Here is a 57523-nt window from a genome sequence, read left to right on the forward strand (position 1 = left end):
GCGCCGCCGCCAATGGCGATGTCGCAGTCGCCCAGCATGATGGACTGGCTGGCGCTGACGATGGCTTGCAGGCCCGAGCCGCACAGGCGGTTCACGTTGAACGCGGGCGTGCCCTCGGCGCAGCCGCCGTTGATGGCGGCCACGCGCGACAAATACATGTCTTTGGGTTCGGTGTTGACCACATGGCCAAACACCACATGGCCGACGTCTTGACCTTCGGTGCCTGCACGGGACAGGGCTTCGCGCACGACTTGTGCGGCCAGCTCGGTGGGTGCGATGTCCTTCAGGCTGCCGCCAAAGGTACCAATGGCGGTGCGCACACCGCTGACAACAACAACTTCACGGCTCATGGGAATGTCTCCAGAATTAAAAAAATCAACAGAAGGATTGATGACCCAAACAGTGTCGGGGTCAATGGCTACAAGGGACTGACAAGCTGGGCCAATGGGGTCTGTGTGGATGATTTTTGTCACGCCCTCGCCGCGAGGGTGCCTTGCAGACCACCCAGAATCGCCCCGAGGGCGGGGCTCCTACAAAACTCGGGGGCCATCCCCTTGTAGGTGTGACGCCCCCGTCGCGCTCACCCTCGCAGACCACCCAGAATCGCCCCGAGGGCGGGGCTCCTACAAAATGCGGGGGCCATCCCCTTGTAGGAGCGACGCCCCCGTCGCGATCACCCTCGCAGACCACGACCCATCGCCCCGAGGGCGGGGCTCCTACAAAATGCAGGGGCCTTCCCCTTGTAGGAGCGACGCCCCCGTCGCGATCACCCTCGCAGACCACGACCCATCGCCCCGAGGGCGGGGCTCCTACAAAACTCGGGGGCCATCCCCTTGTAGGAGCGACGCCCCCGTCGCGATCACCCTTGCAGACCACCCAGAATCGCCCCGAGGGCGGGGCTCCTACAAAATGCGGGGGCCATCCTCTTGTAGGATCGACGCCCCCGTCGCGATCACCCTCGCAGACCACGACCCATCGCCCCGAGGGCGAGGCTCCTACAAAATGCGGCATTCGCCATTGGGCGGCTTTCACACTGACGCACAGGCCATGACATGCCTTTGACTTCAAACTTGACGGGGCCAGATGCACAGCGCTGTGCATCAGCCACGCACATCGGCCACGGCTTGCTCGCCAAAGTCGGGGCGGGCCAAGAAAGCCAGCACCTGCGCGGCCGCTTGTGGGGCGCTGCTGAGTTGCCCATTGGCCTTGAGTTGCAAAAACTTGGCTTGGTCAGGAAAGGCCTCGCCTGCCGCACCGCGCATCTGCACTTGCATGTCGGTGTCAATGACCCCGGGGGCCAGCGAGCAGACACGGGCCCCGTGCTCTTGCAGGGCTTCGTCCAAGGCCATGCAGCGTGTGAAATGGTCCATGCCGGCCTTGGCCGCGCAGTAGCCGGCCTGTGAGGCCATGGGGTAACGCCCCAAACCCGATGAAATATTGAGCACTTTGCGAGGCAAAGTCCAAGACCTTGTGGCCCCCAAAAATGCGGTGCACAAGGCCATGGGCGCTTCCAGCCCCACCCGCAAGGCCCAGGCCAGATCGGCAGGCTGGGACTGGCTTACGGGCAAGATGGGGGGAATCACCCCGGCATTGTTGATCAGGCTGACACTGGCCAAGTCATCGGGGTTTTGGCCTGCAAGCCAGTCACTCAGGCGGGCTGCTGCCCCAGTGCCGTCGGCCAAATCGTGGGTCCACTGGGTCAGGGGCACCGCGGCTTTTTGGGCGGCACTCTCCAAGGCGGGGTTGGCGTTGCGCGAGATGCACAACAAAGCATGGCCAGCTTGCAGCAATTGCTCGGCCATGGCCAAGCCCATGCCCCGGGATGCGCCAGTGAGGATGTAAAGGTGGTGTTTCATGCCGGGCATGTTAGGGCCAAGCCGCCACTTGCGCAAAGCCGCGCAGCACCCCTGAGTCATGTGGAAGACAGCTGCATCGGCATCGCTGCCTTGGCCGCAGGAGCGACGCACTCGCTGCGATAAAGCCTCGCAGACCACCCCCCATCGCCAAGGGGCGGGGCTCCCACAACAAGCCAATGGCAGGTCTGCTCCAGCGGCGCTCCATGAAATGCGTTCCATGATTGGGTATGCTCAAGCCTTGATTCATTTTTAATATTTTTGAGCTCTAAGGTATGAAAAAAATTCAAAGAGCCAAGGCTGCATCAGCCAAAAGCAAGGCCACAGCCACGCTGAATCGCCAACTGTCCGATTTGGGGCAGCGCTTTGTGCAGTTGTCGGCCCAAGGCGACTTTGCAGCAGCTTTGGAGGTCAACGCACAAGCCCGCCAGCTCATGCCCTTGCACCCTCAAATTTTGGGCGATGCGGCGTTTTGCCATTTGCGCTTGGGCGACCGCGAGCAAGCCCGCAGCATTTACCTGCAAGCCTGCCCACTGGCCCCCGAAGACGTGAACCTGTGGGACGGCTTGACCGAAACCTGCGGCCACCTGGGCCTGATGGACGATGTGCGCCAGTACGGCTTGCGCAGCCTGTCGCTCAAGGATCAAAAAACCCATGGCCAGCCTGTTCGGGCGCTGCCCGCCCAAGTGCCTGCACCAGGCCAGGATGCCCGCCGCCAGGTGATCGCCTTCAGTTTGTTTGGCGATCAGCCACGCTACTGTGAAACCGCCAAATTGAACGTCATGGTGGCCCAGCAACTCTTGCCCCACTGGACCTGCCGCTTTTATGTGGACGACACCGTCCCCTTGGCCGTGCGCCAATCGCTGCGGTCCATGGGGGCGCAGCTGGTCGAGGTGTCAGAGCGCGATCGCCAAGAACTCAGTGGCCTCATGTGGCGATTTTTGGTGATGGAGGACGAAGGCGTTGACCGCTTTTTGATCCGCGATGCCGATTCCTTGATTTCAAAGCGAGAGGTGGCTGCCATTGAGGCTTGGCTGCGCAGCGATCGGCATTTCCATTTGATGCGCGATTATTTTTCTCACACCGAACTGTTGCTGGCCGGCATGTGGGGTGGTTGCGGCGGGGTGTTGGGCCCGTTGCGCCAGCAAATGGTGGATTACATGAAACAAGGGCAGTACTTGGGTCTGCGGGTGGTGGACCAGCATTTCTTACGCCAATGCATTTGGCCCACCGTGCGACAAAGTTTGCTCTCACACGATCCGGTTTTTGGCTTCATGGACGGGCAGGATTTTCCGCCCCACCCAGCCCAAGACCTGGGCGACGCCTTTCATGTGGGCAGCAATTTGTCGAGCACCAGCATCGGCGCGAGCACCGACCTGCCGCAAGGCCAGTCGGTGACCTGGAAAATTGTGGATGCCCAGCAAACCACCATTTGCCAATATGCCAGCCCGGTCCACCAAGGCCAGTGGCGAGCCGATATTCCCGGCCCTTACGCCCAAATGCTGACCCAAGGGGTGTGGCGCGTGGAGGTGGTGCGCTGATCGGCTTTCATGAGCCTTGTGCCGCGCGGATGCGGTTGACTTGCAAAGGGGTGACCTCTGGGGCCTGGTTGCCCCATTGGGTGCGCAGGTGCGTCAGCACGGCGGCGATCTCGCGGTCTTCGAGTTCGAGCACGGCCGGGGGCATGCCAAACGGACGAGGGTGCAAGGCCGTGGCCGGGCCGTAGCCGCCGTAAAGCACCAATTGCACCAGGTTGGTCGGATCGTTCATGCGCACGGCACGGTTGCCCGCCAAGGCCGGATAGGCCACCTCGCCGTTGGAGGTGTTCAGGCCTTCACCTTTTTCGCCGTGACAGGCCAGGCAATGCCGTTCGTAGGTTTTTTGGCCCAGCTGCGCCATTTGCAAACCCACTCGGGCGGGGGCGGGGGGCTGCGTTGGGCGCTGGGGTGAAGATTGCGCAGCCGATTGCAAATACAGCGCCATGGCGTGCAAATCGGACTCGCTCAGGTGCTGCAGGCTGTGTTGCACCACTTCGCCCATGGGTCCGCTGGTTTGTGCGGTGTTGGATGCGCCCGTGCGCAGCAGGCGCACGATCTCGGGCAGGGGTGTGCTGGCCAAGCCGGTTTCGGCGTCGCGTGTCAGGTCGGGGGCGTACCAGTTGACCACCGGCATCAGCCCGCCAGACAAGTCATGGACCGCACCGCTGGCACCCAAGGCGTTGCGCGGGCTGTGGCAGGCGGCGCAGTGGCCCAGGCCTTGCACCAAATACGCCCCCCGGTTCCATTCGGCGCTCTGGGTCTTGTCGGCCTGAAACGGGCTGGGCTCAAAAAACAGGCTGCGCCACACGGCCAGTGCGGGTTGCGTGCCCAAGGGCCAGATCAAGGTGTGGGCCGGCTGGGCTTGCACCACCGGGGTTTGCGTTTGCAGCCAGGCAAACATCGCGTCACTGTCTTCGCGGCTCACAACGCTGGTGTGGTTGTAGGGGAAAGCCGGGGCCAGCAAGCGCCCGCCTTTGGATCGGCCGTGGTGCATGGCTTGCCAGAAGTCATACGCCGTCCAACGGCCCAAACCAGTTTCGGGGTCGGGCGTGAGGTTGCTGCTGTAGACGCCGCCAAACGGTGTCTCGATGCGGCGTCCGCCGGCCAGCGGCACCGAGCCTCTGGCGGTGTGGCAAGCCATGCAGTTGCCCGCCAAAGCCAGGTAACGGCCTTGTTCGATTTGGGCTTCGTTGCTGCGCGTGCTGGCAGGTGTGGGGGCTGTGGGTGCTTTTGGGTCCCACAACATATCGCCCCAGTTGTCCCAGACCACCGCCAAGGCCAGCACCAGCAGACTGAGCAGTGTGACCCCAGCCAGGCGTTTGACGGGGTGCATGTCCATCAGGAATCGTTTCATGGCTGGCCTTTCTGGGCAGGCTTGGCCGCGAGTTGGGGGGGAAGCGCCGATGGGGCCGCAAGGGGTGTCGACAACTCTGGTGCGCTGCCGCAGCGCAGGTCCTCGGGCAAAGCGGGTCCAGGCGGTACACGCTCGGCGGGACGGGTGTCAGCCGGCAGTGGCTGGCGGGCCAGCCAACTCGACACCGCGATCAAGTCCGGGGCCGGGATGCGTTTGACCACCTCGGCCATGCAGTCGTGGGCGTGGGCGCGGCGCTGCCCGGTTTGCCAGGCCCCCAGCTGCGCATTCAGGTAGTCCAGCGGCAGGCCCAGCAAGCCGGGCACATTGGGTTGCACACCCGTCAGGCGCACACCGTGGCACTGGGTGCAGGCGGGCAGGCCGCGTGCGGCATCGCCCTGGGTCACCAGTTGCTGGCCCTTGGCCAGGCGTTCGGGGGCAATGGTGTTGTTGGCTGTTGGGCTCGGGTAGGGCAGTTTCAGTTCGGCAAAGTACTGCGCCATCTCGCCCAAATAGGCATCGCTCAAGGGGTCCACCAAGCGGGCCATGAGCTCGTAATGGCGACGGCCTTGTGCGAAATTGCGCAGTTGGTTGTGCAGGTAACCGGCAGGTTTGCCCGCCAGGCGGGGGTAATACCCATCGGGCCCGGCGCGGCCTTGGTCGCCGTGGCAAGCGGTGCAGGCACGGGTGCGCTCGGCCATGCTGTCGATCACACGCACGGGGGTCTGTGCCGTGGCCCAAGGGCTGGCCAAGCTGCTTGCGGTCACCACAAGAGCCGCCCAGACAACAGGCCATGGGCGCAAGCGCTGGGGTGTTGTGGGGGATGTGCCGTTGGCTGGACGCTTGAATCTTGCTAAAAGAGGGGAATTCTGTGGGCTGGGAAAGGTCGGCATCCTTGGAAGATAACCGAAGCGGCGACAATGTCGGGTTTTGCGCCAAAGTCTTCTGGCTTTGTTGCTTTGTTTTTCATTTGAAGTTTTAGCCATGTCCGATATCCAAGTCCGATTTGCCACCCTCCAGGATGCGCCCGCCGTTGCCGCACTGCATGTGAGCGCCTGCCGCGCCGCCTACGCTGGGCAAGTGCCCGATGCCCATTGGGACGCCACCCCCATGCCCAAGCGCGTGTCGTTTTGGAAAGAAGCCATTGAATACGGCGAGCCCCAAGTCGTGGTGGCCACGGTGGGCCGCGAGGTGGTGGGTTTTGTGGGCTTTGACCGCTCGCGTGACCCCAAGTCCAAAAACACCACGGGGGAAATTTGGGCCATTTACGCCGCACCCGACCGCATCGGCCAGGGCATTGGCCTGGCCTTGTGGGACGCGGCCCGCGAAGGCCTGCAAGACGAAGACTGCACCGATGTCACGGTCTGGCTACCCCTGTTGCATGAAAAAACCCTGCGCTTTCATGATCTGGCCGGTTTCAAGCGCGAGATGAACACCGCCCGCACCGTGCCCCTGGGCGGTGTCAAAGTCGAAGAAGTGCGTCTCAAGCGCAAATTGAACTGAACGGCACGCCATGCACATCATGTTGGCCCCGATGGAGGGCTTGCTCGACCACACCTTGCGTGATGTGCTGACCCGCGTGGGCGGGGTCGATGCCTGCGTGTCCGAGTTCATTCGGGTCACCAACACCGTCTTGCCTCGCCGCGCCTTTGTTCGGGTGGCCCCTGAGTTGCTCAACCAAAGCCGCACGCCAGCCGGGGTGCTGGTGAAAGTGCAATTGCTCGGTTCCGACCCGATTTGCCTGGCCGACAATGCGGCTGCGTTGGCCGAGCTGGGCCCTGCCGGAATTGACCTGAACTTTGGCTGCCCCGCCAAAACCGTGAACCAGCACCGGGGTGGGGCGGTGTTGCTCGATGAGCCCGAACTGGTGGGGCAAATCGTGGCGGCCGTGCGCCGCGCGGTGCCTGCACACATTCCGGTGTCGGCCAAGATGCGACTGGGCTACAACGATGACCGCCGCGCCGAAGACTGTGCCCAAGCCATCGAGGCGGCAGGGGCCAGCGAACTGGTGGTGCACGCCCGCACCAAGGCCCATGGTTACCGCCCACCCGCTTACTGGGACCGCATTGCCGACTTGCGCCAGCATGTGCGCTTGCCCCTGGTGGCCAATGGCGAAATCTGGACGGTGGCCGACGCCTTGCGTTGCAGCGAAGTGACGGGCTGTGACCGCATCATGATCGGGCGGGGCATGGTGACCGACCCGGGGCTGGCATTGGCCATTGCGGCCCAAGTGCAAACAGGTCAGAGCCTGGGCCCCGGACAAGGGGTGGCCTGGAGCCGGATGCTGGCGCTGATGCAGGTGTTTTGGGTGGGCATTGGCCTGCGTGTGGCCACCCGCCACCGGGCGGGACGGCTCAAGCAGTGGTTGAACTACATGCGGCGCGTCTACCCACAAGCCCAGCAGGCTTTTGACACTCTGCGTTTGGTGCACGACGCCAGCGAAATTGAGCGATGGCTGCAGCAGCAAACGCTGCCGGCAGCACTGGACCGGGAACCACTCGAGCGGGCACCGGTTCAGTCGATGGGGTGAAGCCTCAGGTGGTTGGCCACTTCGGTGCGCAGGGTTTCGAGTTGAGGCGCCAACAGGCTGTAGGCCGCCCGCAGTTCACTGGCCTCGGCGTGTTTGCTCATGGCCTCGACCTTGACCACATGCTCGACCAGACCGTCGACACAAAACACGGGGGTGAAACCCTTGAGTTGGTGCAGGATGCGGTTGGCACCGTACACATCGTCCTTGTCCAGTGACTCTTGCAAAAGGGGCAGGTCATCGCTGAGCGTTTGGTGCAGTGTTTTGAGCAGGGACAACACACCATTGGCGTCGCCAATGAACTCCATGGCCCGGTCAACGGACAAATAAATGGGCGGTTCAGAGTTGCTCATGCGGCAAGCTTACAAGTGAATACAAAAATCACGTTACTAAATGCAACGCACCAGCCTCTATTCTAGTCAAGCAAAGCGCTCAGTCCGCGTTCAGGTTCGAAACGTTTGTTTTTAAATAGCAAGCGGCTGGGGCCGGGAAAGGCGGGCGTCTGGACCGAGTGCCGGGGATCACCCGGGTAGCAAATGGTGCGGATGCCCTCATTGTCAAAAGGTTCGGGTTGCACCACAGGCGGTTTTCTTTGCCGCGCCTCGTCCAGAACACTTTGGACATGGGGATGTCGGTGCAGGTGCACCAAACTCATGATCTGGGGTGGGGCCAATTCGATTTCACGGTTCCAATAGCGCAGCAGCGCATCGCCAGGCCTGATCCACAGGGTTTCGGTGGTCTCGTGGTTGTCGTGTTCGGCCACTTGGTCGTCCGGCACGCGGGTCACAAAAAACCGGGTGTCAAACCGTTTGTTGGTGACCGAGGCTTGCTGGGGCGTGATCCAGCGGCACCAAGGCAGCAGGTGTTCGGTGTTGAGCGGCACCGCTTGACTGGCAAAAGCCTCGTGCCAGCTTTGCCCACTGGCCAAAGCCTGTTGCAATGCCTGAGTGCCGGCTTGGGCGACTTGGCCACAGCCGAGCAGCACACGGCACTCTTCATAGGCCTCGCGCATGGCGGCCACAAACAAACCGGCCGCACGCTCTGCGGCCAAATCGGGCTCATGCAGGCGGGCATGCAAAGTCTCATGGTCCTGACTCAAGCGCTGCAACCAGGTGGGGCTCTGGTCTTGTGCATCGAGTTTGCCGCCTGGAAAAACATACACACCGCCCAGCACGTTCGATGCCTGGTGCCTGCGCATCAACAGCACTTGCAGGCCGTCCTGGCCGTCGCGCAGCATGACCACGGTGGCAGCGTCCAGTGGGGGGGCGGTCAAAAATTCGGTGTTCAGTTCCATGGAGATGTCAATCGTGTAACAGCCAGCGTCACAGCGCTGGTTTAAAGTCAGCAGCACAAGATGTCTGACAAGCTGAAGACTCAGGTTAGCAGATGAACCCGGACAGGCCTGTCGCCTGTTCACCGAAGTTGTTTCTTTTTTCTCAACACCACACACAAGGACAGGCCATGGGCATGAATTTCACAGGACGCGTTGCCATTGTCACGGGCGCAGGCGGTGGCTTGGGCAAACAACACGCTTTGGCCTTGGCCGCACGCGGCGCCAAGGTGCTGGTCAACGACCTGGGCGGCAATGTGCATGGTGAAGGCACCAGCGTCTCGGCCGCACAGGCCGTGGTCGATGAAATCCGCGCAGCCGGGGGCGAGGCCTTGGCCAATGGCGCATCGGTCACGGATTTTGAGGCCGTCCAAGCCATGGTGCAGCAGGCCGTTGATGCCTGGGGCCGGGTGGACATTTTGGTCAACAACGCTGGCATTTTGCGGGACAAAAGTTTTGCCAAGATGTCGCTGGACGATTTCAAGCTGGTCATGGACGTGCACGTCATGGGGGCCGTGCACTGCACCAAGGCTGTCTGGCCCCTGATGCAGGCACAAAACCACGGGCGGGTGATCATGACCACTTCTTCCAGCGGTTTGTATGGCAACTTTGGACAAGCCAATTACGGCGCCGCCAAAATGGCTTTGGCGGGCCTGATGCAAACGCTGTCCATTGAGGGTGAAAAGCACAACATCCGGGTCAACTGCCTGGCCCCGACGGCCGCCACCCGCATGACCGAAGGCCTGATGCCCGAGGCGGTGCTCAAGGCGCTCGACCCCAGTGCGGTGGTGCCCGCCATGTTGGTCATGGCCAGTGACGATGCCCCCAACCGCACCATCATCTGCGCTGGTGCTGGCAGTTTTGAGGTGGCCCACATCACCTTGACCCAAGGTGTGCATTTGGGCACGGGTCCCGACACGGCCGAACGATTGGCTGCCGCCATGCACGCCCTGACCGATCGACAAGGCGAAACGGTGCCCCGCGCAGGCTCAGAGCAAGGCACGCTGGAAGTGAGCAAGGCGCTTCAGGCCCATGCCACTTAAGGGGGGGCTCGGCTCGGGCTGGGGTGTCTCAAGTGGCTGCGCTGCCACTTGGGACTGAAAATTGCATAGACTTTTTATACCATTTCTAAAAATTTTAATTATCTAAAATATGTAAAATAAAATCCTTGTAATTGGGGATTTTTGTGATTTTAATCGACATGTTTGTTTATGTATTGAAAATTCCTTACCGAATGGGCAAAGGAATTGCTCGGAGTTCTGTCGCTTTATTGACGCGACAACCCCTGCGGTACCAACCACATCACTATATTTGCAAAAACTGTGGTACGGCCAATGTGTTTCAACCTTGGACTCTGGGCAAAGAAGGCTGGGTCAAATGTCCACATTGCCGTCAAATCAACAAAATGCCTTATGGCAGCAACCCCAAACAGGCCATGCTGGCTTTGTTCACTGTGGGCAGTTTGCTGCTGCTGCCCTGGTTGATTTGGACTTGGTTGTCAAAATACAATAACACTTTGTTGTTCTGAATTTCGGTTTTTTTGTCAATGCCATTCCGGGTTGGTCATGACACCCATCAAAAAAGCCTTTAACCAAGCAGGGTTCAAGGTATCACTGGAAATTTGAATCGCTGGATTCAATGTATGCTGAATTTTCGACTGCAAATCCTGAGTATCGGTCATGAAAATGACCGACAAGGATTTGGGTAATCCTTCGATGAAATTTTGCAATTCAACAACAGTGGCAATTTGTTGATCCACTGTCATATGGGTTTTCATGATCAATATGTCAGGAATTTTGTGTGAAAAAGACAAATAAGCTTCAGAAATTGTTTGTCCAATATTAAAATCAATCAACTCCTGCCATTGAGTGGTGCTGTTTTTCAGTGATTTCAGCACCAATGCATCATCCACCATGAAACTGATCGAGGGCAGGGATCTGGTTTCTGAAGCGGAATAAATCGGTTTTTTGAGTTTATTTTGGTACTTTCGAATGGATTCCATGTCAATTCGGCGATGCCCGCCCGGGGTTTTCCAGGCCAACAACTCTTGTTGATCCACCAGATTTTTGACCAAGGTGATGGATAAACCCAGCATTTGTGCAGCTTTGGCGGTACCAATCGCGTAAGCTTCGAGTCTTTTGGTCCCCTTGCTCTTCGTGTCAGGATGTTTTCCTATTAACATTTTATAATTATCTTTCAGTTCGATTGAGTACTTTAAACAATTTCTATTTTTTATAATATGTTGGCATCATGAAAAAATCAACAATATCTTTCCATACAAAGTGAATGTTTATTGGGTTGCTATTCCATAAGCTAGGATTTATTATATTTCTTAAATCTAGAAATACAATGAATCAAAACAATCCAGAAGTCATCGTTCCACTGGCTGAAAATATAATAAAAGTACGCAATTGGGAAAAAGAAAACCTGCCCATCGAACAAAGTTCGCTGGCCTTAGACCTGTTCATGGTGATTGCCTACAACACCCTCAAAGGAAAACCACTGACACTGAAACAATTGTTTCACAGCATTGACTTCAGTGAGGCGGGTATTCGAAAGCATTTGAAGCGTTTGCTTACTGAGGATTGGTGCAAATTGGAAGGCACGGAGCATGATCGGCGTTTGCGTCATGTGGTGGCTCAACCCAAAATGCTTGAATCTTTAAGCAATTATGTCGCGATCCTGTTGGAAGCGTATGGGCCAAAGCCCTGAAAATATCAGGTGCCAGATGGGAGATTGAAAGCACTTGATTGCTGCAACACCAAAATAGCACCCAAGGTTTCGAAATACAGCAAAGTTTTAGGTGTCAGACCCAGCAGTTTGGTCCTTTTATCGCCTTGTGTGTTGAACTCTTCAAGATAGCCTTCAGACCTTAAAATAGTAAGCCGTTTGTGAAGCGTTGCCGCTGAACCGAGTTTCTTGAGTGAAATGGCTTCACGCACCGACATGGGTTGACCCTGATGCCAGGCCAAGGCAATCGCGTCTAACAATGCACGCTGATTGGGGTTCAAAATCAAATGCGAATCACGAAAAAAAACATTGGCCAATTTGGCAAATCGTAAATAAGAATTGATGAGTGGTTGCATCCGATTCCTTGATTTTTTATTTGATTTTAATTTTTAATGGGTGATTTGCTAAAAACAAGCAGCATCACCCAAAACAGTGTCAAAACAATGAAGCTGCCTATATAGTCGCCTAGCAGCATTGCAAAATAATTTGAAAATGCATGGGTTGATTTCATGGACGTTATAATGAAAAATACATTGATAACGACTGCATGAACTGTCGCTGTGATGAAATCCATTTGAGGCAAATGAATGAATTTCAAATTGGCCAAATCATTGCTGATACCCAAAATTTTAAGACTCATCCAGACACCCAGCCAAGTGGCAATTGTGCTGAAAAAACAATACAGCAAGATTATGAATGGGTGAATCCCGTGCCAAAATTCATTGGCCAGCAAAAACAGCGCTGCAAAGCAACCCAAAGCACCCCAACCGCCGGCCAATAAAATGGAAAGGTGTTTGATGCCAGCCGGTAAAAAAATCAGACTGATGCCCTGTGAATACACCGCCCAAGAACCTATTTGCTCATTGATTCTGTAAGAGAGATAAAAAAAAGACCCTGCAACGAAAGAAAGAAAAAGACCTTGAGAATTGATGGAAATGGATGGCAACATTGTGTCAAGGGTAGGGCCTGAGGATGGATTGTAGATCTCAAAATAAACGGTGAATACCGCTGAGTCATTCAAAGTCTGAGTGAAAAGTCAAGCCATTCCAGATTTGATAATCAAGCGGTCATTGTCAAATGTAAATTTCAACTCCATTATTTTAAATATAAAATTACAATTCATTGGTAGAATTTTTAAAATTGATCAGTCCAGCCAAGTTGTTGGTCGAATCAACAGGCATTGGGCTTCTGTGCTTTTTGATCGCATCACCAAAAGAATGCATTTTTTGACGCTGTCAAGCCGTGTTGATGGTCCATGAGTTTTGCGTTTGAATTTGATGGATTTTTTTATAATCTGACGATCATGGAACGATCTGTTCCTTGTTTTTTGAAAACTTGCGTGTTCGGTATTTTTGAGCCCTATTTTGATGACGATTGACACTTACAAAAAACCTTTGCAGTCCAGATCCATCGTGACCGAGCAGCGTTTTTTGGATGCTTTGCACGAACTGTTGCAAGAGAAGTCCTTGGGACAAGTCACGATTGAAGAGATTGCGGACAAAGCACAGCTCACGCGTGGGGCCTTTCTCAAGCGTTTTGGGAGCAAAAAACAGGCTTTGCTGATTCTGTATGAGCGTTATTGCGACAAAGTTTTTGCAGGCATGGCCGAGATCACGCTCAATTTGCCGCAACACACACAAGCTGCAGAGGTTTGTTACTACATGTCCAAACAAGCCGAAGCTTTGCAATTGCTGGACTTTCCGGCCAATCGGGCGATGCATGAAATTTTTCAGGAACAGCTGACCATTGACCCTCGGACCAAGGACATCTTCATGGCTTGTGTGGCGTTGATGCGGAAAATCCAAGCCCTGTTTTTGCCCCAAACGGGGGCATCGGACACGGGAGCGTTTGCCGCAGCGCAACTGTTGTTCACCCTGGATTACAACTTTGTCTTGAAGGCCATGCCCGGTTTTCCCCGAGACCCCGAGGTGCGCCACCGCCTGATTGGCCGCTTGGTCGCCCACACCCTGGAAATTTAGTTGCAAGCCTTTTTTGTAGGAGCGACGCCCTCGTCGCGATGACCCTCGCAGACCACGAACAATCGCCCCGAGGGCGGGGCTCCTACAAAATGCAGGGCCTCCCCCTTGTAGGAGCGACGCACTCGTCGCGATCACCCTCGCAGACCACGAGCAATCGCCCCGAGGGCGGGGCTCCTACAAAATGCAGGGCATCCCCCTTGTAGGAGCGACGCCCTCGTCGCGATCACCCTCGCAGACCACGAGCAATCGCCCCGAGGGCGGGGCTCCTACAAAATGCAGGGCATCCCCACGGGGCGGGGCTCCTACAAAATGTTGGTCATCACTATTGGGCGGGGCTACCAAAATGCTGGTATTCCCCATGGGGTGGATCAGTGAATACCCTCTGTAAATACCCCCTTCGAAGTGTTTCAATCGCATGGCTTTATTCATCCACGAGATTTGAGGAACACCACACCATGACCTCCCGCCGCCAATTGTTGCAAGGTGCCGCTGCCAGCATGCTGGGCCTGACCCATTTGCCTAATTTTGCGCAAACACGCATGGAAAATCTGCGCATCATTGTGGGTTTTCCACCCGGTGGCACCACCGATGCATTTGCCCGCCGAATTGCAGAAAAAATGCGTGGCACTTACGCCAACAACGTCATCGTGGACAACAAGCCCGGCGCGGGTGGGCAGATTGGCGTGACCACCCTCAAGTCTGCGGCGGCCGATGGGGCCCACATTCTGTATTCGCCCGCTTCCATGCTGACGATTTACCCGCACTCGTACACCCGTCTGAGCTATGCCCAATCGGATGTGACGCCCATCGGCATTGGCCATTCCACCGACCATGCTTTTGTGGTCGGACCTGCGGTGCCCGAGTCGGTCAAGAACATCAAGGATTTTGTCGAATGGGCCAAGGCCAATCCTGGCAAAGCCAGTATCGGTAACCCCGCAGCAGGCTCCATGCCCCATTTGCTGGCGGGTCGCTTGGCCATGTTGGGCGGCTTTCAAATCACCAACGTGCCTTTTGCAGGCTCTGGCCCCGCCATTCCCCAGGTCATGGGCGGGCAGCTCGCGGGCATGTCGTCGCCATTGGGCGACTGGGTGCAGCACCACAAAGGTGGCAAGATCCGGATTTTGGCTACCTCGGGTCCCGATCGGGCCGTGTTCACCCCCGAAGTGCCCACCTACCGTGAGCAAGGCTTTGGCGAGTTGTTGGTGCGTGAGTGGTTTGGCTTTTTTGCCCCTGCTGGGGTGAGCGAGGCGGCCAAGCAAAACCTCAATGCGGCACTGCGCCAAGCCATGAACCAGCAAGACATTCGAGACTTTGTCACGCCCCTGGCCGCCAACCTGGAGGCCAGCACCACGGCGGAGCACACGCGGCGGCTTGCCGAAGACTCGGACATGGCGCGGCGTTTGGTGTCGGCCTTGGGTTTCAAAGCTGACTCTTGATGACCCGGCACAAAGGGCAGCCTTGACTGCCCTTTGTGCCTTGGCCCTGTTTCAAACCCAGGACCCGTCATGGGCGGCGATGCAAACATCACAGGGTCGCCGAATCGAATCCTTTTGCTTGGGTGTTCAGACCCAGCCCTGCCGCCACACACTGTCGTCTTGCAAATCCCGCCAAGCCAGAACCTGAACGGCCTTTGAAAACACCGCTTCGATTTCCACCAACTCAATCGGGTCCGTCGGTAGCTCTGGCTGAATCACCCGGCTGACCAAAAAATGTTTTTGTTTGGACACGGGTTTCACGGCGGTCCATTTGGTCAGCAGGAGTTTTTTGGGGTTCAGGGGGTTCATGACTGAAGGCTCACAGTTACTGTTTTGGCCTGCTGTACATGTGACCGATGGGCCATCAGGCGGGAATGACGGGGTGCGAACCGATGGCGTCCCCCGTCGCGACGATCTGTCCAATGTAATCCATGCCGTAGAGCGAGGCCACAACTTTGACGGTGTCCCCTGCACCGAATTGCGTGTCATCGTCCCAGAGTGCAAATGTGGTGTAAGGACCGTGATTGAACTGTGTTGGGGAAGTCGTCAGTTCAATACTGTTGACATAAAACTTGAAGGTGGCGTTCTCTGATATTGGTGCAAAGGTGATGTAGTCAGTGTCAATGTAGCTATTGGCGTTATCGCCCGATTGTGCAACGTAAACACTTAGCGTGTCGTCCCCAGTGTCGTTGGTTTCATTGAGTGTGACCGCCACAGCACTTGACCAGTTGTTTGCCTGATCGCCGGCCACGATGTTGTAGCTGTGGGCGTTGGAGGCACCCGCTTCAAAGTTATTGACCTCAGCTCCAACGCCTGTAGCCGTGATCTTGATCTGGCCACTGGCGTTGATGCTGAAAAACCCGTCTTCAGAAGTGGCCGAGCGAGCGTTGTTGCTCAGCAGGAACATGTATTGGGTCACGCCCACGTTGTCTGTTGCTGGAGTTATGGTGGCAACCACCGCATTGGCGCTCTGGTTTTCCTGGTAGCTCAACGATTCAGTAGCTAATGTGAAGCTCGGGATTGTCGTGTCGGGCAATTGCGGTCCGACGTTGTCGCCCTTAGCCAGCACTTGGCTTGAGTATTCGATTCCGTCAAAAGTGGCCATGACTTTGACCACATCGCCGACGCGAAACTGTGTGTCGTCATCCCATACGGCGGCGTTACTGGTCTGCCCCAATTGCAATTCGGTAGGTGCACCCAGTTCAACATCGTTGACAAAAAAACGGTAGCTAGTTCCTACCGGAAATTTGTCCATGATGATGTAGTCAGTATCATAAAAGATGGCCGTTACCGCAGCATTCCAGATGTCATCCCCCGATTGAGCCACCCCGATTTTTAGTGCGCCGGAGTCATCGCTGGTGTCGTTGGTTTCATTGAGAGCGACCGTCACAGCACTGGACCAGTTACCCGCTTGGTCGCCCGCGACGATGTTGTAGTTGTGCCCGTTGGAAGTGCCCGCTTCAAAATTGTTCACGTCAGAGGCTACGCCCAATGCCGTCATGCTGATTTGGCCATTGGTATTGATGCTGAAAAAACCGTCTTCTGAAGTGGCTGAGCGAGAGTTGTCGCCCAACAGGAACATGTATTCGGTCACGCCCACGCTGTCTGTAGCTGCAGTGACGGTGGCGACCACCGCATCGGCTATCTGGTTTTCCTGGTAATTGAGCGATTCAGTAGCGGATGAGAAGGTGGGTGCAGTGGTGTCGGGAATGATGTCATCGCTGGTGTCGTTGGTTTCATTCAGAGTGACCGCCAAGGCACTGGACCAATTGCCCGCTTGGTCGCCAGCGACGATGTTGTAGCTGTGAGTGTTGGAGACACCCGTTTCAAAATTGTTCACATCAGCGGCCACGCCCAATGCCGTCATGTTGATTTGACCACTGGCGTTGATGCTGAAAAAACCGTCTTCAGAAGTGGCTGATCGTGCGTTGTTGCTCAGCAGGAACATGTATTGGGTCACGCCCACGTTGTCTGTTGCCGCTGCCACGGTGGCGACCACGACATCGGCAATCTGGTTTTCCTGGTAGCTCAAAGGGGTTGCCGGTGAAAAAGAGGGGGCCGTTGTGTCGCTTGGTGGAGCGATGGGGCCGCCTTGCAACACTTTGAGGGTGTAGTCACCTTCGGTGTTGTTGCCATTGAGCTGGATTCGGACCTTATCTCCTGCCACCACACCTTCAAGTCTTGCCCATGATTGCGCTGAGCCGGAACCAGCACCGTCCTGATCAATCCACAACACGGCACCTTGGTCGCTGGAGACCAGCCAAGCGTATTGTTGAATATCGTTTTTTGAGCTGAAGTTTTTCAGTGCCAGACTGAGGTCGAGCACATCCCGTTCTGATTTTTTGCTGTCCGACCATCTGTAATCCATCAGCGTGTCAAAGCCGTTGGCCTGGCGTGTCGCTTCAAAAACAAACACATCGTTGCTTTTGCTGCTGGCAGAAGCTGCACGGTTTGTGGTGTTACCCCAAAGAATGTCATCGCCGCCCATGCCACGAATCCTGTCCAAGCCCAAGCCGCCGACCAGGGTTTGAGAAGTCGCAGCCCCCGTCAGCCCGTCATTGCCAGCCAGTCCATCGATCCAAGAATCACTGGAAGTGTAAACATCGTTGCCTGAAGTGGTTTTGCGAATGGGTTTGGTTGACATTTTTGGCCTCTTTTTAAAATAGTCATCGTGACTAGATTTTAAGTATATACACGATGTACAGATCAGGCAAAGCCAATGAAAATAAAGATATTGAATACTTAAATATAATTAAATTTTGATATTTTAATAAAATCAAAAACTATATTTTGTACAATTTAATTCATTACAATTAAATATTTTTATTGGTAAGATAACGAGTGAGGCGGTCAATCAAATTGATGGTGAGGATTACGCATCTTGCTTAAAGACTTTTCTGATAAACAATCAAATTGATAATTAAGTCAATTAAATATACTTTAGTTTTAAATATATGGCTTTGGTCAAAAAAATCAGCTCCCTCAGGCCCCCGATGGCCACACCCAAGAGCGGATCACATCAAACGCGCGACAAATTATTGGCTGCCACTTTGGATTTGCTGCTCACGCATTTGCCACAGAACATCACAGCGCAAATGGTGTTGGAAAAAAGTGGTATTTCGCGTGGCTCTCTCTATCACCATTTCGAGGACATCTCAGCACTGTTGGAGGTGGCGCTGGTACAGTCTTTTGCAAAAACAGTTGATAAAAGTTTATTTAAATTTGAAGAAATAATTAAAAAAGCCAAAAATCGTGAAGAGATGCTGCTTGAATTGACCAAAGTTACCGACGCGACTCAGCAAAAATCTCTGCGGGCCATTCGGTTTCAGCGTGCACGCCTGATTGTTTTCAGTGAAGACAACCCCAGGTTGGCGAAGGCATTGGCTGTAGAACAACAAAGACTGACCGATACGATTGCCGACCTCATTGGTATGGCTCAGGAGCGTGGCTGGATGTTCACAGGGGTTGATGCCCGCAGCGCAGCGGTGTTGATTCAGGCCTATACGCTGGGCATGATCGTCGATGACATTGTCCAAGAGCAGATGACCCAAGAAAATTGGAGCGCCCTGATTCATCGGCTCATACAGCAGGTTTTTTAAACGAAGAAAAAATGCCTGTTGTTGATTTATTCCCATGCATCTGCCGATACCGTGTCTATCTTGCATGCGCAAAAATGGAGAATAAACGCATAAGCCCTCGTCTTTTGTGACAGGTGCCTTGAATAGCTGTGCCTACAATGTCAACACTATGAATCACCCCTCACCATTGACCAGTGCCTATCTCAGGTTTTTACAACTGATCAACACCATCGAGGCTTTGCCTGGATTGAATGAATTGGCTGCCAATGAAAAGGCGCTTTTTGATTCGGTTTTGGTGCACTGGTCCAAAGGCCATCCCTTGACGGTTCGAATGGCCATTGGGCAGGAGCTGCTGGGCTCACCCGCCACGCTGCACAAACGGCTCAAACGCTTGATTGCCAAAGATTTGATCCTCACCCGCTACCAAGGCGGTGATAAACGGACCAAATATTTAGAGCCCTCAGAAAAAGGTTTGGCCTACGTTGAATGGCTCGACAGCAACATGTCGACTGCACAAGCGGGCCTCACGCTCAGTCACAAGTCATCTTGAATTGAAGGGGGATGGCATCAGCGTGCAAAGGACAGGTGTTTTTGAACTCAAGGCTCAGTCTTGTAAGTTCCTTGAGACTTGGACTTGACGATATTTCAAGATGCACCATTTCATGAGGTAGGCACCCAGCAAGGCCCCAAAAATATCACCCAAAACCATCCACACCACTTGGATGGGTTCGCTCAATTTGGAAGGGTCAACCACCGACCAAACCAAGTGATGCAAGACCGCATTGCTCAAGGCATACATCAGAGTTAATACGCCCAAGTCTTTGATGGACGTTAAGTGAACATTTCTTCGTGAGTACATTTTAAAAATACACAGAGAAATCAAAGGCCCACTGGCTGAGCAGCAAATATTGAGTGAGCTGACCAAAAAAGCCGCATCGTATGTCTGTGCCAAAAGCAAGCCGCCCATGAAGGTGGCCAATGTGCCCTTGAGTGGCCCCAAGACCAACACATTGGCCAATCTCACAAAAGCCGGCAAATAAATGAGGCTGATGTGGGGAGACACCTCGGCAAACTCAAAAATCCATCCGTTGGCAATGTGCGTGATGGGGTAAATGAGAGAAAAAACGATGATGAGCAGGGCATTCATTCGGTCAAATCTTTCTGGCACTGGGCTCATCTTTGACCGTCCCCATGGCTGAGTGTCAGCTCGCGCATCATGCGTATCAAAGGGTTCAAAAAAACGGTGTTTCTCAATCGTCACAGAGTGACCAACACCACGTCTTTTGTCGCCTCGTTCAAGATAGTTTAAGCGGGTTACAGCATTCTTTCTGCACGCATGTGGGGGGCGCATGGTGAGCCGTTTTTCGCCCCTGCGTCAAACGGATCGCCTGCTCCACCTGGGAATCTCAGCTTCGCTGCGGCTTTGATCAACTCTCAAAATGAGAGATTGACTCAAGGCCAAGGCTGCACACCTTGGGCTTGATGTGAATTCACAAAATTTTGAACTTTGAATCAATAAGGGGCAGGCGAGACGTTGAGCTTGATCGTCGGGCCAGGGTCACGCGGCAGCTGCACGTTGTATTGCTTGCCGTTGAATTCGTAGGTGACGTTGTAGCCCGTCACGCGATTTTCAAAGACGTTTTGATAAGTGCAGTTTTGCACGGTTTGTGTCTGCGGCGTGGGTGCGCCTTCTATGTTGTTGCCCAAAATGGCACCACCAAAAATGCCCAGTGCTGTCGCTGCGGCCTTGCCACTGCCACCGCCGATTTGATTGCCCAGCACACCGCCAGCAATGGCACCCATGGCCGCACCAGCACCGCTTTTGTTCTGCTGCACAGCCACTTGTTCTTGGGTGCAAACTTGGCGTGGGACAGAGACTTGCTGGATGACCTGCACGGATGAAATCACACGACCCACTTCTTGCGCCAAAGTCAGTGTGCCGATGCTCAGGAGTGCCAACGCGACTATTGATTTTTTCATTCTTGTGATTTTTGACATTAAAGCCGCATGATACAACTGAGCTGTGTGTCGTTGTGGGGGCAGTGGCAGCTGTCCGTTTAAGCGACACCTTCACTTGAAACCAGCCCCCCTCAAACCTACCCCTTCCGCCACACGCTGTCGTCTAGTGGTTCACGCCAAGCAATGACCTGCACCGCCTTGGAAAACACCGCCTCCATTGGCACCAACTCAACAGGGGCGGTGGGCAATTCGGGCTGAATCACCCAGCTGACCCCCAAGTGCTTTTGCTTGGCCACACGTTTTACGGCGGTACATTTGCTCAGAATCAGTTTTTTGGGGTTGAGAGGTTCAGGCGACGACGCTGAAAAGGATTGCTTTGCAATGCCCGAGCCACCGCCCCAGCCAACTCACTTGTACGGCGGCAAGATTGACCTGCTGACATGGGTCCGAAACCCCCGGACAAGTGTGGAGATGATTTAGCGTTTCTACGACGGCAACTTGATGGCCGAGATGAACATTGACTTGCTGCAGGGCAAGCGGGCTTGAGGTCGTATGCACGCTGTCCGGTCTTGTCGTGAAACCCGATAACGCAAGCGTCAAGTTTCATGACGCTGCTTTCTTTAAGAAAGGTATGTGCTGGCAGGTGCTGCGTGCACTGTGAACGCAAGCACTGCGTGCGCTGATCCGGTCGATCAGCAATCCAAGCCAGCCCCGTCAGGTAGATCCGCTGTCGTGGGGCTTGTTGGACGTGTTGCTGTCGCAGTGTAGTGAAGCACGACAGTGCAAGCACGAAGCTTCTCTCAAGAAAGCGTGTCCTGCAACGGTGCACGGCTGCTGTCCAAATGAGCCGAGTGCGGCTGGTCAAGACGGATTCGCTGGACGCGCACCCTGCGCGAATCACGGAAACCGGTGAAAGGACATCGCGGCGGCCCGGGAAGTCAAAGTTGCGTCGTCGGGATGGTGGGCGGTCTGCTGATCGGCACATTCAGCTTGATGACGGTGCCGGCGGGCGTGCTCTTGATAACGAGTGCCGCGCCGAGCCTTGCTGCGCGGGCACGCATGTTGGCCAAGCCGTGCCCGCCCGATGTAACGTCAGGATCGTGCTTGAATCCCGATCCGTTGTCGGCAAGCACGATGCACACGCTGTGTGTATCGGTTGCGTGCCAGGCCCTTAGCGAAGCCTGCGTCGCGCCGGCGTGGGCCATGAGATTGGAGAATGCCTCGAACAGGATCATCTGCAGGTCGCGTGAACCGTCAATTGTCCAACCCTCAATGGCCTCCAAATGCTCGACCGCCCAAGTCAGGTCGATGCCGGCCGCCCTTAGACGCGGGTCGAGGCGATAGCGCAGCGCGCCAAGCAGCGAGGCTATGTCGCCCTCGGTGTCATGCATCGCGTCGACTGTGAGTTTGAGGTGATCCAGCACATCACGCAAATGCTTGGTCAGCGTGTCACGCGAGAGGCCTTGGTCCCCGGCCAGCGCCAAGGCACCAAGCAACTGGTTGCCTACCCCATCGTGAAGGTCGCGCGTCAGGCGTTGCCGCTCCTCGATCCGGGCCTGATGGCGCTTCGCATCTACACCACGCTCGAAAACCAACTCCAATTGTGCCCGCTGCTCAGCAAGACTTTGGGCGAGTGTGCGGTTCATGGCCTGGGCCTTGCGGGTCAAGCGGCGCATTCGCTCGGCAATCAGCCAGGCCAGCGTGATACCGAAAATCACCCAAGCGTAGCGTGTCCAGGCAATTTCGCCATAGTGGTTCGCCCACGGGCCGAACAGGTTCATGTAGGGTCGGATGACGAGGACGAATATGTCACGCACAAGCACCACCCCAAGGGCCAGCATGCCGAATGCCAGCACGCGCTCCTCGAGTTCGGCGCTGGCAAGGCCAACCCGAACCACTAAGACGGCCACACCGAGCCCGATCAGTTGTGACGGCAGCAGCACGAGCAACTCAAAAACTGGCCAGCCGCCAATCAACGCCAGCGCCAGCATCGGGGCGCACAGGAGCAGCACCAGATTGATCGCGGAGCGAAGGGCCCCTCGGTTGCGCTGAACCACAATCAGTGCAAACTTGCAGATCAGCATGCCTGCCGCTGCCTGCGCCGAGTAGGTGATGACGCCCCACCACGGCCATGGCAGAAACGGTCTCTCGATCAGCATATCGCCCATCGCCAGCCCCCAGAGCAATTCGGCGCTCGCATAAATCAGATAAAGAACGTCGCGCTGACGGATCCACAGCAGCAAAGCGATTGAACCCAGGATCAAGCTGATCACCACCACGACCAGTGAACCCGTCACGCGCCAGTCGTGCTGCGAAGCGTAGATGGGCATGACTTCAGTCGCCGTGCCGAACAGCAAACGGCTGAGTCCGGCCTTGCGTACGCTTTGTGCATCGATCTCGATCTCGAGTCGATTGCCTGGCGCGACCAGCGCAGCCGGGATTTGCGCAAGGTGTGGGCGCTTGGAGTAGTCGTCATAGGCATTGCTGGCGCTGCCGCGCTGCGCGATCAACTGGCCGTTGAAACGGATGCGAAAGCTGTTCCCCACCCGCGGCAGCAGCAGCGCATGGTCGACGCCGATCGTTGTAGCCTGGACCTCGAAAGTGAAACGGGCGCTGCCGGTCGACCCGCCGTGAACGGCATCCCAGTGAAAGGGCAAATCAATCTCGGTATGCCTTGGCGGTGCGCCGTCGACACTAAGAACCGCAGCCGCCCGATCAAGCGTCGTGAGGGCCTGTACGGAGCCGGTGGCCAGCCCCAACCCCAACCCGATCAGCAGGCTCAGGCATCGAGCGAAGTGCGCTATCGCGCTCGGGCTGACGCGCAAGCAATTCAATCGCGCCGCGCCCGGTCCAACAGCCCGAGAGCTCGGGACTCGAAGACGGCTTCGCCACGCGAGTTCACGCTCAACTTGCTGTAAATGCTCTTGATGTATGTCTGTACCGTCGAGACCGACACGCCCATCAGCGCCGCAATCTCCTTATAGGTGTAACCGCGCGAGATCAGGTTCAACGTCTCGGACTCACGTCGGGTGAGTTCGGGCATCCGCATGGATCGTGAACACAGTGACCCCAGTGAACCAGGCTCACGCTGCGGCGCGGCCGCCCCGTCTCTAACTCGCGAGATGAGCCGCCGGGCGATGAGCGGACTCATCGGCGCGCCGCCCGCGCGCAGATCAAGGATCGAGCGGGCGATGTCAAAGCCGTCGGCGTCCTTCAGGATGTAGCCGGTCGCGCCGGCCTCGATCGAATTGAGCACGATTTGTTCGTCGCCAAACATGCTCACGACCATGATGTCAGCGTGCGGTTGCGCCACGACGCAAGCGCGGATGACGTCGATGCCTGACCCGTCGGGCAAGCCGATGTCGGTGAGCAGCACGTCGAAGACGTTCGTCTCGATCCAGGCGCGCGCCGGGTTGCCGCGCTCGAACGCAGCCGCAATGCGCAGGCGCGGCTCGGCATCGATCGCTGCCAGCAGATGCGTCAGTGTCCGCCGATCGTCTTCGACGAGCACAACGGTGATCGGGGCTTGCGTTTCAGACAACGGCATAGACCAAATTCATTTTGCGAAGTTCTTAACAATTTTCACAGATTTCTAGAGTCTGCGCGATGCTGACTCACATAGACATGGGAGGCGGCCAGCGACGCGGCTCGCCATACTTATTACGCAGCTGAGGGGTTGTGGCTCCGGTCTTTACCAAAGGATATTGGGCAAAAAGGACTGGATTTTTAATTTTTTAAAATGAGGAAAACCTATGAAGCACGTCATAGTTATCGGCACGTTTGCATTGGGAGTAATTAGCTTTGGAGCTCAGGCCCAGACCTCATGTGGGGGTGCTAACCAGCCGGCCTGCGGTTCTGCGCAAGCCAACAAGAATAATCACGATTATTTGATGAAAAATAGCCCTAGTTACCGTATCAACCATAACTCGCAGCAGAGAGAGCAGGCTAAAGACGCTGCTCGAGTTGGCGAAAAGGCAACTCCCGATCGTGCACAGAACAACGACCATCGAAGCACTGTATCTAAGCAGTAAATACGGCTGACTGATCAAAAAAGCTAAAAGATGTGTCCGAGCCAAGGTAGAGCACTTGTTCTGTTTCAGGATGCGCGAGTTCGGGCAATTGAAGATACGCTACCGCGGCTTGGCCAACATCACGATGCAGCTGCATGCGCTCTTAGCGCTCTCTTTTCTGTGGATGCTCAGCCAATCACTTTTGAGTGAGGCGCGGGAAGGCGTGCGCTGGCAGTGGCCCAAGTAGTCTGCACATGGCCGCAAAAGGGCTTTCCAATGGCCAAAATCGCGCTGCGGTTGCCGCCATTTGCATCATCGCGCATCAGCTCTCGCCGTCGCAGTCCTTGTGTAGACGTTCCTTATATGAGGCGAGCTCGATGGAACTGTTGAAACGTGAAGAGTTGTGGGCGCGAAGAAGAAAACTTCAAGAGCGGCTTGCATGTGCTGCTGTCCACGGACATGGACATGGACAGGGACAGGGACAGGGACAGGGACAGGGACAGGGACAGGGACACCGGGTGCTGGAGACCCGGCTATTAGTGGGTGATCGAAGTTCACCATGACCATCGCATCTCATGGGGAAATGCGCCGTGTCCCACTAAGCTGCTTGGGCGTCAGCTGACCCCTGGAGTGGTTAAGTTTTTTCGAACACATCTCAATAGCACTTACTACTCGATCAATTTGCGCATGTCCCACTTTCACCTCTTTTTGTCGGCGCAACAGCGCCAGCGCCGCCACCTGTTGCAAGCTGGCGCGGCCCTTTTGACGGTCGGTCCTCTTGCCGTATTTGCGGAATCTGGCTCACCTCAGAGGGGAAGACAGGTCCTGCCATTGCTGCTTGCTCCCTACGCGCAAATCCCGCTGGAGCTGGCTCAGGTGCAGATCCACACTGAGGTCGTCGGGCTGGCGGCCCGCACGCGTATCGAGTTGCAGGTCTTCAATCCGAACAGGCAGGACCTGGAAGGTGCATTGCAGTTCCCTTTGCAGGATGGCCAGGTGGTCACTGGCTTTGCGCTTGAAGTCGATGGCGAACTGCGACCTGCTGTTCCGGTGGAGAAGGCCAAGGGACGACAGGTGTTCGAAGACGTGACCCGCACACGCATCGATCCGGCGCTCCTAGAATCCACCGGAACCAACAGTTACCGTCTGCGGATCTATCCGCTGCCTGCCCGCGGACTGCGGCGGGTCGTGCTGGAGATCACCGAAACCCTTGTGAGACAGCACACCGGGGTCCAACAGAGCGCACTGCTGCAGCTCCCATTGCAGCTCGGCATGAGCGTGCAGGAACTCGAGGTGACGGTACGCATGCCTCGGAGTGCATCCGGTACCGTTCCTCAGGCCCTGTTCGCCGGCCAGGTACTGCCCTTGGTAAATGAGCGGGGCACCTGGCTGGTGCGCCTGGTGCGCAGCAATTACACCGGCACTGCAGGCCTGCGCGTTGCGGTGCCGCTGGGCACCGAAGCGCCCGAGGTGATCACGCAGTCACTGCAAGACAACACATACTTCTATGCCGAGGTCCCGCTTGCGCTGCAAACACGCCAGCGGTCTGTCCCAGGGCGCGTCGCCTTGCTTTGGGATGCATCTGCTTCAGCAGCCCAGCGCGACCAGGGTCGTGAGCTGGCGCTGCTTGATGCGTTCTTTGCTGCTTTGGGCAATGTCGTGGTCGATCTGCTGGTGGTGCGCGATGCGCCCGAACCTCTGCAGCGCTTTAACGTCGTTAAGGGTCGCTGGCAGGATCTGCGAGATCGCCTGCGCTCCTTACCTCAGGACGGCGCCACGCGGCTGGACCGCATGACCGTGCCCTCGGGCGCCGATCTTGCGTTGTTGTTCAGCGACGGCCAGGGCACCTGGGGTGATGGTGGGCTGCCGGCCGCCCAGATACCGCTGTACACCTTTATCACGGGTCCTGGCGCCGACGCTAACGCATTGCGGCGGTCAGCCGAGCACACGGGCGGTGTCTTGGTGGACCTGATGCGCACCGCTGTACTGGAAGCGGTGGCACTGTTGCGTCGCCAGCACACGCGACTGCTGTCAGCCGATGGCGTGGGCATTGAGGATGTTGTGGTGGAGAGCCGTCTGCCTCAACAGGATCGGCTGGTGGTGGCTGGCCGGTTGCGCGAACCGGGCGCGCGACTCGTACTGCGTGTGCAGGCCCCCAACGGTACAGTGAGCCAGCGCAGCATCGATCTACCCACCCCCGTGGCCACACACAGTACCGGCCTGCCGATAGCGGCCCACCGCTGGGCCATGCTGCGACTGGCTGACTTGGAGGCACAAGGCGAAACGCAAAGCCAGGCTGTGCGGCGGCTGGGCATGCGGTTCGGCCTTGTCACCCGCGGCACCTCGCTGATTGTCCTCGATCGGGTGGAAGACTATGTCCAACACGGCATCGAACCGCCTTCCTCCTTGCTTGACGCTTACCAACGGCTGCTGTCTCGACGCAAGCAACGCGAACAGGCAGACCGCCAATCCCATCTCAACCGTGTGGCGGAGCGCTTTGCCGCAAAAGAGGCCTGGTGGGAGCGCGAGTTCCCCAAGGATGACCCGCCGCAGACCAAGGAGCCCGACAATTCAGTTGCAGAGAGTGTCCGCCAGCGGCCGCTCGAACGAGAACGCTCAGCCGAATCGCTGCGCCCCAGGCCGACTGGGGTGATGCGACCCCTCCCGCCAGCACCTGTTGCCATGCCCGCACCGCTGCCGGCGCTTGGTGCACCAACCGCGCGCCCTGAGCGTGCAACGAGTTCACCACCGCAGCAGACGCCTGCCATGTCGATTGCCCTGCAGCGCTGGACCCCGGACGCACCTTATGCGCGCCGCCTGCGAGAGACGACAGCCGAACAGATGTACGCGGTGTATCTGGACGAACGCCCCGGGTACACCAACAGCACGGCCTTCTTCCTGGATGCAGCCGAGCTGTTCTTCGAGCGTGGCCAGCAAGACTTGGCTTTGCGCATCTTGTCGAACCTGGCCGAGATGGCGCTGGAGAACCGGCATGTGTTGCGGCTGATCGCCTATCGACTGTTGCAGGCGCAACAACTGGAGCTCGCGATTCCTTTGTTGCGCCAGGTGTTGGCCCTCAGTCCTGACGAGCCCCAGTCCTCGCGAGATCTCGGACTCGCATTGGCTCGCCAGGGCCACGCGCAGGCCGCCGTAGACCGGTTGTGGGACGTTGTGTCACGGCCATGGAATAACCGCTTCTCCGATATTGAGTTGGTGGCTCTGGCGGAGCTCAATGCCATTGTGGCAGCTGCACAGACAGTCGGCCAGAGCCAGGTTGACACAGGCGCCATTGACCCACGACTACTTAGGAACCTGCCGTTAGACTTGCGCGTGGTGCTCAGTTGGGACTCGGACAACACCGACATCGACTTATACGTTATTGACCCGGACGGCCAAGAAGCCTACTACGGCCGCCAACTCACCCGGCAAGGTGGGCTCATGTCACGCGACTTTACAGGTGGCTACGGCCCCGAAGAGTTTTCGCTGCGCAAGGCCAAGCCGGGTACCTATACCGTTCGCGCGGAGTTCTTTGGTCACCGCCAGCAGGTGGTCTCGCCCACCACTGCACTGATGCTGCGCCTGAGCACAGGGTTCGGAACACCGCAGCAAAAGGATGTCGACACGGTCATCCGCTTGTCCGGCGGAGCGCGCCGGGTCACGATAGGCACCTTCGACGTGCGCGGGATGTTGTAGAGGCTCAGGAGCCATCGAGATCAGCCCTTGCTGCAATGCGGACGCGACTTCAAGCGTAAATTTTTTTGACGCCCGTGTTGGAAAGCGGCAACTGCCGATCATTCCAACCCACTCAAACCCAGCCTTGCCGCCAAACGCTGTCGTCTTGCAATTCACGCCAAGGGATGGTCTGTGTGGCCTTTGAAAACACCGCTTCGAGTTCCACCAACTCAATTGGGTACGTTGGCAGCGCGGGTTTGATGACCCGACTGATCAAGAAGTGCATTTGCCTAGCCAAGGGGTGACTGCTGTCCATTTGGTCAACAGCAGTTTTTTGGGGTTCAGGGGGGTTCATGCTTCGAGCTTTGGGGTTTGATTTGTCACCGCCTTAGCTTGAAAAATTTGCAGTTGCTTTCGGAATATGCAGTATTCGATGATGCTTGTTCATTAAATTCGACTTTTTTATGAATCAATTTAATTTTTTGCGACCAAGCCTGCGCTCCAAACTCTGTAAATGCGCCAGATCTGTTTGACGTGTAATGGCAAGTCGAGTGGTTTCAAGTCGACCCACACAGAACTGAACGCGGTTGAGAGACAGGACTTCTTCAGTGTGGCCTTGCAGGTAATTGATGAGTTCAGAAATAGCGAAGACACCTGGAGGCTTTTCTGTCTTGAATTCGGCTTTGCCCACAAACACAACCAATGATTTGATGGCGCTTGATGGCAAGAAGTCGAGCAGTTTTTCGACCGCTTGCACATGCCGCATGTTTTGGAAAATTGGATTTTGAAATCTGAACTTTCGACCAAACACCACCTGTGTCCAAGTTGCTTGTTTTGAATTGGCGAATATCCAACCTTTATAGTCTTTTGTCTCTATGACGAAAACGCCAAATTTGGATACAAGAATGTGATCGACTTGGGTTGTCCCATCTTGGAGTTGAAGTGTGATGTGATTGAGAAGGTGAAAATTAGGTGGGGCAAAGTTGGCTTGGATTGTCTTGGATATCAAGGCTTCACCTCGATTTTGAAATGAGGCGTCACGGTAACGACCAAGTCCAAAGCCGAGCAGAACGCAAAATGTGAATGCAATCAGAAGGTATGGATAAGCAATCAACACAAGCTCACCAACTTTCTCATTTTGTGTTGCCCACTTCCCGCGCCACCGCATCGGCCAGTTCGATCACCGCCATGGCGTAGTAGCTGCTCCAGTTGTAGCGGGTGATGGCGTAGAAGTTTTCGGTGCCGGCCACGTAGCTGGGGCTGTCGTTGCCGTTGCGCAGTTCAATCAGGGCCAAGGGGCCGGGGTGTTGCAGGGCTTCGCCTTGCAAGCTTGCGCCTTTGGCCGTGAAGCTGTTGACACTGAAGGTCGGCAAGATGTCTGGGGCGAGCAGGGCGTCCATGTCGGTTTGGCCGGGCACCAGCGTCACGGGGTAGTGGGTGGGCATGCCGCTGCGCCACTGAAAAGCTTTGAAGTAATTGGCGACGGAGCCAATGGCGTCAGCGGGGCTGGCAAACAGGTCAATGCGCCCATCACCATCAAAGTCCACGGCATGGCGTGCCCAGCTCGAGGGCATGAACTGCGGCAAACCCATGGCACCGGCATAACTGCCCCGTATGGCCAGGGGGTCCGCTGCGCTGCGCGAGGTCAGCAGCAAAAATTGCTCCAGCTCAGACCGGAAGTAAGCCTGTCGCTCAGCTGCTCTGGGGTGGGCACTTGGAAAGTGAAAGGCCAAGGTGCTCAGGGCGTCGATGATGCGGAAGTTGCCTGTGTTTTGACCATACAAGGTTTCGACCCCAATGATGCCCACGATCAGGGCCGCGGGCACACCGTACTCGCGTTCAGCCCTTTCCAGGGCGCTGCGGTGGGTGTTCCAAAAGCGTGCGCCGGCTTGTATGCGGATGGGTTCGATGAAGCGGGCACGGTAGGCTGCCCAGTTTTTGGCACTGGGGCTGCTGGCCGGGAGCACCAGTTTTTCGATGGAGGGCAGACGTTTGGCCTGGCCCATGGTTTGTTCGACCCAAAGCGGGTCCAGCTGGAGCCGGGCAGCGGCATCTTGGGACCAAGTTTGGGTGAGGGCGGTGTCCAGACTCAAGCCTGAAGGCGCGGGGCGTTGCGTCCGTGGGTGCTTGTTTTTGGGCTTGGAAGGGGTTTGGCTGTGCTTGTGGGCTGCAGCCTTCTTCGCTGGGCTGCTGGTGTGGTGTGGGTTGGGTTGGGTGAGTGCAGGCAGTGGCATGCACAACCAAGCGGCCAGACCCATGACCAAGCTTCGGGCCAGACGCTGCGTGTTTGAGCGGGCGCTGGGGGCTGTGCTGACCAAAAAGTATGTGTTTTTTTTCATTGGCAGAGAGTTTAAACGCCAGGGGACTGGGCGCGTGATAAGCTGAAACCATCAAAACTGGTGCAACTCATTAAAAGCAAAGCCGCCTTCAAGATGGCAGCATTCTGGAAGACAAAACCATGGGCGCGACAGGCTATTTCTCACACCCCGCTTGCTGGAAACACGAGATGGGCCCAGGCCACCCGGAGTGCCCGGAGCGTTTGGGGGCCATTGAAGACAGGCTGCTCATCAGCGGTGTGGACATGGCTTTGCAAAGGCGTGAGCCTGGCCCCGCTGCTTTGGCCGACCTGGAGCTGGCCCATGGGCGCATGCATGTGGCGGCTTTGCGGGGGTTGGGCGATGCCTTGCGCGAAGACATGGCCGCAGGCGGGCCCACACACACCGCGCTCGATCCCGACACCTTGATCAATGCCCACACTTGGGAGGCCGCCTTGCTTTCAGCAGGCGCGGCCATTGATGCCACCGATGCGGTGCTGGCCGGCGAGCTGGAGAACGCGTTTTGCGCCACGCGTCCGCCGGGACACCACGCGTGCCGGGACAAAGCCATGGGGTTTTGCTTTTTCAACAACGTGGCCATTGCGGCCAAATACGCCGTCGAGCGCCATGGCCTCAAAAGGGTGGCCATTGTGGACTTTGATGTGCACCACGGCAACGGCACCGAAGACATCGTGGCTGGCGATGAGCGGATTTTGATGGTCAGCTTTTTTCAGCACCCCTTTTATCCGGAGGGGGGGTCACAGTCCAATGCCCCCAATTTGGTGAATTTGCCGGTGCCCGCTTACACGCGGGGCATGGACATTCGAGAGTTGGTGGACATGATGTGGTTGCCCCGGCTGGAGGCGCACCGGCCCGAGCTGATTTTCATCAGTGCAGGTTTTGACGCGCACCGCGAAGACGACATGGGGCAGATGGGCCTGGTGGAGCAGGACTATGCCTGGATCACCCAGCGCATCAAGGATGTGGCGTTGCGCCACGCCAAGGGCCGCATCGTCAGTTGCCTGGAGGGCGGTTACAACCTGAGTGCCTTGGGGCGCAGTGTCGAGGCGCATTTGCGGGTGTTGGCCGATGTGTAAAGCCTGAAGGCCGCATCACTTGCTTTTTGGAGCAGGGCCAAGGTCTTGGCGGGTCGGGTTTGGGCACAATGGGCGGATGAGCCAAATGCCTTTACCCCAATCCACCGATGGGCTGCTGCACGAGCGTGATGCGCTGGGTGTGCACAACCTGACCCTCAACAGCCCCGCCAGCTTCAACACCTTGAGCGAGGCCATGCTCGATGCGCTGCAGCAGGCGCTGAACGCCATTGTCCAAGACGAGCAAGCCCGCGTGGTGGTGCTGGGTGCTGCGGGCAAGGCGTTTTGCGCTGGCCACAACCTCAAGGAAATGCGGGCTCAGCCCGAGCTGGCCTATTACCAAAAACTGTTTGCCCAATGCAGCCGCATGATGCTGTCCATCCAGAATTTGCCGGTGCCCGTCATCGCTCGGGTGCAAGGCCTGGCCACTGCGGCTGGATGCCAGTTGGTGGCGCAGTGTGATTTGGCCGTCTCGGTCGACACGGCCCGCTTTGGGGTCAACGGCATCGACGTGGGGCTGTTTTGTGCCACCCCCAGCGTGCCGCTGGTGCGCAACATGCACGCCAAGCAGGCCATGGAAATGTTGCTCACGGGGGGCTTTATTTCGGCCGACGAGGCCCGAGGCCGTGGTTTGGTCAACCGCGTGTGCGCCGCCTCCGAGCTGGACGCTCAGGTCGATGAACTGGTCAGCGCCATTTTGTCCAAGCCGCGCGAGGCCGTGCGTTTGGGCAAGGCCTTGTTTTACCAGCAACGCGAAATGGGCATCGCAGCGGCCTACCAACTGGCAGGGCAGACCATGGCGTGCAACATGGTGCACGACGACGCGCAAGAGGGCGTGTTGGCCTTCATTGAGAAAAGGACACCGACATGGCGAGCCTGAAATCGCTGAACATCGCCGACCCCATGAGCTGGCTGGAGGTCCTGGTCCGGGCCGAATCGCTGCAGGTGCTGTCGGCTTTTGCGGTGTGCATTGCGCTGGCCTGGACGATGACTTGGGGTGTTCGCAAGGCTTTTGCAGTTCAGGAGTTGTCGATTTTGCTGGGGCGGCGCTTGATTGACGGGGTCTTGTTTCCGATCCTCTTGCTGGGCCTGACGTTTGCAGCCCGAACCCTCTTGACCGATGCGCAACCAGTGGCCTTGTTTGGCATTTTGTTGCCGGTTTGCATGTCTTTGGCCTTGATTCGTTTTGGTGTCAAGGTGTTGCAAGTGGCCTTTGGTCAGGCCCCTTTTGTGCGGGTGCTGGAGCGCACGATTTCGTGGCTGGCCTGGGGGGCAGTGGTGCTGTGGGTCACCGGCATCTTGCCCTTGCTCTTGGAGGAGCTCGATCAAATCCAATGGAAAGTGGGCGGTTCACTGCTGTCGGTGCGCACCCTGATCGAAGGGGCGCTCACCGCCGGTGCGGTGCTGATTGTCACTTTGTGGGTGTCGGCTGCCATTGAGGCGCGCTTGCTCAAATCGGCCACGGGCGGCGACTTGTCGCTGCGCAAGGTCATCAGCAACACGGTGCGGGCGCTGCTCATGTTTGTGGGTTTGTTGCTGGCGCTGTCTTCGGTGGGCATTGACCTGACCGCCTTGTCGGTGCTGGGGGGCGCGGTGGGCGTGGGCATTGGCTTTGGCTTGCAAAAGCTGGCCTCCAACTACGTCAGCGGCTTCGTCATCCTGGCCGAGCGCAGCATGCGCATCGGGGACATGGTGCTGGTGGATGGTTTTGAAGGCCGCATTGTGGACATCAAGGCCCGCTACACCGTGATTCGGGCTTTGAATGGCCGCGAATCGATCGTGCCCAATGAGTTTTTGATCATCAACCGGGTGGAAAACTTCACCCTGATGGACCCCAAGTTGTCGCAAACCACCGTGGTCTCTGTGGCCTACGACAGCGATGTGGACTTGGTGCGGCGGCTGTTGATCGAGGCCTGCGAAAGCCAGGACAGGGTGCTCAAAGACCCCGCGCCCAACGCCTTTTTGAGTCAGTTTGGCGCGGACGGTCTGGAGTTCACGGTGAGTTACTGGATTGCCGATCCCGAAAACGGTCAACTGGCTTTGAAGTCGACCATCAACATGTTGATTTTGGCCGCGCTGCGTGAGCACCGAATCGAGATCCCGTACCCGCAGCGCGTGATGCACATGGTCAATCCATCATCGAAGGCAGCCACAGGCTGATTTGCGGGAAGGCCAGCAAAATGCCCAAGGTGATGATGAGCACCAGCACCATGGGCCAGACGCCCCGGAAAATGGCCCCCAGGCCCACATGGGGCAGCAAGGTGTTGAGCACAAACAAGTTCATGCCCACAGGCGGTGAGATCAGGCCAATCTGGATCACCATGACGATCAGCACGCCAAACCAGACCGGATCAAAACCCAGTTGCACCACGATGGGAAAGAACAGCGGAATGGTCAGCAGCACCATGGTCAGCTCTTCCATCACCGTGCCCAGCAGCACATAGATCAGCATCATCGCGGCCACGATCATGATGGGCGACAGGCCCAGTCCGGTGATCCAGTCCTTGAGCTCAAAAGGCAAGCTGGTGTAGTTGACGAAGTTGGCAAAAATGGTGGCGGCAATCAGCAAGGTGAACAGCATGGCCGTGGTTCGTGCCGACTCGACCAAGACCTCCATGAGCACCTTGGGGCTCAAGGCCTTGCGGGCCAGGGCAAACAAAAAGGCGCCCATGGCCCCCATGCCAGCGCCTTCGGTGGCGGTGAAAAAGCCGCCATAAATGCCGCCCAAAACCAGCACCACCAAGAGCAAGACCCCCCAGATGCCGCGCACGGCGGCAAAGCGCTCAGACCAGCTGAACTTCTCGCCAGCCGGGGCATGTTCGGGGTCGTGCCAGGTCATGAACACCACGGCCACCATCATGAGCATGGCCGTCAGGATGCCGGGCAAGACCCCGGCCGCAAACAGTTTGCCAATGTGGGTCTCGGTGATGATGCCGTAGATCACCAAAATGGTGGACGGCGGAATCATGATGCCCAGCGTGCCGCCTGCAGCGATCACCCCGGTGGACATGGCATCGCTGTAGCCCAGCTTTTTCATGGAGGGATAGGCCACTTTGCTCATGGTGGCGGCAGTGGCAATGGACGAGCCGCAAATGGCCCCAAAACCAGCACAAGCGGCAATCGTGGCGTGGGCCAGGCCTCCGCGTCGGTGGCCAATGAAGGTGTAGGCGGCGTGAAACAACTCGTGGGCCAAACCAGCGCGGGCCACAAAATTGCCCATCAGGATGAACAGCGGGATCACCGACAAGGTGTAGGCAAACCCGGTCTCGTGCACCACCTGGGCCGTGCTCGCGAACGCAGGCAACCAGCCGCGGGTCAGGCCAATGCCCACAATGCCGACCAAGCCCATGGAAAAAGCCAAGGGCATGCGCATCAAGGCCAAGACAAAAATGGCCAAAAATCCAAGCAAAGCTTCGGTCACAGTGTGCCCCCTTCTGAGGATTCTTCTTCTTGGGCAGACCCAAAAGCCTTGATCAGGTGCACCAGCCCCGTCAGGCCACACAAAACGCCCATGCCTTGGATGAAAGGTGCTTTGGCAATTTTGAGTTGTGCCGTGGTCTCGCCGGTGACCGCAAATTCGGAGCCAGTGCGCCACATCAGGTAGGCCAAACCAAACAGCAAAGCCGCACACACCAGGTTCACCAAGGCGCGTTGGATGCGCTGAAAAAATGGTGAAAACAAGGCGTCCAGCGAGTCAAAGACCACATGCTCACTTTTCATCGAAACCAGTGGCAAGGCACCAAAGATGACCACCACCATCAGCAACTCGGTCAACTCCAAAGAACCGGTGATGGACTGAGACCAAATTTTGCGGCCGCTCACGTCCAAAAAGGTGAGCACCATGATGGCAAACAAAGCCAAACCCGAAAGGGTTCCGCAGACGATGTCGAATAACTTTTTCACATTTCACCCAAAGAAAAACGGCACCTGCTGTGTTTGCAGGTACCGTTGTTGTCAGGAGGTGCCGTGCCCTTGGTCAAAGCACAAGGGCCACACCGTTTATTTTTGTTTTTGCAGTTTGGCAATTTCCGCACGGAAATCAGACAGCATGCCCGAGGGGTCTTTCAAGCCCTTGGCCTTGGCCGCTTGAGCCCAATCGCGTTCGAGTTTGCTCACTCGCACCGTCACACCGCTGACAAAGCTGTTGTCTGCCTTGATGACTTTGACGCCGTTCTTTTGCATGTTGGCCAAAGCCAGATCGTCCACACGGTCCCACGATTTGCCAAAGCGGCTGGCCACGGCGTCACCTGATAGCTCGTCCACGGCTTTTTTGTCTTCGGCCGACAAAGCGTTGTACTTGGCCGGGTTCATCATGAAGACAAAGCTGGTGTTGTACAGGCCGCCAGGGAAGGTGGTGGCGTGTTTGATGATTTTGTCAATTTTGAAGGAGTCGGTGGATTCGGCCGGGAACAAAGTGCCGTCCATCACGCCGCTCGAGAGCAATTCATAAGAGTCCGGTGCGGGTTTGAGGGTGACGTTCATGTCCAAGGTTTTGGTGATCTCATTGACCATGCCACCGCCGACCCGGAACTTCAGACCCGACAGGTCTTCGACTTTGGTGATCGGTTTTTTGGTGTTGAACACAATGCCTGGGCCGTGGGTGAAGTAACCCAACACCTTCACGCCAGCATGCTCTGCTGTGAATTCGGGGTGCTTGCTGGCGATGCGGTTGAAGGCCACCGACAAAGGCTCGGCGCGGTCGCCCAAAAATGGAAACTCCGCCATTTGGGTCAACACAAAGCGACCAGGGGTGTAGCCATGCACTGTGAAAGAAACGTCGACCAAGCCGTTCTTGACCGCATCAAAGGTGCCGGGCGCTGGTGTGACCGCACGGGGCAAGATGTTGCAACGCACGCGGTTGGAGGTTTTGGCGGTCAGCGCATCACACCATTCCTTTTGCGCCACGGTCAGGCCGTGTGTGGGGGGCACCCAGCTGGACACGGTCAACACGGTTTGGGCCTGGACTGCGCCACCCCAGCAGGTCAAAGTGGCCAAGGCCAGCATCGTCAGGTTTTTTTTCATGCGTCTCTCCATCAAAGTGACAAAAAAATCAAAATATCTGGATACTCGCCAGATTGACCTGAATCCTAACCTGTAATGCCCGACCGATTGGTCGGTGAATTCCCGGGGGTCGGACATGGTGAAGCGGGCAAAAGTCGGTCTAAATTGCGAACGACCGTGCTTTTTTATGGGGTGCAGGCTGTTTGAAAAGTGGTTTTGGTGCACAATTGACGTTGACGTTACGTCAATGGCGCTACCGGACTTGAATGCGCTTGGGTTTTGATTTCAATCGGAGAAACTTTCATGAAAATTCTCGTTCCCGTCAAGCGGGTTGTGGACTACAACGTCAAAGTGCGCGTCAAGTCCGATGGTTCGGGCGTGGACATTGCCAACGTCAAGATGAGCATGAACCCCTTTGACGAGATCGCCGTTGAAGAAGCCGTGCGCCTGAAAGAAAAAGGTTTTGCCACCGAAGTCATCGCTGTGTCTTGTGGTGTGGCCCAGTGCCAGGAAACCTTGCGCACCGCCATGGCCATTGGTGCCGATCGTGGCATTCTGGTGGAGACACCCGCCGATCTGGACTTGCAGCCCCTGGCCGTGGCCAAACTGCTCAAGGCACTGGTCGACAAAGAGCAACCCGGTCTGATCATTTTGGGCAAACAAGCCATTGACGACGACTGCAACCAGACGGGCCAGATGCTGGCCGCTTTGGCCGATCTGCCCCAAGCCACATTCGCCTCCAAGATCGAGATCGTGGACGGCAAGGCCCAAGTGACCCGCGAGATTGACGGTGGCTTGGAAGTGCTGAGTGTCAGCTTGCCTGCGGTGGTGACCACCGACTTGCGCCTGAACGAGCCGCGTTATGTGACGCTGCCCAACATCATGAAGGCCAAGAAAAAGCAGCTCGACAACTTCAAGCCAGAAGATTTGGGCGTGGATGTGGCCCCCCGCATCAAGACCCTCAAGGTGATGGAGCCTGCCAAACGCAGCGCCGGCATCAAGGTGCCCGATGTCGCCACCCTGGTGGACAAGCTCAAGAACGTGGCCAAGGTCATCTGAACATCTTCCTGTAGGAGCCCACCCCGTGGGCGATGGTGTGTTGAGCGATACCGATTGACTCAGGCCATGTGCCCAAACCACCCATCGCCCAAAGGCTGGAGCACCTGCAAAAAAACAAAGGACAAACCATGACTTCTCTCGTCATTGCAGAACACGACAACGCCTCCATCAAAGGCGCGACCCTGAACACCGTGACCGCTGCTGCCGCTTGCGGCGGTGATGTGCATGTGCTGGTCGCTGGACACAACGCAGGTGCTGCAGCAGCGGCTGCCGCACTAATTGCGGGCGTGTCCAAAGTGATCCACGCCGACAGCGAAGCGCTGGCGCACGGCCTGGCCGAAAACGTGGCCGCCCAAGTGCTGGCCATCGCCGCCAATTACAGCCACATCTTGTTCCCCGCGACCGCTGCGGGCAAGAACGTCGCCCCCCGCGTGGCAGCCAAGCTCGATGTGGCGCAAATCAGCGATGTGACGCAAGTCATGTCGGCCGACACCTTCGAGCGCCCGATCTACGCGGGCAACGCCATCGCCACCGTGCAAAGCACCGACGGCACCAAAGTCATCACCGTGCGCACCACCGGCTTTGACGCCGCAGCTGCCTCGGGTGGCAGTGCCGCCGTGGAAAGCGCCGCAGCCCAAGCCGACAGCGGCAAGAGCAGCTTCACACGCAGCGAAATCGCCAAAAACGACCGCCCCGAACTGACCGCTGCCAAGATCATTGTGTCGGGTGGCCGCGCTTTGGGCAGCTCGGAGAAGTTCAACGAAGTGATGACGCCCTTGGCCGACAAGCTGGGCGCTGCCATCGGTGCCAGCCGCGCAGCAGTCGATGCCGGTTATGCCGCCAACGACCTGCAAGTGGGCCAGACCGGCAAGATCGTGGCGCCTCAGCTGTATGTCGCTTGCGGCATCTCGGGTGCGATCCAGCACTTGGCGGGCATGAAGGACTCCAAGGTGATCGTGGCGATCAACAAGGACCCTGAAGCCCCCATTTTTAGCGTGGCGGACTTTGGCCTCGAAGCCGATTTGTTTGCCGCCGTGCCTGAATTGACCAACGCACTGTGACCCATTGACCCCTGCAAAAAAGGCCTCCGCGAGAGGTCTTTTTTGTACCTGAACCCCGACTGACTGGAGACTTTCATGAGCTACATCGCCCCCCTCAAGGACATGCTTTTCAACATCGAGCATTTGGCCCGCATTGACCAGATCGCCCAGATTCCCGGTTTTGAAGACGCGGGCCTGGAAACCGCCCAAGCCGTGCTCGAGGAGTGCGCCAAGCTCAACCAGGATGTGATCTCGCCCCTGAACTGGGAAGGCGACAAGAACCCGTCCTTCCACAACGGCAGTGGCGTCACCACCACGCCCGGCTTCAAAGAGGCTTATCAGCAGTACGCCGAAGGCGGCTGGCAGGGCCTGCAGCACCCCGCCGACTTTGGTGGCCAGGGCCTGCCCAAAACCATTGGCGCGGCTTGCGGCGAAATGCTCAACTCGGCCAACATGGCTTTTGCGCTGTGCCCCTTGCTCACCGACGGCGCGATCGAAGCCTTGCTCACCGCAGGTTCGGACGAGCTCAAAGCCACTTACTTGGAAAAGTTGATCTCCGGCCAGTGGACCGGCACAATGAACCTGACCGAGCCACAAGCCGGCTCGGACCTGGCCGCTGTGCGTACCCGCGCCGAGCCCCAGCCCGATGGCACCTACAAAATCTTCGGCACCAAGATCTACATCACCTACGGTGAGCACGACATGGCCGAGAACATCGTGCACCTGGTGCTGGCCCGTGTGGTGGGCGCACCCGAAGGTGTCAAAGGCATCAGCCTGTTCGTGGTGCCCAAATTCATGGTCAAGGCCGATGGTTCATTGGGCGATCGCAACGACGTGCACTGCGTGAGCATCGAACACAAGATGGGCATCAAGGCCAGCCCCACAGCCGTGCTGCAGTTCGGCGACCACGGTGGCGGCGTGGGCTTTTTGGTGGGTCAGGAAAACCGCGGCCTCGAATACATGTTCATCATGATGAACGCCGCCCGCTACGCCGTGGGTGTGCAGGGCATCGCGATTGCCGAGCGCTCTTACCAGCGTGCTGTGCAGTACGCCCGTGACCGCGTGCAAAGCCGCCCAGTGGACGGCAGCTTGCCCGCTGCTGGCCCCATCATTCACCACCCCGATGTGCGCCGCATGCTGATGACCATGCGTGCTTACACCGAAGGCTGCCGTGCCATGGCCGCCACTGCTGCTGCTGCGTATGACGCTTCGCACCACCACCCCGATGTCGATGTGCGCAAGCAAAACTTGGCGTTTTACGAATTCATGGTGCCGCTGGTCAAGGGCTACAGCACCGAGATGAGCCTGGAAGTCACCAGCTTGGGCGTGCAAGTGCACGGCGGCATGGGCTTCATCGAAGAAACTGGTGCTGCGCAGTACTACCGCGACGCCAAAATTTTGACGATTTACGAAGGCACGACCGCCATCCAGGCCAACGACCTGGTCGGCCGCAAGACCGCCCGCGACGGTGGCCAGACCGCCAAGGCCTTGGCCGCGCAAGTGGCGCAGACCGAAAGCGAATTGGCCGCTTCTGGCAACGCCGATGCACAGGCCGTGGCCCGTCGCCTCAAAGCCGCCCGCGAAGCTTTTGTGGACGTGGTCGAGTTTGTGGCGGGCAACACCAAGGCTCACCCCAACGACGTGTTCGCTGGCAGCGTGCCTTACCTCATGTTGGCCGGTAACCTGATGGCGGGCTGGCAATTGGGCCGCGCCTTGCTGGTGGCCCTGACACCCGAAGCACAAGCCCAAGACGCCGCCTTCATGGCCGCCAAGGTGACCACCGCGCGTTTCTACGCCGACCACATCCTGTCCAAAGCTCCAGGCATCCGCGACAGCATTGTCGAAGGCGCGGGCAGCGTGACCGCGATGGCGCTCGACGCGTTCTGATCCCGGGCCGTATCTGTGCAGCAGCCCCGCCCTTGGGGCGATGGGGGATGCTCTGCAAGGCTCCATCGCGGCGAGGGCGCCGCTCCTACAAAAATGCGTTCATGGAACAGGATTTGTGTAGGAGCCCCGCCCTCGGGGCGATAGGGCGATGCTCTGCAGGGCTCCATCGCTGCGAGGGCGCCGCTCCTACAAACAATGCGTGCACGCAACAGTCTCTTTGTAGGAGCCCCGCCCTCGGGGCGATGGGGGGTGCTCTGCAAGGCTCCATCGCAGCGAGGGCGCTGATTGCCGACTTGTCGCCGCGCCGACACCGTTTGATGCCTTTGTTCTCTCACAATAGACCGATATTTTTTTCAGGAGACTTCATGTCCAAGTTGCCCCCGGTTCTGGCGAACCTGCCTTTCCCTGCCATCGCTTCACCTTTGTTCATCATCAGCAACCCCAAGCTGGTCATTGAGCAGTGCAAGGCGGGCATTGTCGGCTCCATGCCCGCTTTGAACGCCCGCCCTGCTGCGCAACTCGAAGAGTGGTTGATCGAGATCACCGAGACCTTGGCCGCTTACAACGCCGCCAACCCCGACAAGCCCGCAGCGCCCTTTGCCATCAACCAGATCGTGCACAAGAGCAACGACCGGTTGGAGCACGACATGGCCATGTGCGTGAAATACAAGGTGCCGATCATCATCACCTCGCTGGGCGCTCGCGAAGAAATCAACGAAGCCGCGCACAGCTACGGCGGCGTGGTGTTGCACGACATCATCAACAACAAACACGCGCACAAAGCGATTGAAAAAGGTGCGGATGGCTTGATCGCCGTGGCCGCAGGTGCTGGTGGCCATGCGGGTGTCAAAAGCCCGTTCGCTTTGATTCAGGAAATTCGTCAATGGTTCGATGGCCCGGTGGCCTTGTCCGGTTCGATCGCCACGGGCGATGCGATTTTGGCGGCCCAGGCCATGGGCGCGGACTTTGCCTACATCGGCTCGGCCTTCATCGCCACGCACGAAGCGCGTGCGGCCGAGGCGTACAAACAAGCCATTGTCGACTGCGACTCTGACGACATCGTCTTGAGCAACTTGTTCACCGGCGTGCACGGCAACTACCTGGCCCCGTCGATTCGCGCAGCGGGCCTGGACCCCGAGAACTTGCCCGAGTCCGACCCCAGCAAGATGAACTTTGGTGGTGACGCCAAAAAAGCCTGGAAAGACATCTGGGGCTGTGGTCAGGGCATTGGCGCGATCCAGTCGGTTCAAAGCACGGCCGATCTGGTGGCCCAGTTCAAGGCGCAGTACCAAGCTGCTCGCGTCCGCTTGGCACTCTGATGGCCCTGGTGCAAGGCTGAGCTTTGCCAGACGCCCAAACCCACGCGGTGTCCAGCACCGCAACTCAGCGCCCTACGGGGCGCTCTTTTTTGATCGACACGTTCAAGGCCGTCGGTTGCCTCTTGATCGTTTTGCACCACATGGCTTTTTATGGCCCCATGTCGGACGTGGTGGCCCGTGCTTGGCCTGCGCTGGTGAGTTGGCTGTATGACCATGGCCGCTTGGCCGTGCAGTTGTTTTTGGTGTGTGCGGGATTTTTGACGGCCAGCAGTTTGGCGCGACTGGAATCGCTGGCGCTGCCCGCGGCTTTGAGGCTGGTGGTGCAGCGCTATTTGCGCTTGGCCATTCCCTTGCTGGCGGCGTTCAGTTTCACTGTGTTGGTCACAGAATGGGTGCGACCTGAATTTCAACATGCCAGTTTGTCAGCCCCTCCGGCTTGGGGGCAGGCCTTGGCACACCTTGCACTGTTGCAGCATGTGCTGGACATGGAGGCTTTGTCGGCGGGCATTTGGTACGTGGCGATTGACTTTCAGTTGTACGCCATGACCTTGCTCAGTGTGGTGGCCCTGAAGTTTTGGCCTCTGACGTGGGGGACGCCTTCGGTGCATGCCTTGCGCAGGGCCGTGTGGTTGGGCTTGACCTGCGCGTCGTGGTGGTGGTGGAACCTGCACACCGATTTGGACGACCACGGCATTTACTTCTTTGGCTCTTATGGCCTGGGCTTGCTGGCTTGGGAGGCTCGTCAGTCACTTCATCGCCCTTGGCCCGAGACCGATTCACAACCCCCTGCACACACTCAGCGCAGGGTCATCTGGGTGATTTTTTTGGCCATGGGCGTTGTGGCGTGGGTGATGGGGCCTCGCTTGCGAATGGGGCTCGCCTTTGCCGTGTCGGCTGTGTTGATGGCCGTGCCTGCGGCCATCTTGTCGGGTCAAGCTCTCCAAGAACTGTCAGCCAGACGGCCCGGACTGGCCTGGTTGGGTCGTGCCGTGGTGTGGCTGTCCACCGTGTCTTATTCGGTGTTTTTGATCCATTTTGGGGTGAGCTTGGCCGTCAGTGCAGGGGTCACGGCGCTGTGGCCTGGGGTGCTGTGGGCCAACGCTTTGGGCATGTTGGCATCACTGACCTTGTCTTTGCTCATGGGCGCAGGGCTCTACTACGGGGTGGAGCGGCATGCACCTACTTGGGGGCGATGGTGGGTGTGGACGGGTCTGTTCATCGCCAGTGTAGCTTTGGCCAAGCCTTGATCACCCTCGCAGACCACCACCCATCGCCCCGGGGGCGGGGCTCCCACAAGGGAAGTCCCCTGTAGGAGCGACGCCCTCGTCGCGATCAAGCCTTGCAGACCACCACCCATCGCCCCGGGGGCGGGGCTTCCACAAGGGAAGTCCCCTGTAGGAGCGACGCCCTCGTCGCGATCAAGCCTTGCAGACCACCACCCATCGCCCCGGGGGCGGGGCTTCCACAAGGGCAGTCCCCTGTAGGAGCGACGCCCTCGTCGCGATCAAGCCTTGCAGACCACCACCCATCGCCCCGGGGGCGGGGCTTCCACAAGGGAAGTCCCCTGTAGGAGCGACGCCCTCGTCGCGATCAAGCCTTGCAGACCACCACCCATCGCCCCGAGGGCGGGGCTCCCACAAGGGAAGTCCCCTGTAGGAGCGACGCCCTCGTCGCGAAAAGCCTCGCAGACCACGACCCATCGCCCCGGGGGCGGGGCTCCCACAAAGGGGAAATGCATCGCCCCGGGGGCGGGGCTCCCACAAATGGGAAATGCATCGTCCACGGGGGCGGGGCTTCTACAAAAAACCAACAGCGCAGGGATCAGCTGGCCGTGCTGGCTTTGACTTTTTCGGTGATGTAGGCCAAAGCCTCTTCCACTTGGTCGATCAGGATCAGGCACAGGTCGCCGGGTGACAGGCGGGCCAAGGCGATGTCGATGGCGTTGAACTCGCCCTGAATGTCTTGCACATGCGTGGTGCGCAGTGCGCCTTGCAAGCCTTCGCGCAGCAAGGCCAGCACCTCGCCGTCTTCGCGGCCACGCTGGCAGGCGTCTTGGTACAGCAACACATCGTCAAAGGCTTTGCCCAGAATTTGCGTCTGGTCCCGGATGTCCTGGTCGCGCCGGTCGCCAGCGCCGCTGATCACCACCACCCGTTTTTTGGCGGGCATGTTGTCTACCGCCTGCACCAGGGCGGCGATGGCGTCGGGGTTGTGGCCGTAATCGGCAATCAGGGTCGCGCCTTTGTAGTCGAACACGTTAAAGCGCCCGGGCACACCCTGAATGTCGCTGATGAAGGTGGCCAGGCCTTGTGCAATCGCATCCCAGTGCACGTTCACCGCCCAGGCCGCGCCCACTGAAGCCAGCACGTTTTCGGTCTGAAATCCGATTTGGCCCTGTCGGGTCAAGGGCACTTCGCTCAAAGGAATGCGGAAGACCTGTTTGCCTTTTTGGGCCACGATGGCGCCGTCTTCCACATAGACCACGCGTTTGCCCTGCGCCCGGTGTGTGGCCAACACGGGGTGGTTGGCGTCGAGCGCAAAGAACGTCACATCGCCCGGGCAGTGCCGCGCCATGGCCACCACGGCCGGGTCGTTGGCATTGAGCACGGCCATGCCGCTTTGGGCCACGTTCAGCACAATCACGCGCTTGAGCACCAACAGGTCTTCGAGCGTGGTGATGTAGTTCAGACCCAAATGGTCACCCGCACCCAAGTTGGTCACGATGGCCACTTGGCAACGGTCAAAAGCCAGGCCTTCGCGCAGCAGACCGCCGCGTGCGGTTTCGAACACGGCCGCATCCACATCGGGGTGCATGAGCACGTTGCGGGCACTGCGGGGGCCGCTGCAGTCGCCCGAATCGGTCTGGCGGCCATTGACGTACACGCCGTCGGTGTTGGTCATGCCCACACGCAGGCCCTGGGCCTTGAGCAGGTGGGCGGTCAGGCGCACGGTGGTGGTTTTGCCGTTGGTGCCGGTCACGGCAATCACCGGTACGCGGCCGTTACCGCCGTCGGGAAACATGTGGTCAATGACCGCGTTGCCCACGTCCCGGCCTTTGCCAAACGAGGGGCTGATGTGCATGCGCAAACCCGGCGCAGCGTTGACCTCGACAATGCCGCCGTTTTGCTCTTCGAGTGGGCGCGACACCGACTCGCACACCACATCGACGCCGCAAATGTCCACGCCCACCATTTGGGCCGCAGCTACCACACGCGCGGCCACTTCGGGGTGCACGTCGTCGGTCACATCGGTGGCGGTGCCGCCGGTCGACAAGTTGGCGTTGTTGCGCAAAATCACGCGGCGGCCCTTGGCAGGCACTGATTCGGGTTCGAGGTCTTGCGCCCGCAAGCGGCCAATGGCGATGTCGTCAAAACGAATCTTGGTCAAGGAGGTCGAATGCCCATCACCCCGGCGCGGGTCGGCGTTGACCTGGTCCACCAGCTGGCGCACGGTGTGCTTGCCATCGCCCACCACCAAGGGCGGTTCACGCCGGGCTGCAGCCACCAGTTTGTTGCCCACCACCAGCAGGCGGTAGTCGTGTCCGGGCAAGAACTTTTCCACCATCACGGTGCCGTAGCGCTCGGCCGTGGCGTAGGCGTTGTCAAAGGCGGCACGTTCGGTGATGTTGACCGAAACGCCCTTGCCCTGGTTGCCGTCTTGGGGCTTAACGACCACGGGCAAGCCCACTTCCAGGGCAATCGCCCAGGCTTCGTCCACGGTCTTGGCTGGGCGGCCCATGGGCACCGGCACACCGGCAGCGTGCAAGAGGCTCTTGGTCAGGTCTTTGTCTTGTGCAATCGATTCGGCAATCGCGCTGGTGGTGTCGGTTTCAGCGGCCTGGATGCGCCGCTGCTGGGCCCCCCAGCCAAACTGCACCAAGCTGCCGTCGGTCAGGCGGCGAATGGGAATGCCACGGGCCACGGCCGCGTCCACGATGGACCCGGTGGATGGCCCCAGGCGCACATCTTCATCGAGTTCGTGCAACTGCGCGATGGCGCCTTCCAGGTCAAAACCAAGGCCTTGGATGGCCGCTTGGCACAGTTGATCGGCCAGCTTCAGGGCCAAGCGGCCCACGGCCTCTTCGGTGTACTGAATGACCACCTGAAACACCCCGGGCTCTTCGGTGGGGGTGGTGCGGCTGAAAGACACGGGGCAGCCCGCATGCGCTTGCAGCCCCAGGGTGACCTTTTCCAGGGCGTGTGCCAAGGTCACGGCTTCACCGGGACGCTGACCATCAAAGGGGCCCACTTCGGGAAAAATGCGGCGCAATTGTTGTTCGACGGGGTGCTGGGCAGACAAGCCATGCACGTCGGGCGAGCAGCTGACGATGGCTTCAATGGCGGTGTGGCGGCTCCACAAGTTGGGGCCACGCAAAGCACGAATACGGGAGACTTGCATGAACTGTTTTTCCTGGGGTTCGTTCGCGGCTTCAGGCCGAAGCAGGGTTGCCGTAGCTCTTGATGCCGGCCCGAATCAAGTCGGTGCCAATGTCCAGCGCCCAAGCCGCACAAGCGGCCACCAGCATGTCGTGCGCCTGCAAAATGTCGTTTTTCAGCAAACGGGCAATGGCTGGCCTTTGGGCCGACAAAAGCAGGTGCTCTTTGCGGCCCTCGGCCAACACCAGTTGGCCCTCGCGCCAAAAGCCCGTGCGCCCGCCCTGACTGCGATGGGCTTGCAAGACCTCGTTGTGTTCATCGTCGGCATAAAAAATCACGCTGCCGTCGCAATGCGCCGCCAAGGCGGCCACTTGTGGGTCGGCTGCGTTCAACAAAGCCGCCCCCTCGGGCAACACCACATCGACTTGGGTGCGAATGTAAGACGGCATTTTTTCATCACTGCCGGGGTACAGATCGTCCAGGCCCTGCGCACTGGGCATGGCCGTCACAATGCCCAACAAGCAGCGGTCATAGGGCAGGCCTTGGGCCAGCAAATGACGTGCGTTGCTCTCAAACACGGCCGCCTGAACGCCCCGGTTGATCAGCAAGCGCTGCGCTTCGTCCCAATCCATGCCGTTTTTGGCTTGCAGCTGGCGCTGGTTCAAAAACAGCCCATCGGCACACGACAAACCGGTGTGCCAGCCCTTTAAGTGCATCAGCCAAGCCAGTAGTTTGGCGATTCGGGTGGTGTCACCGTCGCCCAAAATGCCCACCACTGGAATGCGCCCGTTGTGCTCGGGCTGGAACAGGTGGTTGGCAATGGCCTGGCCCACGGGTCGCGCTTGTCCGGTGGCGGGCTTGAGGTGCATCAACAGACCCGGGCCTGCGTTGACCTCGACGATGGCACCGCCTTGTGGCCCCAGGGGTTTACCAATGTCTTGCGCCACCAGATCAACCCCGGCAATGTCCAGGCCCACCACGCGTGCGGCCAGCACCGCTTGCGCGGCCACATCGGGGTGCACCAAGTCGGTCACATCCATCGACATATTGCCCGTGCGCATGACCAAAACTTGGCGACCCTTTTCGGGCACGCTCTCGGCGTTCAGGCCCTGGCGCTTGAGTTCCAGCACCGAAGTGGTGTGCTCGTCCAGCCGGATGGTGTCGAGCGGAAAGTCTTCTTCTTCGCCGCGCCGTGGATCTGAATTGATTTGCAACTCGATCAGTTCACGCACCGTGTGCACGCCATCCCCGATGACGCTGGCGGTCTCGCCCTTGTTGGCCGCCACCACTTGCTCGCCCACCACCAAGAGGCGGTGTTCTTCGCCCAGCACAAAGCGCTCCACAATCACCTCGCTGCCCTCGGCCAGCGCAATCTCGTAAGCCGCTTCGATGTCCTCTTGCAGGCTCAATTCCAGCGAAACGCCACGCGCATGGTTGCCATCGGTGGGCTTGACGCACACGGGCAAACCCACATCCTGGGCGGCTTCCCATGCGGCGGCCGGGCTGTCCACAATCTGGCCCTCGGGAACCGGCACGCCGCACATGGTCAGCAGCTGCTTGGTCAGGTCTTTGTCTTTCGAGATGCCCTCGGCAATCGCGCTGGTGCGGTCGGTCTCGGCCGTCCAGATGCGGCGCTGATGGTGGCCATAACCGAGCTGGACCAAGTTGCCATCGTTCAGGCGAATGTGCGGTATGCCACGGTTGGCCGCAGCGTCCACAATGCTGGCCGTGCTCGGGCCCATGCACAGGCTGTCGACCATTTGGGCCAGTTGCGCAATGGCACCAGGCACATCAAATGGCCGGTCATCGATGGCCGCCAAAATCAGGTCACGCCCGGCGTGCAAAGCGGCGCGGCTCACAGCCTCGTGCCGAGTGCGGATGACCACTTTGTAAACACCACGGGGACCGGCTTCGCGGGCCTTGCCAAAACCGGTTTGCATGCCGGCGCGGGTTTGCAACTCCAGTGCCACGTGCTCCAAAACGTGTCCGGGCCAAGTGCCTTCTTCGAGTCGCTTGAGAAAGCCACCGCGCTCGCCCACACTGCAGCGGTGCTCGATCAAGCCCGGCAACCAGGCCGTCAGGCGCTCGTTGAAACCGGGCAGGGTGTTGGAGGGGCAGTCTTCCAGATCGCCAATGTCGATCAAGGCTTCAATCACCGGACGGTAAGTCCAGATGTTGGGACCGCGCAAATGCGTCATGCGCAGGAAGTGGATGTGGTGAGCGCTCATGGGTGGGGTGTGCAGCGATACAATGACCGACCGTCATCGGCATGGGCCATCTGGCTTTGACAAAGCGCATGGGTCATCGGGTACATGGGTGGTGTGGGTGCAGTCGTTGAGCCAAGGCATTGGCCAAATCTGTGTGGTTTTTTGTCCGGCTGACCCTCTGGTTGGCCGTGTTCATTGCGGTTTGACTTTCATGACTACAACATATTCCTCAGCCTCACTCCGTTCGGTGGTTCCGGACGCTTGGGTTGCTGAGGTGACTTCCCAGCTTCTACCCCAAGAAAACGTCACAGCCTGGCTGGAAGTTGACCTCGATGCATCGCTGAATTTCGTCAAAAGTGGCATCATTTTGACCGATCAACGGGTTCTATCTTCTGACGGCCCGCAAAAAAGTTGGCGTCAATGGCCCTTAACGACTGCTTTGCAGCTCAAATTGAGTGACCACGCCGGTGTGGCCACCCTGGCTTTGTCCGAGCCCCAAGGCCGTTTGGCCGTTTGGCGTTTCACCCTGGGTTTGCAAGCTGCGGCGGCCCGCTGGCTGGCCCAGTTTGAGGCGCAACAAACCCATGACGCACAAACAGCCGACGGTGCCCCCCTGCAAACCCGCTTGTCCAGCGCGGTCTGCCCCGTGTGCCAAACGGTCATGGGGCCAGACGACGCCGACTGCCCCGCGTGCAGCCGCGAAGACCTGGTGCCCCCCTCCACCTGGACCTTGTTCAAGTTGTGGCGCTTTGCCCGGCCCTACCAAGGCTCTCTGCTGGCCGGTTTTTTGCTCACGCTGGCGGCCACAGCGGCCACCTTGGTGCCGCCTTACCTGACCATGCCGCTGATGGACGACATCCTGATCCCTTACCAAAACGGCAAGGCCATCGACCCCGGGGTGGTGTCCTTGTACCTGATGGGTTTGCTGGGATCGGCCTTGCTGGCCTGGGGCTTGGGCTGGGCCAAAACTTATATTTTGGCGCTGGTGTCCGAGCGCATTGGGGCCGACTTGCGCACCACCACCTATGAGCACCTGCTCAAACTCTCGCTTGAATACTTTGGCGAACGCCGCACCGGCGATTTGATTGCCCGCATCGGCAGCGAAACCGACCGCATCAACGTGTTTTTGTCCTTGCACCTGCTGGACTTTGCCACCGACGTGCTCATGATCTTGATGACCGCCGTCATCTTGTTCACCATCAACCCCACGCTGGCGCTGGTCACCTTGTTGCCCTTGCCATTCATTGGCTGGCTCATCCATGTGGTGCGTGAAAAACTGCGCACCGGCTTCGAAAAAATCGACCGCGTCTGGGCCGAAGTCACCAATGTGCTGACCGACACCATCCCCGGCATCCGGGTGGTCAAGGCCTTTGCCCAGGAAGACCGTGAAGCCCAGCGCTTCAAAGACGCCAACCACCACAACCTGCAAGTCAACGACAAGCTCAACCGGGTGTGGTCGCTGTTTTCACCCACCGTGACGCTGATGACCGAAATCGGTCTGCTGGTGGTTTGGGGCTTTGGCATCTGGCTGGTGTCTGACGACCAGATCACCGTGGGGGTGCTCACCGCATTTTTGGCCTACATCGGCCGTTTTTACAGCCGACTCGACTCGATGAGCCGCATCGTGTCCAACACCCAAAAGGCAGCGTCCGGGGCCAAGCGCATTTTTGACATCCTCGACCACGTCTCCAGTGTGCCCGAGCCCACAGAGCCGAAAGCCTTGCCCGCCCATGTGCAAGGCCGACTGACCGTGCGCGATGCCGGTTTTCGCTATGGCAACCGGGCCGTGATTCGGCAACTCAACCTCAACATCGAGCCTGGCCAGATGATTGGCCTGGTGGGCCACAGCGGCTCGGGCAAAAGCACGCTGGTCAATTTGATCTGCCGCTTTTACGACCTGAGTGAAGGCGCGATTGAGCTTGACGGCACCGACATCCGGCAACTCAAAGTGGCCGACTACCGACGCCAAATTGGCCTGGTGCTGCAAGAGCCCTTTTTGTTCTTTGGCACCATTGCCGACAACATTGCCTACGGCAAGCCCGAAGCCACCCGCGAAGAAATTGTTGCCGCGGCCCGCGCGGCCCATGCCCACGAGTTCATTTTGCGCATGCCCCAAGGCTACGACTCCCTGGTGGGCGAACGGGGGCAGGGCCTGTCAGGGGGTGAGCGCCAACGCATCTCGATCGCCCGTGCCTTGCTCATCAACCCGCGAATTTTGATTTTGGACGAAGCCACCTCGGCGGTCGACACCGAAACCGAAAAAGAAATCCAACGCGCCCTGGACAACCTCGTGCGCGGACGCACCACCATTGCCATTGCCCACCGCCTGTCCACCCTGCGCAAAGCCGACCGCCTGGTGGTCATGGACAAAGGCGTGGTGGTGGAAGAGGGCACCCACGACGCGCTGATTGAAGCGCAAGGCGCCTACTGGCGCTTGTACGAAGCCCAGCAACGCCAGGCCGAAGCCGAAGCCGTGTTGGGCAGCAGCCTTGAGACCCCACTGCAAAAGGTGAGCGCATGAACCCCTTTGACTTTGAACGCGACGCCTTCGGCCACTGGGTGCTGGTGCTGCCCGACGGCACCCGCCAAAGCCCCATCACCGCTTTGCGTGCCTACCCGGTGTCTGCCCCCGATGCGGGCGTGGCCCTCATGGACGCCGATGGCCACGAAGTGCTCTGGATTGAAAACCTCTCGGCCTTGCCCGCCAGCCTGCGTCAGCAGGTTTTGCAGGCCCTGAACGAGCGCGAATTTTTGCCCGAAATTTTGCAACTCGAAGACGTGAGCAGCTTTGCCACCCCCAGCACCTGGCGCGTGCGCACCGACCGGGGCAGCACCCAATTCATGCTCAAAGGCGAAGAAGACATCCGGCGCCTGACCGGCACCGTGCTGCTCATCAACGACGCCGATGGCGTGCAATACATGATCCGCGACATGGCCGCCATGGACAAACACTCGCGCAAACTGCTCGACCGCTTCTTGTAATCCCACGTACTTCCCCCGTAGGTGCGACGCCCCCGTCGCGATCAAGCCTCGCAGACCACCACCCATCGCCCCGAGGGCGGGGCTCCCACAAAATGCAGGGCATCCCCCTGTAGGAGCGACGCCCCCGTCGCGAAAACCCTCGCGGACCACCAAGCATCGCCCCGAGGGCGGGGCTCCTACAAAATGCAGGGCATCCCCCTGTAGGAGCGACGCCCCCGTCGCGAAAACCCTCGCGGACCACCAAGCATCGCCCCGAGGGCGGGGCTCCTACAAAATGCAGGGCATCCCCCTGTAGGCGCGACGCCCCGGTCGCGAAAACCCTTGCAGACCACAAAGAATCGCCCCGAGGGCGGGGCTCCTACAAAATGCAGGGCATCCCCCTGTAGGAGCGACGCCCCCGTCGCGATAAGCCTCGCAGACAACGGAGATTCCGGTGGGCCCCTCAAGTTGTCGTTTACAAAGGCCAGACCGAACCCTGCTCGGGCACCAAGGCCCGCCACTTGATCTCGTGTTCGATGCGCTGGCGCAGCATGTCGGACGCTTCGCGCTCCCCGTGCACCACAAACACCTGACCGGGTGCACTGGGCATCTTGTGTAACCAACTGAGCAACTGGTTGGCATCGGCATGGGCCGAGGCCGATTCGATTTGCACCACCTCTGCACGCACCGGCACGTCTTGTGCATGAATGCGCACCGTGTTGCGGCCACTGGCCAGCGCTGCGCCTCGCGTCCCGGGGGCTTGGTAGCCCGTCAAAATGATCATGTTTCGGTGGTCACCCGCGTATTGCGCCAAATGGTGCAACACCCGCCCCCCGGTGGCCATGCCGCTGGCCGCCAAAATCACCATAGGACCATGCCGCCTTGCCAATGACTTGGACTGCTCAGGGGTCTCCAACATGGTGGCCGCATGGTCCATGCTGCGCACCTCTTGTGGGCTCAAACGGTGCTCACCCGGATGCCTTTCAAACAAAGCCGTGGTGTGGATGGCCATGGGGCTGTCCAGAAAAATGGGCAAGCTGTGCGGAATTTCCCCCGCCGCTTTGAGCTGTGCAATGGTGTGCAGCACGGCCTGCGCCCGGCCTACTGCAAACACAGGCACCACGGCCACACCGCCGCGAGCGGCCAGTTTTTTCAGCAGTGGCCCGAGTTCATTGAAGACGTTTTCTTTGGGGTGTTGGCGGTCCCCATAAGTGGACTCGATCAACACCGTATCGGCCTGAGGTGGCGGCTCGGGCGGGTTCATCAGTGGGTCGTCAGGCCGCCCCAAGTCGCCGGAAAACAAGACCCGTCGTCCTCCCACATCCAGCAGCAAACTGGCCGCACCCAAAATGTGCCCTGCAGGCTGAAATCGCGCTTTCCATCCCGCGATCGGTTCTAACCACTGGCCTTGTTTTTCTGCGTGCAATAGCTTCAAGCTGGCCACGGCCTCTTGTTTGGTGTACAGCGGCAGGGCTGGAGCATGTTTGGAAAAACCGTGTCGATTGGCAAAAAATGCGTCCTCTTCCTGAATGTGACCACTGTCGGGCAACAAAATGCTGGCCAAATCGCAAGTGGCGGAGGTGGCATGCACTCGCCCCTGAAAGCCATGTTTGACCAGCAATGGCAAGTAACCGCTGTGGTCCAGATGCGCATGGGTCAGCACCACCGCATCGATGTGCGCTGGGTTGACGGGCAGGGGATTCCAGTTGCGCAAGCGCAGTTGTTTGTAGCCCTGAAACAAGCCGCAATCGACCAGCAGCCGTTTTTGATTGTGTTCGATCAGGTATTTGGAGCCAGTGACGGTATCGGCTCCGCCAAGGAATGTGATGGATGCGCTCATGCCTTCCATGCTGCCCTGTCACGAAAAAAGGTTGTTTGACGCAAGTCAAACAACCCTTCGATTCGTTCGGGTCGCTCAGCCACCGGCCCGATGAAGTTTGCATGACCGCTTTTTTGTAGCAGTGCCCACGCCCCCAGCTTCCCAGTCCACAACCCATCGCCCCGAGGGCGGGGCTCCCACAAAATGCAGGGCATTGTGGAGCGACGCCTTTGTCGCGATGGACCCTTGCAGACCACCACCCATCGCCCCGAGTGGGGGGCTCCCACAAAACGTAGGGCATTGTCCCTGTAGGCGCGACGCCCTCGTCGCGATGGACCCTTGCAGACCACCACCCATCGCCCCGAGGGCGGGGCTCCCACAAAACGCAGGGCATTGTCCCCGTAGGAGCGACGCCCTCGTCGCGAGTGACCCTTGCAGTCCACCACCCATCGCCCCGAGGGCGGGGCTCCCACAAAATGCAGGGCTTGTCCCTGTAGGAGCGACGCCCTCGTCGCGATGGACCCTTGCAGACCACCACCCATCGCCCCGAGGGCGGGGCTCCCACAAAATGCAGGGCTTGTCCCTGTAGGAGCGACGCCCTCGTCGCGATGGACCCTTTGCAGACCACCACCCATCGCCCCGAGGGCGGGGCTCCCACAAAATGCAGGGCATTGTCCCTGTAGGAGCGACGCCCTCGTCGCGATGGACCCTTGCAGACCAGCACCCATCGCCCCGGGGGCGGGGCTCTCTTAGCGATGGTATTGGCAAGAGGGCGTTCATGTCGGGGCTGAAGCCGCCGACCTCAACCCTCAGCCCCCGAAAAAGCCCTTGAGCTTGTCAGTCCAGGTTTCACCGCTCGGTTGGTGTTTGCCGCCGCCCTTGGTCAGAGACTCTTCAAACTCCTTGAGCAATTTTTTCTGGTGCTCGGTGAGTTTGACGGGTGTCTCCACCGTGATGTGGCAATACAGATCGCCCGGGTAGCTGCCGCGCACGCCTTTGATGCCCTTGCCGCGCAAGCGGAACTGCTTGCCCGTCTGGGTGCCTTCGGGGATGTCGATGGCCGCTTTGCCGCCCAGTGTGGGCACTTCGATCTCGCCGCCCAAAGCCGCTTTGGAAAAGCTGATCGGCACGGCGCAGTGCAGGTCGTCGCCATCGCGTTCAAAGATGTCGTGCTTTTTCAGGCGAATCTCGATGAACAAATCGCCCGGTGGCCCGCCATTGGTGCCGGGCTCGCCGTTGCCCGCGCTGCGGATGCGCATGCCGTCGTCGATGCCGGCCGGGATTTTGACTTCCAGCGTCTTTTGCTTTTTGACCTTGCCTTGCCCATGGCAAGTGCCGCAGGGGTCGGGAATGATCTTGCCCGTGCCACGGCAATTGGGGCAGGTTTGCTGCACGCTGAAAAAGCCTTGGCGCATTTGCACTTGGCCCTGGCCGTGGCAGGTCGAGCAAGTTTTGGCGCTGGTGCCAGGCTTGGCACCGCTGCCGTGGCAGGTGTCGCACTCGTCCCAGCTGGGGATGCGCAGCTGCGAGTCCTTGCCGCCAGCTGCTTCTTCGAGCGTGATCTCCATCGCGTAGCTGAGGTCGGCACCCCGGAAGACTTGGCGTCCACCGCCGCGTCCGCCGCGGCCCTGGCCGCCAAAGATGTCACCAAAGATGTCGCCAAAGGCATCACCAAAGCCACCAAAGCCCTCGGCACCGCCGCGCATATTGGGGTCTACACCCGCGTGGCCATGCTGGTCGTAAGCCGCGCGTTTTTGCGCGTCCGACAGCATCTCGTAGGCTTCCTTGCCTTCCTTGAATTTGGCCTCGGCTTCCTTGGCTTTGGCGTCGTCCCCCTGGTTGCGGTCAGGGTGGTACTTCATCGCCAGCTTGCGATAAGCCTTTTTGATGTCTTCGTCTGAGGCGTTTTTGGCAACGCCCAGCACTTCGTAAAAATCTCGTTTTGTCGCCATGGGGCAAATCCAACCGTTAGAACAAGAACGCCGCGAAGGCGATTCAGGGGGCTGAATCAGCTTGCGCGGCGGAACTGCGGCGAGGCCGCAGAGGGGTGGGTCTTAGCCCTTTTTGACTTCCTTGACTTCCGCGTCCACCACGTTGTCGTCTTGTGGCTTGGCATCGGCACCGCCGGCTGCAGCACCGGCAGCGGCTTGCTGAGCCTGCATGTCGGCATACACCTTTTCGCCCAGCTTCTGGCTGGCGGTCATCAGGGCTTCGGTTTTGGCTTCGATGTCGGCTTTGTCTTCGCCCTTCAAAACTTCTTCCAGCGCCTTGGTGGCCGCTTCGATGGCTTCTTTTTCGGCCGCTTCGATCTTGTCGCCGTGCTCGGTCAGGCTCTTTTTCACGCTGTGCACAGCGGCTTCGCCAGCATTGCGGGCTTGCACGAGTTCGAGCTTTTTCTTGTCTTCTTCGGCGTTCAGTTCGGCGTCTTTCACCATTTGCTGAATTTCGGCTTCCGACAGACCCGAGTTGGCCTTGATGGTGATCTTGTTTTCTTTGCCGGTGCCTTTGTCTTTGGCGCCCACGTGCAAGATGCCGTTGGCGTCGATGTCAAAAGACACTTCGATCTGGGGTGTGCCACGCGCTGCGGGTGGAATGCCTTCGAGGTTGAATTCGCCCAGAGCCTTGTTGCCACTGGCGATTTCGCGCTCACCTTGGAACACCTTGATCGTCACGGCCGGCTGGTTGTCTTCAGCGGTCGAGAAAGTCTGTGCAAACTTGGTCGGGATGGTGGTGTTCTTGGTGATCATCTTGGTCATCACGCCGCCCATGGTCTCGATGCCCAGGGACAAAGGTGTGACGTCGAGCAGCAGCACGTCGGTGCGGTCGCCCGACAACACTTGACCTTGAATCGCAGCGCCCACGGCCACGGCTTCGTCGGGGTTCACGTCCTTGCGCGGCTCTTTGCCAAAGAACTCTTTGACCTTCTCTTGCACCTTGGGCATGCGGGACATGCCGCCGACCAAGATGATGTCGTCGATCTCACCGACCGACACGCCCGCGTCCTTGATCGCCATGCGGCAAGGGGCGATGGTGCGCTCGATCAACTCTTCCACCAACTGCTCCAGCTTGGCGCGGGTCAGCTTGACGTTCAAGTGCTTGGGGCCAGTGGCATCGGCCGTGATGTAAGGCAGGTTCACGTCGGTCGAAGCCGAGCTGGACAGCTCGATCTTGGCCTTTTCAGCGGCTTCTTTCAGGCGCTGCAAGGCCAACACGTCTTTGGCCAGATCGACGCCGGATTCTTTCTTGAACTCGGTGATGATGAAGTCGATGATGCGCTGGTCAAAGTCTTCGCCGCCCAGGAAAGTGTCACCGTTGGTGGACAGCACTTCGAACTGCTTTTCGCCGTCCACATCGGCGATCTCGATGATGGACACGTCGAACGTGCCGCCACCCAGGTCATACACAGCGATCTTGCGGTCGCCCTTTTCTTGCTTGTCCAGGCCAAAGGCCAAGGCTGCAGCGGTGGGCTCGTTGATGATGCGCTTGACGTCCAGACCGGCAATGCGGCCTGCGTCTTTGGTGGCCTGACGCTGGGCGTCGTTGAAGTAAGCGGGCACCGTGATCACGGCCTCGGTCACTTCTTCGCCGAGGTAGTCTTCGGCGGTTTTCTTCATCTTGCGCAGAATTTCAGCGCTGATTTGAGGAGGAGCCAATTTGTTGCCGCGCACTTCCACCCACGCATCGCCGTTGTCGGCTTTGGCGATGGTGTAGGGCATCAGGTCGATGTCTTTTTGGACTTCTTTTTCGGCGAACTTGCGGCCGATCAAGCGCTTGACCGCATACAGCGTGTTCTTGGGGTTGGTGACCGCTTGGCGCTTGGCCGATGCGCCGACCAAAATTTCGCCGTCTTCTTGGTAAGCAATGATCGACGGGGTGGTGCGAGCGCCTTCGGCGTTCTCGATCACTTTGGTCGTGTTGCCTTCCATGATGGCCACGCACGAGTTGGTGGTGCCCAAGTCAATACCGATGATTCTTCCCATTTTGATACTCCGAAATTGTTGAAAAGTGCAGATGATTTGCAGTTGGGGCAGCGGGGTGGCTTTTCAAGTCCCCACACACCAAAAAAGGTTTTTGATTATTTGGGCGCGGTCACCGTCACCAAGGCCGGACGCAGCACGCGCTCAGCGATGGAATAGCCCTTTTGCAGCACCGTGACCACGGTGTTGGGCTCTTGCTCGGCGGGCACCACACTGATGGCCTGGTGGTGGTGTGGGTCAAATTTGGTGCCGGCAGGCGGTGCAATCTCGACCACTTTGTTGCGCTCCAAGGCGCTTTTGAGCTGGCGCAAGGTGGCTTGCGAGCCTTCGCGGATCTGCTCGAGCGTGGCATTGGGGATGGCCAGGCCCGCTTCCAGGCTGTCCAGCACCGGCAGCAAACTGTCGGCAAAACCCTCGACAGCAAATTTGCGAGCCTTGCTGATCTCGTCTTCGGCACGGCGGCGGG

Annotated in this window: 49 protein-coding genes and 3 pseudogenes (2 of these 52 only partly in view); 25 read left to right on the plus strand and 27 right to left on the minus strand. The window is 58.5% G+C overall.

Annotated features, from left to right (window positions below; all coding sequences use genetic code 11):
• Positions 1-350: the 5' end (the start) of a beta-ketothiolase BktB gene (gene bktB / locus AMM41_RS08795; RefSeq protein WP_089956478.1), read on the minus strand. The gene continues 835 nt to the left of window position 1, outside the view; 350 of the gene's 1185 nt are visible here — the first part of the coding sequence; the start codon lies at positions 348-350; its stop codon lies off the left edge, out of view.
• Positions 351-1100: 750 nt separating this feature from the next.
• A complete protein-coding gene (locus AMM41_RS08800; RefSeq protein WP_194944681.1) occupies positions 1101-1856 on the minus strand; it encodes an SDR family NAD(P)-dependent oxidoreductase in 756 nt (251 codons plus the stop codon).
• A 272-nt stretch (positions 1857-2128) separates the two neighbouring features.
• Here AMM41_RS08800 and AMM41_RS08805 point away from each other — a divergent pair, with 272 nt between their 5' ends.
• The gene (locus tag AMM41_RS08805) at positions 2129-3394 is read left to right on the plus strand and encodes a tetratricopeptide repeat protein (protein ID WP_089956482.1); all 1266 of its coding nucleotides are present in this window, start codon (positions 2129-2131) and stop codon (positions 3392-3394) included.
• 7 nt (positions 3395-3401) lie between these two features.
• Here the strand turns inward: AMM41_RS08805 and AMM41_RS08810 are convergent, their stop codons facing one another.
• Complete coding sequence (locus AMM41_RS08810) at positions 3402-4745, minus strand: c-type cytochrome (protein ID WP_228769178.1); 1344 nt, start codon at positions 4743-4745, stop codon at positions 3402-3404.
• Positions 4742-5509, minus strand: a complete 768-nt coding sequence (locus AMM41_RS08815) for a cytochrome c (RefSeq protein ID WP_368664967.1) — start codon at positions 5507-5509, stop codon at positions 4742-4744. Before AMM41_RS08815 ends, AMM41_RS08810 begins: the two co-directional genes overlap by 4 nt.
• Before the next feature lie 217 nt (positions 5510-5726).
• On the opposite strand from AMM41_RS08815, the gene AMM41_RS08820 reads away from it, so the two are divergent.
• Positions 5727-6245: a GNAT family N-acetyltransferase gene (locus AMM41_RS08820; protein ID WP_089956483.1), complete on the plus strand. Its 519-nt coding sequence runs from the start codon at positions 5727-5729 to the stop codon at positions 6243-6245.
• Between the two features lie 10 nt (positions 6246-6255).
• Positions 6256-7272: a tRNA dihydrouridine synthase gene (locus tag AMM41_RS08825; protein WP_228769179.1), complete on the plus strand. Its 1017-nt coding sequence runs from the start codon at positions 6256-6258 to the stop codon at positions 7270-7272.
• Here the strand turns inward: AMM41_RS08825 and AMM41_RS08830 are convergent.
• Positions 7257-7622, minus strand: coding sequence for an Hpt domain-containing protein (locus AMM41_RS08830; RefSeq protein WP_228769180.1), 366 nt, complete (start codon positions 7620-7622; stop codon positions 7257-7259). The genes AMM41_RS08825 and AMM41_RS08830 overlap by 16 nt on opposite strands.
• A 62-nt stretch (positions 7623-7684) precedes the next feature.
• Positions 7685-8563, minus strand: a complete 879-nt coding sequence (locus AMM41_RS08835; protein WP_089956485.1) for an NUDIX hydrolase — start codon at positions 8561-8563, stop codon at positions 7685-7687.
• A 167-nt stretch (positions 8564-8730) separates the two neighbouring features.
• On the opposite strand from AMM41_RS08835, the gene AMM41_RS08840 reads away from it, so the two are divergent.
• Together AMM41_RS08840 and AMM41_RS08845 are read left to right on the plus strand one after the other, a co-directional pair.
• Positions 8731-9642, plus strand: coding sequence for an SDR family NAD(P)-dependent oxidoreductase (locus AMM41_RS08840; protein WP_089956487.1), 912 nt, complete (start codon positions 8731-8733; stop codon positions 9640-9642).
• A gap of 143 nt (positions 9643-9785) precedes the next feature.
• On the plus strand, positions 9786-10127 hold the full coding sequence (locus AMM41_RS08845; protein WP_194944682.1) for a zinc ribbon domain-containing protein: 342 nt from the start codon (positions 9786-9788) through the stop codon (positions 10125-10127).
• 15 nt (positions 10128-10142) lie between these two features.
• Here AMM41_RS08845 and AMM41_RS08850 read toward each other — a convergent pair whose 3' ends face one another.
• Complete coding sequence (locus AMM41_RS08850; RefSeq protein ID WP_194944683.1) at positions 10143-10781, minus strand: helix-turn-helix domain-containing protein; 639 nt, start codon at positions 10779-10781, stop codon at positions 10143-10145.
• A 167-nt stretch (positions 10782-10948) separates the two neighbouring features.
• Between AMM41_RS08850 and AMM41_RS08855 the strand changes: the two genes are divergently transcribed.
• Complete coding sequence (locus AMM41_RS08855) at positions 10949-11311, plus strand: hypothetical protein (RefSeq protein WP_089956491.1); 363 nt, start codon at positions 10949-10951, stop codon at positions 11309-11311.
• A gap of 5 nt (positions 11312-11316) precedes the next feature.
• Here AMM41_RS08855 and AMM41_RS08860 read toward each other — a convergent pair whose 3' ends face one another.
• On the minus strand, positions 11317-11685 hold the full coding sequence (locus AMM41_RS08860; protein ID WP_089956493.1) for a MarR family transcriptional regulator: 369 nt from the start codon (positions 11683-11685) through the stop codon (positions 11317-11319).
• 26 nt (positions 11686-11711) lie between these two features.
• Positions 11712-12278 (minus strand): hypothetical protein, encoded by a 567-nt coding sequence (locus tag AMM41_RS08865; protein ID WP_089956495.1) that lies wholly within the window; start codon positions 12276-12278, stop codon positions 11712-11714.
• A 418-nt stretch (positions 12279-12696) separates the two neighbouring features.
• On the opposite strand from AMM41_RS08865, the gene AMM41_RS08870 reads away from it, so the two are divergent.
• Positions 12697-13308, plus strand: a complete 612-nt coding sequence (locus AMM41_RS08870) for a TetR/AcrR family transcriptional regulator (RefSeq protein WP_089956496.1) — start codon at positions 12697-12699, stop codon at positions 13306-13308.
• 455 nt (positions 13309-13763) lie between these two features.
• Entirely contained in the window at positions 13764-14744 is a 981-nt protein-coding gene (locus AMM41_RS08875; RefSeq protein WP_089956498.1) for a tripartite tricarboxylate transporter substrate-binding protein, read from the plus strand.
• A gap of 126 nt (positions 14745-14870) precedes the next feature.
• Here AMM41_RS08875 and AMM41_RS08880 read toward each other — a convergent pair whose 3' ends face one another.
• Both AMM41_RS08880 and AMM41_RS08885 read right to left on the minus strand, forming a co-directional pair.
• A complete protein-coding gene (locus AMM41_RS08880) occupies positions 14871-15092 on the minus strand; it encodes a TIGR02450 family Trp-rich protein (RefSeq protein ID WP_089956499.1) in 222 nt (73 codons plus the stop codon).
• 55 nt (positions 15093-15147) lie between these two features.
• Positions 15148-17427, minus strand: a complete 2280-nt coding sequence (locus AMM41_RS08885) for a calcium-binding protein (protein ID WP_089956502.1) — start codon at positions 17425-17427, stop codon at positions 15148-15150.
• A gap of 349 nt (positions 17428-17776) precedes the next feature.
• On the opposite strand from AMM41_RS08885, the gene AMM41_RS08890 reads away from it, so the two are divergent.
• Positions 17777-18382 carry a TetR/AcrR family transcriptional regulator gene (locus tag AMM41_RS08890; RefSeq protein WP_194944684.1) on the plus strand — a complete coding sequence of 202 codons (606 nt, stop codon included), beginning with the start codon at positions 17777-17779 and terminating at the stop codon, positions 18380-18382.
• A 148-nt stretch (positions 18383-18530) separates the two neighbouring features.
• Entirely contained in the window at positions 18531-18911 is a 381-nt protein-coding gene (locus AMM41_RS08895; protein ID WP_089956505.1) for a helix-turn-helix domain-containing protein, read from the plus strand.
• 54 nt (positions 18912-18965) lie between these two features.
• Here the strand turns inward: AMM41_RS08895 and AMM41_RS08900 are convergent, their stop codons facing one another.
• The 4 genes from AMM41_RS08900 to AMM41_RS08920 form a co-directional block, all read right to left on the minus strand.
• The gene (locus tag AMM41_RS08900) at positions 18966-19712 is read right to left on the minus strand and encodes a hypothetical protein (protein WP_194944685.1); all 747 of its coding nucleotides are present in this window, start codon (positions 19710-19712) and stop codon (positions 18966-18968) included.
• Positions 19713-19873: 161 nt separating this feature from the next.
• The gene (locus tag AMM41_RS08905) at positions 19874-20341 is read right to left on the minus strand and encodes a glycine zipper 2TM domain-containing protein (protein ID WP_089956508.1); all 468 of its coding nucleotides are present in this window, start codon (positions 20339-20341) and stop codon (positions 19874-19876) included.
• A gap of 917 nt (positions 20342-21258) precedes the next feature.
• Positions 21259-23145: a sensor histidine kinase gene (locus tag AMM41_RS08915; protein ID WP_194944686.1), complete on the minus strand. Its 1887-nt coding sequence runs from the start codon at positions 23143-23145 to the stop codon at positions 21259-21261.
• A 5-nt stretch (positions 23146-23150) separates the two neighbouring features.
• The gene (locus tag AMM41_RS08920; protein WP_089956513.1) at positions 23151-23867 is read right to left on the minus strand and encodes a response regulator transcription factor; all 717 of its coding nucleotides are present in this window, start codon (positions 23865-23867) and stop codon (positions 23151-23153) included.
• 205 nt (positions 23868-24072) lie between these two features.
• Between AMM41_RS08920 and AMM41_RS08925 the strand changes: the two genes are divergently transcribed.
• The 5 genes and pseudogenes from AMM41_RS08925 to AMM41_RS22225 all read left to right on the plus strand — a co-directional run bounded on the left by AMM41_RS08925 (position 24073) and on the right by AMM41_RS22225 (position 28023).
• Positions 24073-24351 (plus strand): hypothetical protein, encoded by a 279-nt coding sequence (locus AMM41_RS08925; protein WP_089956516.1) that lies wholly within the window; start codon positions 24073-24075, stop codon positions 24349-24351.
• 34 nt (positions 24352-24385) lie between these two features.
• A pseudogene (locus AMM41_RS22215) lies at positions 24386-24577 on the plus strand (hypothetical protein); the annotation flags it as partial.
• A 440-nt stretch (positions 24578-25017) separates the two neighbouring features.
• A pseudogene (locus AMM41_RS22220) lies at positions 25018-25512 on the plus strand (VIT domain-containing protein); the annotation flags it as partial.
• A gap of 2142 nt (positions 25513-27654) precedes the next feature.
• Positions 27655-27813: pseudogene (locus tag AMM41_RS22450) on the plus strand (YfaP family protein); the annotation flags it as partial.
• Positions 27814-28023: a DUF2135 domain-containing protein gene (locus tag AMM41_RS22225; RefSeq protein ID WP_255350439.1), complete on the plus strand. Its 210-nt coding sequence runs from the start codon at positions 27814-27816 to the stop codon at positions 28021-28023. It abuts the pseudogene before it with no gap.
• Positions 28024-28135: 112 nt separating this feature from the next.
• Here AMM41_RS22225 and AMM41_RS08935 read toward each other — a convergent pair whose 3' ends face one another.
• From AMM41_RS08935 to mltB, 3 genes are all read right to left on the minus strand, one after another.
• The gene (locus AMM41_RS08935) at positions 28136-28357 is read right to left on the minus strand and encodes a TIGR02450 family Trp-rich protein (protein WP_368664968.1); all 222 of its coding nucleotides are present in this window, start codon (positions 28355-28357) and stop codon (positions 28136-28138) included.
• Positions 28358-28471: 114 nt separating this feature from the next.
• A complete protein-coding gene (locus tag AMM41_RS08940; RefSeq protein WP_228769181.1) occupies positions 28472-29119 on the minus strand; it encodes a nuclease-related domain-containing protein in 648 nt (215 codons plus the stop codon).
• A 16-nt stretch (positions 29120-29135) separates the two neighbouring features.
• Positions 29136-30341, minus strand: a complete 1206-nt coding sequence (mltB, locus tag AMM41_RS08945) for a lytic murein transglycosylase B (RefSeq protein ID WP_304438328.1) — start codon at positions 30339-30341, stop codon at positions 29136-29138.
• A 119-nt stretch (positions 30342-30460) separates the two neighbouring features.
• Between mltB and AMM41_RS08950 the strand changes: the two genes are divergently transcribed.
• The 3 genes from AMM41_RS08950 (at position 30461) to AMM41_RS08960 (ending at position 33571) form a co-directional block, all read left to right on the plus strand.
• Entirely contained in the window at positions 30461-31414 is a 954-nt protein-coding gene (locus AMM41_RS08950) for a histone deacetylase family protein (RefSeq protein WP_089956522.1), read from the plus strand.
• A gap of 76 nt (positions 31415-31490) precedes the next feature.
• Complete coding sequence (locus AMM41_RS08955) at positions 31491-32291, plus strand: enoyl-CoA hydratase (RefSeq protein ID WP_089956525.1); 801 nt, start codon at positions 31491-31493, stop codon at positions 32289-32291.
• Positions 32279-33571: a mechanosensitive ion channel family protein gene (locus AMM41_RS08960; protein WP_089956528.1), complete on the plus strand. Its 1293-nt coding sequence runs from the start codon at positions 32279-32281 to the stop codon at positions 33569-33571. The genes AMM41_RS08955 and AMM41_RS08960 overlap by 13 nt, the downstream gene beginning before the upstream one ends.
• Here AMM41_RS08960 and AMM41_RS08965 read toward each other — a convergent pair.
• From AMM41_RS08965 to AMM41_RS08975, 3 genes are all read right to left on the minus strand, one after another.
• Positions 33540-34832, minus strand: coding sequence for a TRAP transporter large permease (locus AMM41_RS08965; protein ID WP_089956530.1), 1293 nt, complete (start codon positions 34830-34832; stop codon positions 33540-33542). The two genes, AMM41_RS08960 and AMM41_RS08965, sit on opposite strands and share 32 nt — an antisense overlap.
• Positions 34829-35314, minus strand: coding sequence for a TRAP transporter small permease (locus tag AMM41_RS08970; protein WP_228769182.1), 486 nt, complete (start codon positions 35312-35314; stop codon positions 34829-34831). Before AMM41_RS08970 ends, AMM41_RS08965 begins: the two co-directional genes overlap by 4 nt.
• Before the next feature lie 96 nt (positions 35315-35410).
• Positions 35411-36433: a TRAP transporter substrate-binding protein gene (locus AMM41_RS08975; RefSeq protein WP_089956533.1), complete on the minus strand. Its 1023-nt coding sequence runs from the start codon at positions 36431-36433 to the stop codon at positions 35411-35413.
• Between the two features lie 282 nt (positions 36434-36715).
• Here AMM41_RS08975 and AMM41_RS08980 point away from each other — a divergent pair, with 282 nt between their 5' ends.
• The 5 genes from AMM41_RS08980 to AMM41_RS09000 all read left to right on the plus strand — a co-directional run bounded on the left by AMM41_RS08980 (position 36716) and on the right by AMM41_RS09000 (position 42964).
• Positions 36716-37471, plus strand: a complete 756-nt coding sequence (locus AMM41_RS08980) for an electron transfer flavoprotein subunit beta/FixA family protein (protein ID WP_089956535.1) — start codon at positions 36716-36718, stop codon at positions 37469-37471.
• 128 nt (positions 37472-37599) lie between these two features.
• Entirely contained in the window at positions 37600-38532 is a 933-nt protein-coding gene (locus AMM41_RS08985) for an electron transfer flavoprotein subunit alpha/FixB family protein (RefSeq protein ID WP_089956982.1), read from the plus strand.
• A gap of 75 nt (positions 38533-38607) precedes the next feature.
• A complete protein-coding gene (locus tag AMM41_RS08990; RefSeq protein ID WP_089956538.1) occupies positions 38608-40398 on the plus strand; it encodes an acyl-CoA dehydrogenase in 1791 nt (596 codons plus the stop codon).
• A gap of 365 nt (positions 40399-40763) precedes the next feature.
• Positions 40764-41717, plus strand: a complete 954-nt coding sequence (locus tag AMM41_RS08995) for an NAD(P)H-dependent flavin oxidoreductase (protein WP_089956541.1) — start codon at positions 40764-40766, stop codon at positions 41715-41717.
• A 23-nt stretch (positions 41718-41740) separates the two neighbouring features.
• Positions 41741-42964, plus strand: a complete 1224-nt coding sequence (locus AMM41_RS09000; protein ID WP_089956542.1) for an acyltransferase family protein — start codon at positions 41741-41743, stop codon at positions 42962-42964.
• A gap of 574 nt (positions 42965-43538) precedes the next feature.
• Here AMM41_RS09000 and cphA (AMM41_RS09010) read toward each other — a convergent pair.
• Together cphA (AMM41_RS09010) and cphA (AMM41_RS09015) are read right to left on the minus strand one after the other, a co-directional pair.
• A complete protein-coding gene (gene cphA, locus AMM41_RS09010) occupies positions 43539-46115 on the minus strand; it encodes a cyanophycin synthetase (protein ID WP_089956548.1) in 2577 nt (858 codons plus the stop codon).
• A 31-nt stretch (positions 46116-46146) separates the two neighbouring features.
• Positions 46147-48321 (minus strand): cyanophycin synthetase, encoded by a 2175-nt coding sequence (gene cphA, locus AMM41_RS09015; RefSeq protein ID WP_089956551.1) that lies wholly within the window; start codon positions 48319-48321, stop codon positions 46147-46149.
• A gap of 190 nt (positions 48322-48511) precedes the next feature.
• On the opposite strand from cphA (AMM41_RS09015), the gene AMM41_RS09020 reads away from it, so the two are divergent.
• Both AMM41_RS09020 and AMM41_RS09025 read left to right on the plus strand, forming a co-directional pair.
• Positions 48512-50821: a cyanophycin metabolism-associated ABC transporter gene (locus AMM41_RS09020; RefSeq protein ID WP_089956985.1), complete on the plus strand. Its 2310-nt coding sequence runs from the start codon at positions 48512-48514 to the stop codon at positions 50819-50821.
• Positions 50818-51282, plus strand: a complete 465-nt coding sequence (locus tag AMM41_RS09025) for a cyanophycin metabolism-associated DUF1854 family protein (protein ID WP_089956553.1) — start codon at positions 50818-50820, stop codon at positions 51280-51282. The genes AMM41_RS09020 and AMM41_RS09025 overlap by 4 nt, the downstream gene beginning before the upstream one ends.
• A gap of 454 nt (positions 51283-51736) precedes the next feature.
• Here the strand turns inward: AMM41_RS09025 and AMM41_RS09030 are convergent, their stop codons facing one another.
• From AMM41_RS09030 to grpE, 4 genes are all read right to left on the minus strand, one after another.
• On the minus strand, positions 51737-53101 hold the full coding sequence (locus tag AMM41_RS09030; RefSeq protein ID WP_089956988.1) for an MBL fold metallo-hydrolase RNA specificity domain-containing protein: 1365 nt from the start codon (positions 53099-53101) through the stop codon (positions 51737-51739).
• Between the two features lie 788 nt (positions 53102-53889).
• Complete coding sequence (dnaJ, locus tag AMM41_RS09035) at positions 53890-55032, minus strand: molecular chaperone DnaJ (protein ID WP_089956556.1); 1143 nt, start codon at positions 55030-55032, stop codon at positions 53890-53892.
• Between the two features lie 102 nt (positions 55033-55134).
• Positions 55135-57060, minus strand: coding sequence for a molecular chaperone DnaK (dnaK, locus tag AMM41_RS09040; protein WP_089956559.1), 1926 nt, complete (start codon positions 57058-57060; stop codon positions 55135-55137).
• Positions 57061-57155: 95 nt separating this feature from the next.
• Positions 57156-57523: the 3' portion of a nucleotide exchange factor GrpE gene (gene grpE / locus AMM41_RS09045; protein WP_089956563.1), read on the minus strand. It continues 193 nt past the right edge of the window; the window shows 368 of its 561 coding nt (coding positions 194-561); the start codon falls outside the window, past its right edge; it ends in the stop codon at positions 57156-57158.

This window comes from Limnohabitans sp. 2KL-3 (genome assembly GCF_001269405.1).
Classification (GTDB): domain Bacteria; phylum Pseudomonadota; class Gammaproteobacteria; order Burkholderiales; family Burkholderiaceae_C; genus Limnohabitans_A.

Excerpts from the sequence above, each read along its gene's own strand:
- AMM41_RS08935 (WP_368664968.1), bottom strand. The coding sequence starts at position 28,357 with ATGAACCCCCCTGAACCCCAAAAAACTGCTGTTGACCAAATGGACAGC.
- cphA (WP_089956548.1), bottom strand. The coding sequence starts at position 46,115 with ATGCAAGTCTCCCGTATTCGTGCTTTGCGTGGCCCCAACTTGTGGAGC.
- mltB (WP_304438328.1), bottom strand. The coding sequence starts at position 30,341 with ATGAAAAAAAACACATACTTTTTGGTCAGCACAGCCCCCAGCGCCCGC.
- dnaJ (WP_089956556.1), bottom strand. The coding sequence starts at position 55,032 with ATGGCGACAAAACGAGATTTTTACGAAGTGCTGGGCGTTGCCAAAAAC.
- AMM41_RS08960 (WP_089956528.1), top strand. The coding sequence starts at position 32,279 with ATGGCGAGCCTGAAATCGCTGAACATCGCCGACCCCATGAGCTGGCTG.
- AMM41_RS08830 (WP_228769180.1), bottom strand. The coding sequence starts at position 7,622 with ATGAGCAACTCTGAACCGCCCATTTATTTGTCCGTTGACCGGGCCATG.
- AMM41_RS08885 (WP_089956502.1), bottom strand. The coding sequence starts at position 17,427 with ATGTCAACCAAACCCATTCGCAAAACCACTTCAGGCAACGATGTTTAC.
- AMM41_RS09025 (WP_089956553.1), top strand. The coding sequence starts at position 50,818 with ATGAACCCCTTTGACTTTGAACGCGACGCCTTCGGCCACTGGGTGCTG.
- AMM41_RS09020 (WP_089956985.1), top strand. The coding sequence starts at position 48,512 with ATGACTACAACATATTCCTCAGCCTCACTCCGTTCGGTGGTTCCGGAC.
- AMM41_RS08995 (WP_089956541.1), top strand. The coding sequence starts at position 40,764 with ATGTCCAAGTTGCCCCCGGTTCTGGCGAACCTGCCTTTCCCTGCCATC.
- AMM41_RS08925 (WP_089956516.1), top strand. The coding sequence starts at position 24,073 with ATGAAGCACGTCATAGTTATCGGCACGTTTGCATTGGGAGTAATTAGC.
- AMM41_RS08895 (WP_089956505.1), top strand. The coding sequence starts at position 18,531 with ATGAATCACCCCTCACCATTGACCAGTGCCTATCTCAGGTTTTTACAA.
- AMM41_RS08835 (WP_089956485.1), bottom strand. The coding sequence starts at position 8,563 with ATGGAACTGAACACCGAATTTTTGACCGCCCCCCCACTGGACGCTGCC.
- AMM41_RS08810 (WP_228769178.1), bottom strand. The coding sequence starts at position 4,745 with ATGAAACGATTCCTGATGGACATGCACCCCGTCAAACGCCTGGCTGGG.
- AMM41_RS08860 (WP_089956493.1), bottom strand. The coding sequence starts at position 11,685 with ATGCAACCACTCATCAATTCTTATTTACGATTTGCCAAATTGGCCAAT.
- AMM41_RS08985 (WP_089956982.1), top strand. The coding sequence starts at position 37,600 with ATGACTTCTCTCGTCATTGCAGAACACGACAACGCCTCCATCAAAGGC.
- AMM41_RS08840 (WP_089956487.1), top strand. The coding sequence starts at position 8,731 with ATGGGCATGAATTTCACAGGACGCGTTGCCATTGTCACGGGCGCAGGC.
- AMM41_RS08875 (WP_089956498.1), top strand. The coding sequence starts at position 13,764 with ATGACCTCCCGCCGCCAATTGTTGCAAGGTGCCGCTGCCAGCATGCTG.
- AMM41_RS08870 (WP_089956496.1), top strand. The coding sequence starts at position 12,697 with ATGACGATTGACACTTACAAAAAACCTTTGCAGTCCAGATCCATCGTG.
- AMM41_RS08980 (WP_089956535.1), top strand. The coding sequence starts at position 36,716 with ATGAAAATTCTCGTTCCCGTCAAGCGGGTTGTGGACTACAACGTCAAA.
- AMM41_RS08805 (WP_089956482.1), top strand. The coding sequence starts at position 2,129 with ATGAAAAAAATTCAAAGAGCCAAGGCTGCATCAGCCAAAAGCAAGGCC.
- AMM41_RS08905 (WP_089956508.1), bottom strand. The coding sequence starts at position 20,341 with ATGAAAAAATCAATAGTCGCGTTGGCACTCCTGAGCATCGGCACACTG.
- AMM41_RS08800 (WP_194944681.1), bottom strand. The coding sequence starts at position 1,856 with ATGAAACACCACCTTTACATCCTCACTGGCGCATCCCGGGGCATGGGC.
- AMM41_RS08825 (WP_228769179.1), top strand. The coding sequence starts at position 6,256 with ATGCACATCATGTTGGCCCCGATGGAGGGCTTGCTCGACCACACCTTG.
- AMM41_RS08880 (WP_089956499.1), bottom strand. The coding sequence starts at position 15,092 with ATGAACCCCCTGAACCCCAAAAAACTCCTGCTGACCAAATGGACCGCC.
- AMM41_RS08850 (WP_194944683.1), bottom strand. The coding sequence starts at position 10,781 with ATGTTAATAGGAAAACATCCTGACACGAAGAGCAAGGGGACCAAAAGA.
- AMM41_RS08920 (WP_089956513.1), bottom strand. The coding sequence starts at position 23,867 with ATGCCGTTGTCTGAAACGCAAGCCCCGATCACCGTTGTGCTCGTCGAA.
- AMM41_RS08955 (WP_089956525.1), top strand. The coding sequence starts at position 31,491 with ATGAGCCAAATGCCTTTACCCCAATCCACCGATGGGCTGCTGCACGAG.
- AMM41_RS08890 (WP_194944684.1), top strand. The coding sequence starts at position 17,777 with ATGGCCACACCCAAGAGCGGATCACATCAAACGCGCGACAAATTATTG.
- AMM41_RS08855 (WP_089956491.1), top strand. The coding sequence starts at position 10,949 with ATGAATCAAAACAATCCAGAAGTCATCGTTCCACTGGCTGAAAATATA.
- cphA (WP_089956551.1), bottom strand. The coding sequence starts at position 48,321 with ATGAGCGCTCACCACATCCACTTCCTGCGCATGACGCATTTGCGCGGT.
- AMM41_RS08865 (WP_089956495.1), bottom strand. The coding sequence starts at position 12,278 with ATGTTGCCATCCATTTCCATCAATTCTCAAGGTCTTTTTCTTTCTTTC.
- AMM41_RS08950 (WP_089956522.1), top strand. The coding sequence starts at position 30,461 with ATGGGCGCGACAGGCTATTTCTCACACCCCGCTTGCTGGAAACACGAG.
- dnaK (WP_089956559.1), bottom strand. The coding sequence starts at position 57,060 with ATGGGAAGAATCATCGGTATTGACTTGGGCACCACCAACTCGTGCGTG.
- AMM41_RS09030 (WP_089956988.1), bottom strand. The coding sequence starts at position 53,101 with ATGAGCGCATCCATCACATTCCTTGGCGGAGCCGATACCGTCACTGGC.
- AMM41_RS08820 (WP_089956483.1), top strand. The coding sequence starts at position 5,727 with ATGTCCGATATCCAAGTCCGATTTGCCACCCTCCAGGATGCGCCCGCC.
- AMM41_RS08990 (WP_089956538.1), top strand. The coding sequence starts at position 38,608 with ATGAGCTACATCGCCCCCCTCAAGGACATGCTTTTCAACATCGAGCAT.
- AMM41_RS08975 (WP_089956533.1), bottom strand. The coding sequence starts at position 36,433 with ATGAAAAAAAACCTGACGATGCTGGCCTTGGCCACTTTGACCTGCTGG.
- AMM41_RS08900 (WP_194944685.1), bottom strand. The coding sequence starts at position 19,712 with ATGCGCCCCCCACATGCGTGCAGAAAGAATGCTGTAACCCGCTTAAAC.